This window comes from Mycolicibacter virginiensis (assembly GCF_022374935.2).
Classification (GTDB): Bacteria; Actinomycetota; Actinomycetes; order Mycobacteriales; family Mycobacteriaceae; genus Mycobacterium; species Mycobacterium virginiense.
Window position 1 is genome coordinate 2,453,355 of the sequence record NZ_CP092430.2, and the last position, 56,369, is coordinate 2,509,723.

The 56,369-nt window shown below is 68.0% G+C and carries 58 protein-coding genes and 1 tRNA gene (2 of these 59 cut by a window edge); 14 read left to right on the top strand and 45 right to left on the bottom strand.

The annotated features are described in order from the left end of the window. Positions 1-495, bottom strand: the beginning of a protein-coding gene (locus MJO54_RS11830; protein WP_065153313.1) for a carboxylesterase/lipase family protein. Its footprint begins 1,011 nt before the window's first position; only the first 495 of its 1,506 coding nucleotides appear in the window; its start codon is at positions 493-495; its stop codon lies off the left edge, out of view. 154 nt (positions 496-649) lie between these two features. On the opposite strand from MJO54_RS11830, the gene MJO54_RS11835 reads away from it, so the two are divergent. Then, the gene (locus tag MJO54_RS11835) at positions 650-1,357 is read left to right on the top strand and encodes a hypothetical protein (protein WP_105295716.1); all 708 of its coding nucleotides are present in this window, start codon (positions 650-652) and stop codon (positions 1,355-1,357) included. Positions 1,358-1,360: 3 nt separating this feature from the next. Here the strand turns inward: MJO54_RS11835 and MJO54_RS11840 are convergent, their stop codons facing one another. Continuing rightward, positions 1,361-1,699, bottom strand: coding sequence for a hypothetical protein (locus MJO54_RS11840; protein WP_046284058.1), 339 nt, complete (start codon positions 1,697-1,699; stop codon positions 1,361-1,363). Positions 1,700-1,838: 139 nt separating this feature from the next. On the opposite strand from MJO54_RS11840, the gene MJO54_RS11845 reads away from it, so the two are divergent. Continuing rightward, positions 1,839-2,174 (top strand): RNA polymerase-binding protein RbpA, encoded by a 336-nt coding sequence (locus MJO54_RS11845; protein ID WP_046284032.1) that lies wholly within the window; start codon positions 1,839-1,841, stop codon positions 2,172-2,174. Positions 2,175-2,226: 52 nt separating this feature from the next. Here MJO54_RS11845 and MJO54_RS11850 read toward each other — a convergent pair whose 3' ends face one another. The 4 genes from MJO54_RS11850 to MJO54_RS11865 form a co-directional block, all read right to left on the bottom strand. Continuing rightward, positions 2,227-2,979 (bottom strand): polyprenol monophosphomannose synthase, encoded by a 753-nt coding sequence (locus MJO54_RS11850; RefSeq protein WP_174549788.1) that lies wholly within the window; start codon positions 2,977-2,979, stop codon positions 2,227-2,229. Next, positions 2,972-4,765: an apolipoprotein N-acyltransferase gene (gene lnt, locus MJO54_RS11855; RefSeq protein WP_105295717.1), complete on the bottom strand. Its 1,794-nt coding sequence runs from the start codon at positions 4,763-4,765 to the stop codon at positions 2,972-2,974. The genes MJO54_RS11850 and lnt overlap by 8 nt, the downstream gene beginning before the upstream one ends. Beyond that, the gene (locus MJO54_RS11860; protein WP_240175973.1) at positions 4,758-6,290 is read right to left on the bottom strand and encodes an amidohydrolase; all 1,533 of its coding nucleotides are present in this window, start codon (positions 6,288-6,290) and stop codon (positions 4,758-4,760) included. Before MJO54_RS11860 ends, lnt begins: the two co-directional genes overlap by 8 nt. A gap of 115 nt (positions 6,291-6,405) precedes the next feature. Continuing rightward, a complete protein-coding gene (locus MJO54_RS11865) occupies positions 6,406-6,894 on the bottom strand; it encodes an FxsA family protein (protein ID WP_233428754.1) in 489 nt (162 codons plus the stop codon). Between the two features lie 78 nt (positions 6,895-6,972). Here MJO54_RS11865 and MJO54_RS11870 point away from each other — a divergent pair, with 78 nt between their 5' ends. Continuing rightward, positions 6,973-7,674, top strand: coding sequence for a dienelactone hydrolase family protein (locus tag MJO54_RS11870; RefSeq protein ID WP_105295532.1), 702 nt, complete (start codon positions 6,973-6,975; stop codon positions 7,672-7,674). A gap of 18 nt (positions 7,675-7,692) precedes the next feature. Here MJO54_RS11870 and ric read toward each other — a convergent pair whose 3' ends face one another. The 4 genes from ric to dprE2 form a co-directional block, all read right to left on the bottom strand. Then, positions 7,693-8,388 (bottom strand): iron-sulfur cluster repair di-iron protein, encoded by a 696-nt coding sequence (gene ric / locus MJO54_RS11875; protein ID WP_046284035.1) that lies wholly within the window; start codon positions 8,386-8,388, stop codon positions 7,693-7,695. 79 nt (positions 8,389-8,467) lie between these two features. Next, positions 8,468-8,857 carry a PPOX class F420-dependent oxidoreductase gene (locus tag MJO54_RS11880; protein WP_046284036.1) on the bottom strand — a complete coding sequence of 130 codons (390 nt, stop codon included), beginning with the start codon at positions 8,855-8,857 and terminating at the stop codon, positions 8,468-8,470. Between the two features lie 84 nt (positions 8,858-8,941). After that, positions 8,942-9,259 (bottom strand): hypothetical protein, encoded by a 318-nt coding sequence (locus MJO54_RS11885; RefSeq protein ID WP_046284037.1) that lies wholly within the window; start codon positions 9,257-9,259, stop codon positions 8,942-8,944. A 145-nt stretch (positions 9,260-9,404) separates the two neighbouring features. Further along, positions 9,405-10,154 (bottom strand): decaprenylphospho-beta-D-erythro-pentofuranosid-2-ulose 2-reductase, encoded by a 750-nt coding sequence (dprE2, locus tag MJO54_RS11890; RefSeq protein WP_105295531.1) that lies wholly within the window; start codon positions 10,152-10,154, stop codon positions 9,405-9,407. Between the two features lie 35 nt (positions 10,155-10,189). On the opposite strand from dprE2, the gene MJO54_RS11895 reads away from it, so the two are divergent. Then, on the top strand, positions 10,190-10,603 hold the full coding sequence (locus MJO54_RS11895; RefSeq protein WP_046284039.1) for a F420-dependent biliverdin reductase: 414 nt from the start codon (positions 10,190-10,192) through the stop codon (positions 10,601-10,603). On the opposite strand, the gene MJO54_RS11900 is transcribed toward MJO54_RS11895, so the two are convergent. Continuing rightward, the gene (locus MJO54_RS11900) at positions 10,600-11,745 is read right to left on the bottom strand and encodes a M24 family metallopeptidase (protein WP_064888465.1); all 1,146 of its coding nucleotides are present in this window, start codon (positions 11,743-11,745) and stop codon (positions 10,600-10,602) included. The genes MJO54_RS11895 and MJO54_RS11900 overlap by 4 nt on opposite strands. Before the next feature lie 86 nt (positions 11,746-11,831). Between MJO54_RS11900 and MJO54_RS11905 the strand changes: the two genes are divergently transcribed. Then, positions 11,832-12,785 carry a 5'-3' exonuclease gene (locus MJO54_RS11905; RefSeq protein WP_105295530.1) on the top strand — a complete coding sequence of 318 codons (954 nt, stop codon included), beginning with the start codon at positions 11,832-11,834 and terminating at the stop codon, positions 12,783-12,785. 9 nt (positions 12,786-12,794) lie between these two features. On the opposite strand, the gene MJO54_RS11910 is transcribed toward MJO54_RS11905, so the two are convergent. From MJO54_RS11910 to MJO54_RS11955, 10 genes are all read right to left on the bottom strand, one after another. After that, entirely contained in the window at positions 12,795-13,511 is a 717-nt protein-coding gene (locus tag MJO54_RS11910; protein WP_105295529.1) for a DUF4333 domain-containing protein, read from the bottom strand. Positions 13,512-13,584: 73 nt separating this feature from the next. After that, complete coding sequence (locus tag MJO54_RS11915) at positions 13,585-16,425, bottom strand: DEAD/DEAH box helicase (protein WP_065153319.1); 2,841 nt, start codon at positions 16,423-16,425, stop codon at positions 13,585-13,587. Further along, the gene (gene tatC, locus MJO54_RS11920; protein WP_065153320.1) at positions 16,418-17,326 is read right to left on the bottom strand and encodes a twin-arginine translocase subunit TatC; all 909 of its coding nucleotides are present in this window, start codon (positions 17,324-17,326) and stop codon (positions 16,418-16,420) included. The genes MJO54_RS11915 and tatC overlap by 8 nt, the downstream gene beginning before the upstream one ends. Positions 17,327-17,365: 39 nt before the next feature. Beyond that, entirely contained in the window at positions 17,366-17,596 is a 231-nt protein-coding gene (tatA, locus tag MJO54_RS11925; protein ID WP_046284045.1) for a Sec-independent protein translocase subunit TatA, read from the bottom strand. A gap of 99 nt (positions 17,597-17,695) precedes the next feature. After that, entirely contained in the window at positions 17,696-17,926 is a 231-nt protein-coding gene (locus MJO54_RS11930) for a DUF2510 domain-containing protein (protein ID WP_046284046.1), read from the bottom strand. Beyond that, positions 17,923-18,888: a helix-turn-helix transcriptional regulator gene (locus MJO54_RS11935; protein ID WP_105295528.1), complete on the bottom strand. Its 966-nt coding sequence runs from the start codon at positions 18,886-18,888 to the stop codon at positions 17,923-17,925. Before MJO54_RS11935 ends, MJO54_RS11930 begins: the two co-directional genes overlap by 4 nt. Further along, entirely contained in the window at positions 18,885-19,880 is a 996-nt protein-coding gene (locus MJO54_RS11940; RefSeq protein ID WP_046284048.1) for a helix-turn-helix transcriptional regulator, read from the bottom strand. The genes MJO54_RS11935 and MJO54_RS11940 overlap by 4 nt, the downstream gene beginning before the upstream one ends. 37 nt (positions 19,881-19,917) lie before the next feature. Continuing rightward, positions 19,918-20,409, bottom strand: coding sequence for a hypothetical protein (locus MJO54_RS11945; protein WP_240175931.1), 492 nt, complete (start codon positions 20,407-20,409; stop codon positions 19,918-19,920). A gap of 5 nt (positions 20,410-20,414) precedes the next feature. After that, the gene (pafA, locus tag MJO54_RS11950) at positions 20,415-21,773 is read right to left on the bottom strand and encodes a Pup--protein ligase (RefSeq protein WP_105295526.1); all 1,359 of its coding nucleotides are present in this window, start codon (positions 21,771-21,773) and stop codon (positions 20,415-20,417) included. Positions 21,774-21,834: 61 nt separating this feature from the next. Then, positions 21,835-22,458 carry a two-component system response regulator PdtaR gene (locus tag MJO54_RS11955; protein ID WP_046284051.1) on the bottom strand — a complete coding sequence of 208 codons (624 nt, stop codon included), beginning with the start codon at positions 22,456-22,458 and terminating at the stop codon, positions 21,835-21,837. A gap of 80 nt (positions 22,459-22,538) precedes the next feature. On the opposite strand from MJO54_RS11955, the gene MJO54_RS11960 reads away from it, so the two are divergent. Further along, a tRNA-Leu gene (locus MJO54_RS11960) sits at positions 22,539-22,615 on the top strand. A 565-nt stretch (positions 22,616-23,180) separates the two neighbouring features. Here the strand turns inward: MJO54_RS11960 and MJO54_RS11965 are convergent. Next, positions 23,181-27,326 carry a hypothetical protein gene (locus MJO54_RS11965; RefSeq protein WP_240175932.1) on the bottom strand — a complete coding sequence of 1,382 codons (4,146 nt, stop codon included), beginning with the start codon at positions 27,324-27,326 and terminating at the stop codon, positions 23,181-23,183. Positions 27,327-28,070: 744 nt separating this feature from the next. Between MJO54_RS11965 and MJO54_RS11970 the strand changes: the two genes are divergently transcribed. After that, positions 28,071-28,622, top strand: a complete 552-nt coding sequence (locus MJO54_RS11970) for a hypothetical protein (protein ID WP_240175933.1) — start codon at positions 28,071-28,073, stop codon at positions 28,620-28,622. A gap of 6 nt (positions 28,623-28,628) precedes the next feature. On the opposite strand, the gene MJO54_RS11975 is transcribed toward MJO54_RS11970, so the two are convergent. Next, complete coding sequence (locus MJO54_RS11975) at positions 28,629-28,955, bottom strand: YnfA family protein (protein WP_046284053.1); 327 nt, start codon at positions 28,953-28,955, stop codon at positions 28,629-28,631. Positions 28,956-29,032: 77 nt separating this feature from the next. On the opposite strand from MJO54_RS11975, the gene MJO54_RS11980 reads away from it, so the two are divergent. The 4 genes from MJO54_RS11980 (at position 29,033) to MJO54_RS11995 (ending at position 32,974) form a co-directional block, all read left to right on the top strand. Further along, complete coding sequence (locus MJO54_RS11980) at positions 29,033-30,343, top strand: adenylate/guanylate cyclase domain-containing protein (protein ID WP_064888247.1); 1,311 nt, start codon at positions 29,033-29,035, stop codon at positions 30,341-30,343. A 75-nt stretch (positions 30,344-30,418) separates the two neighbouring features. Then, on the top strand, positions 30,419-31,672 hold the full coding sequence (locus MJO54_RS11985; protein WP_240175934.1) for an alpha/beta hydrolase: 1,254 nt from the start codon (positions 30,419-30,421) through the stop codon (positions 31,670-31,672). 30 nt (positions 31,673-31,702) lie between these two features. Then, complete coding sequence (locus MJO54_RS11990) at positions 31,703-32,311, top strand: HdeD family acid-resistance protein (protein WP_064888243.1); 609 nt, start codon at positions 31,703-31,705, stop codon at positions 32,309-32,311. Positions 32,312-32,410: 99 nt separating this feature from the next. After that, the gene (locus MJO54_RS11995; RefSeq protein ID WP_046286460.1) at positions 32,411-32,974 is read left to right on the top strand and encodes a DUF4190 domain-containing protein; all 564 of its coding nucleotides are present in this window, start codon (positions 32,411-32,413) and stop codon (positions 32,972-32,974) included. A gap of 51 nt (positions 32,975-33,025) precedes the next feature. Here the strand turns inward: MJO54_RS11995 and MJO54_RS12000 are convergent, their stop codons facing one another. The 9 genes from MJO54_RS12000 to MJO54_RS12040 form a co-directional block, all read right to left on the bottom strand. Next, complete coding sequence (locus MJO54_RS12000; RefSeq protein WP_240175935.1) at positions 33,026-33,904, bottom strand: acyl-CoA thioesterase II; 879 nt, start codon at positions 33,902-33,904, stop codon at positions 33,026-33,028. Continuing rightward, the gene (gene pyk, locus MJO54_RS12005) at positions 33,904-35,322 is read right to left on the bottom strand and encodes a pyruvate kinase (RefSeq protein WP_046286462.1); all 1,419 of its coding nucleotides are present in this window, start codon (positions 35,320-35,322) and stop codon (positions 33,904-33,906) included. The genes MJO54_RS12000 and pyk overlap by 1 nt, the downstream gene beginning before the upstream one ends. A gap of 91 nt (positions 35,323-35,413) precedes the next feature. After that, positions 35,414-35,809 carry an NINE protein gene (locus tag MJO54_RS12010; protein ID WP_046286463.1) on the bottom strand — a complete coding sequence of 132 codons (396 nt, stop codon included), beginning with the start codon at positions 35,807-35,809 and terminating at the stop codon, positions 35,414-35,416. A 45-nt stretch (positions 35,810-35,854) separates the two neighbouring features. Beyond that, the gene (lgt, locus tag MJO54_RS12015; RefSeq protein WP_240175936.1) at positions 35,855-37,399 is read right to left on the bottom strand and encodes a prolipoprotein diacylglyceryl transferase; all 1,545 of its coding nucleotides are present in this window, start codon (positions 37,397-37,399) and stop codon (positions 35,855-35,857) included. Further along, positions 37,396-38,202: a tryptophan synthase subunit alpha gene (trpA, locus tag MJO54_RS12020; protein WP_105295517.1), complete on the bottom strand. Its 807-nt coding sequence runs from the start codon at positions 38,200-38,202 to the stop codon at positions 37,396-37,398. Before trpA ends, lgt begins: the two co-directional genes overlap by 4 nt. Next, complete coding sequence (gene trpB, locus MJO54_RS12025) at positions 38,199-39,467, bottom strand: tryptophan synthase subunit beta (RefSeq protein WP_046286466.1); 1,269 nt, start codon at positions 39,465-39,467, stop codon at positions 38,199-38,201. The genes trpA and trpB overlap by 4 nt, the downstream gene beginning before the upstream one ends. Continuing rightward, positions 39,468-40,286 (bottom strand): indole-3-glycerol phosphate synthase TrpC, encoded by an 819-nt coding sequence (gene trpC / locus MJO54_RS12030; RefSeq protein ID WP_046286467.1) that lies wholly within the window; start codon positions 40,284-40,286, stop codon positions 39,468-39,470. Between the two features lie 103 nt (positions 40,287-40,389). Further along, entirely contained in the window at positions 40,390-41,049 is a 660-nt protein-coding gene (locus tag MJO54_RS12035; RefSeq protein ID WP_240174972.1) for a TIGR02234 family membrane protein, read from the bottom strand. Continuing rightward, a complete protein-coding gene (locus MJO54_RS12040; RefSeq protein WP_064890675.1) occupies positions 41,042-42,583 on the bottom strand; it encodes an anthranilate synthase component I in 1,542 nt (513 codons plus the stop codon). Before MJO54_RS12040 ends, MJO54_RS12035 begins: the two co-directional genes overlap by 8 nt. Positions 42,584-42,873: 290 nt before the next feature. Between MJO54_RS12040 and MJO54_RS12045 the strand changes: the two genes are divergently transcribed. Then, positions 42,874-43,338 (top strand): peroxiredoxin, encoded by a 465-nt coding sequence (locus tag MJO54_RS12045; RefSeq protein ID WP_046286265.1) that lies wholly within the window; start codon positions 42,874-42,876, stop codon positions 43,336-43,338. Between the two features lie 93 nt (positions 43,339-43,431). Here MJO54_RS12045 and MJO54_RS12050 read toward each other — a convergent pair whose 3' ends face one another. The 10 genes from MJO54_RS12050 to hisD all read right to left on the bottom strand — a co-directional run bounded on the left by MJO54_RS12050 (position 43,432) and on the right by hisD (position 52,089). Beyond that, positions 43,432-44,343: a coiled-coil domain-containing protein gene (locus tag MJO54_RS12050; RefSeq protein ID WP_131810435.1), complete on the bottom strand. Its 912-nt coding sequence runs from the start codon at positions 44,341-44,343 to the stop codon at positions 43,432-43,434. 8 nt (positions 44,344-44,351) lie between these two features. Then, positions 44,352-45,182: a coiled-coil domain-containing protein gene (locus MJO54_RS12055; protein ID WP_131810436.1), complete on the bottom strand. Its 831-nt coding sequence runs from the start codon at positions 45,180-45,182 to the stop codon at positions 44,352-44,354. 356 nt (positions 45,183-45,538) lie between these two features. Further along, a complete protein-coding gene (gene hisI, locus MJO54_RS12060; protein WP_065153367.1) occupies positions 45,539-45,892 on the bottom strand; it encodes a phosphoribosyl-AMP cyclohydrolase in 354 nt (117 codons plus the stop codon). Positions 45,893-45,897: 5 nt separating this feature from the next. Continuing rightward, the gene (hisF, locus tag MJO54_RS12065; RefSeq protein ID WP_105295512.1) at positions 45,898-46,683 is read right to left on the bottom strand and encodes an imidazole glycerol phosphate synthase subunit HisF; all 786 of its coding nucleotides are present in this window, start codon (positions 46,681-46,683) and stop codon (positions 45,898-45,900) included. Between the two features lie 115 nt (positions 46,684-46,798). Beyond that, the gene (locus MJO54_RS12070) at positions 46,799-47,614 is read right to left on the bottom strand and encodes an inositol monophosphatase family protein (RefSeq protein WP_046286255.1); all 816 of its coding nucleotides are present in this window, start codon (positions 47,612-47,614) and stop codon (positions 46,799-46,801) included. Positions 47,615-47,620: 6 nt separating this feature from the next. Beyond that, positions 47,621-48,361, bottom strand: coding sequence for a bifunctional 1-(5-phosphoribosyl)-5-((5-phosphoribosylamino)methylideneamino)imidazole-4-carboxamide isomerase/phosphoribosylanthranilate isomerase PriA (gene priA / locus MJO54_RS12075; protein WP_082957392.1), 741 nt, complete (start codon positions 48,359-48,361; stop codon positions 47,621-47,623). Positions 48,362-48,381: 20 nt separating this feature from the next. Further along, the gene (hisH, locus tag MJO54_RS12080) at positions 48,382-49,005 is read right to left on the bottom strand and encodes an imidazole glycerol phosphate synthase subunit HisH (protein WP_240174973.1); all 624 of its coding nucleotides are present in this window, start codon (positions 49,003-49,005) and stop codon (positions 48,382-48,384) included. Continuing rightward, entirely contained in the window at positions 49,002-49,610 is a 609-nt protein-coding gene (hisB, locus tag MJO54_RS12085; protein WP_046286258.1) for an imidazoleglycerol-phosphate dehydratase HisB, read from the bottom strand. Before hisB ends, hisH begins: the two co-directional genes overlap by 4 nt. Beyond that, positions 49,607-50,755 carry a histidinol-phosphate transaminase gene (locus tag MJO54_RS12090; protein ID WP_240174974.1) on the bottom strand — a complete coding sequence of 383 codons (1,149 nt, stop codon included), beginning with the start codon at positions 50,753-50,755 and terminating at the stop codon, positions 49,607-49,609. The genes hisB and MJO54_RS12090 overlap by 4 nt, the downstream gene beginning before the upstream one ends. Further along, positions 50,752-52,089, bottom strand: coding sequence for a histidinol dehydrogenase (gene hisD, locus MJO54_RS12095; protein ID WP_065153336.1), 1,338 nt, complete (start codon positions 52,087-52,089; stop codon positions 50,752-50,754). Before hisD ends, MJO54_RS12090 begins: the two co-directional genes overlap by 4 nt. Positions 52,090-52,198: 109 nt before the next feature. On the opposite strand from hisD, the gene MJO54_RS12100 reads away from it, so the two are divergent. Beyond that, positions 52,199-52,609, top strand: coding sequence for a nitroreductase family deazaflavin-dependent oxidoreductase (locus tag MJO54_RS12100; protein WP_046286261.1), 411 nt, complete (start codon positions 52,199-52,201; stop codon positions 52,607-52,609). Positions 52,610-52,678: 69 nt separating this feature from the next. On the opposite strand, the gene nadC is transcribed toward MJO54_RS12100, so the two are convergent. Genes nadC through nadA form a run of 3 tightly spaced genes read right to left on the bottom strand, consistent with a single transcriptional unit; the run spans position 52,679 to position 56,171 of the window. Continuing rightward, the gene (gene nadC, locus MJO54_RS12105) at positions 52,679-53,533 is read right to left on the bottom strand and encodes a carboxylating nicotinate-nucleotide diphosphorylase (RefSeq protein ID WP_046286262.1); all 855 of its coding nucleotides are present in this window, start codon (positions 53,531-53,533) and stop codon (positions 52,679-52,681) included. Then, positions 53,533-55,122, bottom strand: coding sequence for an L-aspartate oxidase (locus tag MJO54_RS12110; RefSeq protein ID WP_240174975.1), 1,590 nt, complete (start codon positions 55,120-55,122; stop codon positions 53,533-53,535). The genes nadC and MJO54_RS12110 overlap by 1 nt, the downstream gene beginning before the upstream one ends. Next, a complete protein-coding gene (nadA, locus tag MJO54_RS12115; RefSeq protein WP_064889565.1) occupies positions 55,119-56,171 on the bottom strand; it encodes a quinolinate synthase NadA in 1,053 nt (350 codons plus the stop codon). Before nadA ends, MJO54_RS12110 begins: the two co-directional genes overlap by 4 nt. Before the next feature lie 45 nt (positions 56,172-56,216). Between nadA and MJO54_RS12120 the strand changes: the two genes are divergently transcribed. Further along, a protein-coding gene (locus MJO54_RS12120; protein WP_082957391.1) for an NUDIX hydrolase crosses the window boundary here: on the top strand, positions 56,217-56,369 show its beginning. The gene runs 540 nt beyond the window's last position; 153 of the gene's 693 nt are visible here — the first part of the coding sequence; its start codon is at positions 56,217-56,219; its stop codon lies beyond the right edge, outside the window.

The window sequence follows — 56,369 nt, forward strand, 5'->3', positions numbered from 1 at the left end:
GCGCAGATACAGGTTGCTGTCCAGGGTGACCTCGGGGGTCGACAGCGAGGACAGATCGAGACACCCCAGCGCACCGAGCCGGTAGTTGACCGACACGTACACACAACCGCGACGGGCCAGCGCCGCACCGTCATAGATGGGGGTGGCCGAACTGCCCATGATGTAGCCGCCACCGTGGATGAACACCATGACCGGCAGCGGGCCCGTGTCGGTGTCCTCCGGGGCCACCACGTTGAGCGTCAGGCAGTCCTCACTGGTCGGCTGGAACCGGCCGGGACCCAGGACGGTGTAGAACCGTTCCTGCGGCGCGCAATTGGTGAAACCGTGGCAATGGCGTACCCCCGACCACGGCTCCGCCGGCTGGGGCGCCCTGAACCGCAGCGGACCGACCGGCGGGCGGGCATACGGAATGGACCGCCATCTGCGCACCCCGTCGCGGACGAAACCCTCCACAACGCCGGTGGCGATGCGGGCCTGCACAGGGTGGTTATGCATGAGCCGAACGGTAGCGAATCACCCGGTGGTTAGCGAACCTCGACGAAGGAGAGGTGCGGCTGGACCGCCGCTTGGACACGGCCGGTTAGCGAACCTCGACGAAGGAGAGGTGAGGCTGGACCGCCGCTTGAGCAGGGCCGGTTAGCCTAACGGCATGCGTCTCACCGGGCTGGTCGCCGTACTGCTGTTGGTCGCGGGATGTTCTGGCGCCAAGGTCGAAGAGCCGACGCCGACTTCGACTGGTTCGTCTTCCTCCAGCACGGCACCGCCGTCGACATCGGCGACGTCAACCTCGGCGAAGCCCACGGGGCCGCTGGCTCCCCCGGCTGCGGGCGCGGCGATCGCCGACGTCATCGCCTGGATAGAAGCCGGCCAGCCCGTCGACACCGCCGACTACCACAAGGCCACCCGCGACGGCGAGGTCACCGATCTCATCAATGATGTCGCCTTCACGGTGGGAGCTGCGCCGCGCCGCGCCACCACCTGCATCAGCGATTCCGGTTCCCCCGACAGCGCCTTGGCCTGTGTGGTGGATCTGGCGAACCCGCCGGCACAGCCCGCCGACATCTACGGCGAGTGGAAAGGCGGCTGGGTCGACTTCGGCGGCAACACGCTGCGGGTGGGCTCCGCGCACGGCGATCCGGGCCGGTTTGTGCACGGCGACGGCGCGCAGCTGCCGGACGGATCGACCCTGTCGTTCGGCGACTACCGTTGTCGGGCGGATCGAGTCGGGCTGATCTGCGTGAACTACGCCCACCGGTCGGCGGTGCTGCTGCGCCCGGCGGGCATCGGAACCTTCGGCTGCCTGCACCCGGTACCGCCCCCAGCCGACGCCGGCGAGCAGTTCAGCTGCGCCAGCTGAGCTTCAGCGCCAACGGTCGGCCGAATCGACGGCCTGCAGCAGAATGTCGCACAGTTGCCGCAGCTCGTCGTGGGGAGCGTCTTCGGACAGCGCGGTCGCGATGTCCTCGGCCGCACATCGCACCTGATAGACCCGATCGGACAGGGCGGTCGCCTCGTCGGCGGAAAGCACCACGGAGTCGGGCGTCAGGGCCGTCGTCTTCCCGCTGCTGATCAGGGCACGCTGCTCGTAGGCGCGCTGCCGGCAGGACTGCCGGCAGTACTGGCGGCGCCGGCCGATCCCGGCATCACCCACATCGCGGCCACACCATCGACACGGCTGGGGGCGGGGACTGCGAGGCACGTCGAACACCTTAATCCGAGGACGGCGACGTTCCCGGTATCATGAGAGGTCGCGCCATATGCGCCGGGAACTTCAGAGGGTTCGCTCGCGTTGACACTCGCGAGGCATTTTTCACCAATAGGCATAAGGAGAGTGGGTCATGGCTGATCGTGTTCTGCGGGGCAGTCGGCTGGGAGCCGTGAGCTACGAGACCGACCGCAACCACGACCTGGCACCGCGCCGCATGGCGCGCTACCGCACCGACAACGGTGAAGAGTTCGAGGTGCCGTTCGCCGACGACGCGGAGATCCCCGGCACCTGGATGTGCCGTAACGGCCTGGAAGGCACCCTGCTCGAGGGCGACCTGCCCGAGCCGAAGAAGGTCAAGCCGCCGCGCACCCACTGGGACATGCTGCTGGAGCGCCGCTCGGTCGAAGAGCTCGAAGAGCTGCTCAAGGAGCGCTTGGAGTTGATCAAGACGAAGCGGCGCGGCTAAAAACCGCGGGCTTGTTCGCACCGCGGCGTCTCGCCCGAGACGCCGCGGTGTTTTAGCTTCGGGCGCTCCGCAGCCGGTTCACCCGGCCGCCGATCCCCCACCGCGCGACCTTGACCATCGCTTCGCGGATGTTCGAGCCACTCATCTTCGACACGCCCAGCTCACGTTCGGTGAACGTGATCGGCACCTCGGTGATGGTGAACCCGTTGTTGACGGCGCGCCAGGTGAGGTCGACCTGGAAGCAGTAGCCCTTCGAGTCGACCGCGTCCAGACCGATCTTCTCCAGCACGCCGCGCCGGTAAGCCCGGTAACCGGCCGTGATGTCGTGGATCCCAACGCCGAGCAGCAGCCGCGCATAGGTGTTGGCGGTCTTGGACAGCACCAGGCGGCGCACCGGCCAGTTTCGCACCGTCCCACCGTCTACGTAACGCGAGCCGATAGCCAGGTCGGCGCCCGCGTCAATGGCGTCCAGCAACCGGTAGAGCTGCTCGGGCGCGTGGCTGCCGTCGGCATCCATCTCCACGATCACCTCGTAGTTGCGGTCCAGCCCCCAGGCGAAACCGGCCAGGTACGCTGCGCCGAGTCCGGCCTTGGAGGTCCGGTGCATGACGTGAATGCGCTCGGGGTCGGCGGCCGCCCGCTCGTCGGCCAGCTTCCCGGTACCGTCCGGGCTGCCGTCGTCGACGACGAGGACGTGCACGTCGGGTCGGGCCTGCTGGAGTCGGTCCAGGATGATCGGCAGGTTCTCCAACTCGTTGTAGGTGGGGATGACCACCAGAGTGTGCAGGCTGGGACGCTCACTCATCGGCGCCGTTCCTCCCGTTCTCCGCATCGGCGCCGGTGCGGCCCCGCTTGAAATGACGTCGCGTAATCCGACCGCGCATGAAGTTTCCATTTTGCCGTATGGCGGCCAACAGGGACGCAACGGCCGCTCCAAGCAACACCCATTGCAGCACCGGCGCCCACCGCGTCGCCGGGGTCAGCGTGGTCTTGAGCCGTATGTGGCTGTCGAGGTAGGCGGGCTCGAAGAAGGCGGTCCGGGCCAGTTCACGGCCGTCGGGGGCGATCACCGCACTGATCCCGGTGGTTCCGGCGACCACGACGTAGCGGTCATGCTCGACGGCGCGCACCTTGGCAAACGCCAACTGCTGGTCGCTCATCGTCTCGTCGAAGGTGGCGTTGTTGGTCGGCACTGCCAGCAGCTGGGCGCCGGCGAGCACCGACTGGCGCGGCGCGCGATCGAAGATCACTTCCCAGCAGGTGGCGACCCCGACCGGGACACCGGCGACATGCACCACCCCATTGCCGTGACCGGGAACGAAATAGCCGGCCCGATCGGCATAGCCGGACAGGTGGCGGAAGAACCCGCGCCACGGCAGGTACTCACCGAACGGCTGCACGATCCGCTTGTCGTGGCTCTCCCCCGGCCCGGTGCGCGGATCCCACACCAGCACCGAATTCGACGCCACCGGATTGTCCCGGCTCCAGCCGGGCGCGGCACGCACCGTGCCCACCAGGATCGGGGCGTCGACCGCCTGAGCGGCGACGGTGATCTGCTGCGCCGCGTCGATGTTGGTCACCGGGTCGATGTCCGAGGCGTTCTCCGGCCAGATCACGAACAGCGGTTGTGGGGCGCGCCCGGTCGCGACATCCTCTGCCAACCGCAGGGTTTCGCGGACGTGGTAGTCGAGCACCTCCCGGCGCTGGGCGTTGAAGTCGAGCCCCAGCCGCGGCACGTTGCCCTGCACGGCGGCCACCGTGATCGACGGTTCGTCGCCGGCGCCCACGCCGGAACGGCGCACCCCCGGCCACACCACGACGGCGGTCAGCATCACCAGACAGATACACAGTCCGGGCACCAGCACCGCCGGCGGGCGGTCGGCGGGCCCCAGGACTGCCGGGGAAGGCGGAGCGTTCCGCAGCCACCGCACGATCTCCATGGCCAGAGCGGTGCCGGCGCAACCGATCAGCACCACCCCGGTCGACAACAGCGGAACACCGCCGAGTGCGACCAGCGGCAGCAACGGTCCCGCAGTCTGGCCGTACCCCACCGCCCCCCAAGGGAACCCGCCGAACGGGACCACCGACTTCGCCCATTCCTGGGCGGCCCACAGCAGCGCGAACCAGATCGGCCAGCCGGCCAGGGATCGCACTGCCACCGCCGCCGATCCGAAAAGGGCGGGAAACAGTGCGCACATCAGCGCCAGGATCAGCCAGGGCACCGCGCCGACCAGCCCGCCCACCCACGGCAGCAGCGGCAGGTAGAACGCCAGGCCGCACAGCAGGCCGTAGCCGAAACCCCCGGCAATGGTGGTTTCGCGGCGAACGAGCACCCAACTCAGCAGCGCGAAGGCCAAAATCGCGGCCCACCACCAGTTCAGCGGGGCGAAGCTGGAACGTAACAGCATGCCCGCAGCCACCGATGCGGCCAGCTGCGCCCAGCGATCCGCCGCGGCGATGCCCAGCCGCTCCAGCCGGTTCGGCCCGGTCGGCTCGGCGTGGGTGAGTACGCCGCCGTCAGATTCGGTGGGAACGTCAGCGGCCGGTTCGGTGGGGGTTTCCGTCGCCGGTTCCTCGGTCGGCTCAACCATGCAGGACCACACCACGGTGCACCGTGCGACGGCATCGGGGGCTGGCGCCGGGCTCGAGCACCGGCAACGCGGGCACCCGGGCGCGTGGATCGGTCGACCATCGCTGAACGGAGTCGCTGGGCGCCTCGACGGCCAGGGCACTGGTCTCCCACACCGCGTACGAGGCGGGTGCGCCGGGCACCAGGGTTCCGGTGAGGCCGTCGTTGATACCGGCGGCCCGCCAGCCACCGCGCGTCGACGCGGCGAAAGCCGCCCGCATCGAAACCGCACTGCCCGGCGTGCGGTGGTTCGCGGCGGCACGCACCGCGGCCCACGGATCCAATGCGGTCACCGGGCTGTCAGAACCAAACGCGAGGGGCACGCCTTGGGATGCTAACAGCGCAAATGGGTTCAGCCCGGCGGCTCGCTCGGCGCCCAGACGCTGGGCGTACATGCCCTCCCGGCCGCCCCACAGTGCGTCGAAAGCCGGCTGCATGCTGGCGATCACACCCCAGGAACCCAGCTTGGCGGCCTGCTCGGCGCTGACCATCTCCAGGTGCTCCAGCCGGTGCCCGCAACGGGCCACCGCGGGCACCCCGAACTTCTCCACCACGCGTTCCAGCGCCGCAACCACCGTGGCGACCGCCGCGTCGCCGATCACGTGGAATCCGGCGGTCACCTGCGCCTCGGTGCAGGCCCACAGGTGGGCAGTGACCGCGTCGAGGTCCAGGTGGCAGAACCCGGTACAGCCGGGGGCATCGGCGTAGTCCTGGTGGAGCCAGGCGGTGTGCGAGCCCAACGCCCCATCCACGAACAGGTCGCCGCCGAGCCCGCGCGCGCCGGTCTCGGCGATGAGTTCGCGTGCCCGGGCAGCGCTGGTGACAGCTTCGCCCCAGTAGCCGACGATCTCGACGCCGTGGCTGGCTTCGCCCAGGGCCCGCAGCTCGCGCCAGTCGTCGCGACCGCCGATGTCCGGGCCGGCACATTCATGTACCGCGACGACCCCGGCCGCGGCGGCGGCATCGAGCGCAGCCACCCGGGCCTCGGCGCGCTGCGCGGCGGTGAGCAGGGTGCCGGCCATGGCACGGACCCGGTGGTGGGCATCGCCGGACAGCGGGGCGGCGGCGTCGATTCCGGCCGGCAAGTCCGGCACCAGGTTGCGCAGCACGGTGGAGGCCAACGCGGAGTGGACGTCGGCGCGAGACAGGTATGCGGGTCGATCCCCCACCACGGCGTCGATGGCCGCGGTGTCTGGGGCACGGTCCTCGGGCCAGCCGGATTCGTCCCAGCCGTGTCCGCGGATCGGCTCACCGGGGTGGGCTGCGGCGTAGTCGGCGATCAGTTGCAGGCAGTGCTGCACCGAGGTCGCCGGCCGAAGGTCCAGGCCGATGCGGCACAGGCCCGTCTCGGTGACGTGGACATGGCTGTCCACGAATGCCGGTGTCACCAGCGCGCCGTCGAGTTCGATCACCTCGGCCTGCGAGAACTGGTCGCGGCCGACGTCGTCGCTGCCCAGCCAGGCCACCACGCCGTCCCGGACCGCCATCGCGGTGGCGTCGGGATGACTCGGGCTGTGGATTCGCCCGCCGAGCAGCAAAGAGGCAGGCCTGCCGGTCACAACGGTCACGACGTAGAAAGTACGGGTTGGCGCGGGCTGCCGGTCAGGCGACCGGAAGGGCGCGCTGCCCGGTGTCGGTGACGTCGACGAATTCGGCGTCGATGTAGTCGGCTCGGCGCCCGGACGGGCGCCGGGTGGTGTACCAGTGCCGACCGACGGTGGCCGCCGCCACCAGCGGGGTGTGCCTGCCCAGCGCGGTGGCCGCTACCGCGCCCAGCAGCGGGCGGGCCGCGGCCCGGGTCGGGGGCGCCAACAACAGCAGACCCACCAGCGAGGTCACCGGCCCCGGAACGAGAACGAGCACGCTGCCGGCCGTGACCAGCCCGCTGTCGGCGAGAACACCCGGGTCAGTCGGCTTACGCAGCCGGCGCAGCTGGCGCCTGAGCTGCCCGCTTGCCAGCACCAGTCCGGCCAGGAAGATGCCCAGCAGCAGCAACGTCGTCCAGCCGAAGCCGATCGCCCAGATCAACCCGGCAACCGCCGCCAGCTCCACCAGGGCGTAGAGACCGAAGATCCGCAGCACACCGCTCACCATGCCATCCCAACGTTCGGGCCGGTGATGTGGTTCCAGACCGGCGCGGCGACCTGCCGGGAGGGCAATACTGATGCGATGACGACGATCCGAATCGAGGCGCCCGCCGGCCCCATCGATGCGCTGCTCGACACTCCGGCTGGGCCCGGGCCATGGCCCGGTGTGGTGGTGATCCACGACGCGATCGGCTACGGCAGGGACATGCAGGCCATCTCCGAACGGATCGCGGGCGCGGGCTACCTCGCGCTGTCGCCGAACCTGTACTCCCGGGGTGGCCGGGCGCGCTGCATCACCCGGGTGATGCGGGAGCTGCTCACCCAGCGCGGCCGTGCCCTCGATGACATCCTGGCCGCCCGCGATCATCTGCTGGGCATGCCCGAGTGCTCGGGCGCGGTCGGTATCGCCGGCTTCTGCATGGGCGGCCAGTTCGCATTGATCCTGGCACCCAAGGGATTCGGGGCCTCCGCCCCGTTTTACGGGGTGCCGCTGCCTCGTCACCTCGAGCAGACCCTCGACGGCGCGTGCCCGATCGTGGCCAGCTTCGGAGGCCGCGACCCGCTGGGCCGCGGCGCCGCCGATCGGCTACGCCGGCTGGTCGAGGACAAGGCCATTGCGCACGACATCAAGGTGTACCCCGGAGTCGGCCACAGCTTCGCCAACGAGCTGCCGGGCCAGCCGCTGATCCGCATCGCCGGCTTCGGCTACAACGCGGCCGCGACCGCCGATGCCTGGGAGCGCGTGTTCGGCTTCTTCGGCGAGCACCTGCGCCCCGAGGCGTGACCGCTCAGCTTTGACCGCTTAGGCCGGACCGGCGGCCGCCAGCACCCGCGGAAACAGCACGTTGTTCTCCTTGTGTACGTGCAGGTGGATGTCGGACTCCAGGTCCGCCAGCCCGGCCAGCATCGCGGTGTAGCTGGCGCAGGCATCCGCCGGGACGGTGTAGCCGTTGGTGAGTTCACGCAGTTCGGCCAGCAGATGACCGGCATTGTCATGCTCTTGCTGGTTCTCGGCCAATTCGGTGCGCACCTCGTCAGGCAGCGGCCGGCCCGATCCCCCGGCATGCAGGCTGATCTGGGGGAACAACATCGTCTCTTCGGTGCGCAGGTGTGGTTCCATGCCGCCGCGGAGCCGATGGAACACCTCGCGAACCCGCAGCAGCTCGTCGTGGTTGGGGCCGTGCACTCGCGCCACCTTGTCCACCAACTCCGCCAACCGCGGGAACTCATCCCACAGGAACCGGTGGTGGGTGCTGACGATGTGGGCGATCAGCGAGGTGTCGTCGTAGTCGGCCCAGTCAGCTGGCCGACCCGGTGACGTGGCGTTGAGCGCGGCCAGCAGTTCGTCGGCGTCGACTCCGTCCGCGGCGCACGCCGCACCCAGGGTGCGCTGACCGTGGCAGCAGAAATCGATCCCGAACCGGCTCAGGATGCGGGTGGACGACGGGTCGGCGGTGACGATGTCACCGAGAATCTGATCGGAAGTGACGGTGGCCATGGTGGCTCCTAGAGGTCGGGGTTCCGATCCAACAATGCTCATTTCAATGAGCAAAGTCCATTATATGTGATGCAGTCGATCACTCCGGGCCGGCCGGGGTCAACGCGAGCCCGACGTTGGTGCGCATGCCGCCCCGCAGCTTGCTGAAGAAGTTGAACACCGGCCCGATCAGCTTGTAGCGCTTGCCGATTGCCGCATACACGGCGCCGTTGTCCGATTTGTCCAACACCGTCGCGACGGCCTCGATGGCCTCGCCCTTGGGCCGTCCCCGCACATCGCAGACCGCCAACGTCACCCGCGGGGTGTTGCGGATTCGCTTGACCTTCCAGGACGACTCCTGGGTGATCACCAGCAGGCGGTCGCCATCGGCTGCGGCCCACACCGGGGTCGGCTTGGGCCGGCCATCCTTGGTGAACGTGGTCAGCAGCAAATAGTCGGACTTGGCGATCTCGGCGAAAGTTAGGGCCATGACCGCGAACCTACCCGCCCGGAGCCCCGGAGCCTGCGTGCCTACTCAAAATGCGAGCGGGGCGCCCGGCGCACAGTCCAACCGTTACAGCGGTGGGCGGTTTGCGATGGGATGCAAGTCGGCGAGCTTGGGTAGCTCGGACTTCGGCTGCTCGGCATCCACAAACGCCGTCACGGCATCCAGGGTGATCAGTCCGTAGCGGACCAACAGATCAACCGCGTTCAAGCCGAAGTGAGTGGCGACTCGGATCAGGTTGTCGGCGGTGATCAAGCGCCCTTCGTGTGCAGCCTTGTAATAGGCAGACTTCCGGTAGCCGAAGGCCTCGTATACCTCAGTTGCCGGAAGCGGCCTACCGACCAGGTAAGGCAGCACGACCGACGGGTCCTTTTTTCGATCGTCCATGGTTTTACACTCTAGTCCTGTTAGGCGGGAAGAGGTCAGAAAACTTTACCGAAATTCTTCGCCTATTCCCACAACCTGGGAATGTCGCGTTCCGTCACATCCTACTAACCGGCCGGTCGCGGCCCTGCGCCGGGTTCCCGGTTTGTTAACGCGGCATCTGGCGCCACACAGATTGCGGGAGAATTCTCAGGGTGGCGAACAGCGGGCGCAGTGCCCACGGCACCCACACGGTGCGGCGGCGCTTGCGCAGTGCCCGCGCCGCCGCGAGCGCAACCTGACGCGGGGTGCTCGCCAGTGGAGCGGGATCCATGCCGGTGGTCATCCGTCCGACGACGAATCCTGGTCGTACGAGCAGCAGGCGCACACCCGTGCCGTGCAGTGCGTCGGCGAGCCCGCTGGCGAAGCCGTCGAGGCCGGCCTTGGCCGAGCCGTAGACGTAGTTGGCCCGTCGGACCCGCACCCCCGCCACTGAGGAGAACACCACCATGCGCCCCCGCCTAGCGGTCCGCATTGCCGCGGCGAGGTGGGTGAGCAAACTGATCTGGGCGACATAGTCGGTGTGTACGACGGCCACCGCGTGCGCCGCATCCGACTCCGCCCGGGCCTGATCGCCCAGCACGCCGAATGCCAACACGGCGGTACCGATCGGGCCGTGCTCGGCGATCAGCTCCGCCACCAAGGGGCCGTGGGCGCTCACGTCGTCGGCATCGAACTCCTTGGTGTGCACCGCGGCCGCGCCCGCGTTGCGCACCGCCGCGACTTCGGCGTCAAGCCGATGGGCCGAGCGCGCCGCCAGCACCACCGTCGCCCCCGGCGCGAGCTGCTGCGCCAACTCGAGGCCGATCTCACTGCGTCCGCCGAAAATCACCAGCGGCCCGTCAACCGTGTCGTTCACGGCTGAGATTATCGCCTGCGCTAGCGTGGGCGGTGATGGCGAACGCGACGACTCGACTGACCAGTGACGCGTTGGCGTTTCTCACCGAACGCCACCTGGCGATGCTGACCACCTTGCGTGCCGACAATTCGCCGCACGTGGTCGCGGTGGGCTTCACCTTCGATCCCAAGACCCATATCGCCCGGGTGATCACCACCGGCGGTTCGCAGAAGGCGGTCAACGCGGAACGGGCCGGGGTTGCCGTGCTGAGTCAGGTCGACGGGGCTCGCTGGCTCTCGCTGGAGGGCAGCGCCACCGTCAACGACGCACCCGCAGCGGTTCGTGACGCCGAGCTGCGGTACGCCCAGCGCTACCGCACCCCTCGGGTGAATCCGCAGCGAGTGGTGATCGAAGTGCAGGTGGAGCGGGTGTTGGGTTCCGCCGATCTGCTCGACCGCGGCAACCGCTAGTCAGCCGACTCCGTCACCGGCACCACCACCAGGTCATGCGGCCGGCTGTTCAGTGATTCCACGCCGTCGGCGGTGACGATCACGATGTCCTCGATGCGGGCGCCCCAGTGGCCGGGAAAGTAGATGCCGGGCTCGACCGAGAACGCCATCCCGGCCCGGAGCGTCTCGTCATTGCCAGCCACGATGTAGGGCTCTTCGTGCACCGACAGGCCGATGCCGTGCCCGGTGCGGTGCACAAAGTATTCGGCCAGGCCGGCCTTCGCCAGCACGTCACGGGCTGCCGCGTCGACCTGTTGCGCGGTCACTCCCGGGCGAACGCTGGCGACCGCGGCGCGCTGCGCCTCCTGCAGCACCGAATAGTGTTGCGCTACCTCGGGGTTCGGCTCCCCCAGGCTGTAGGTTCTGGTGGAGTCGGAATTGTATCCGGGTTCGACCGGTCCGCCGATGTCGACGACCACGATGTCACCAGCCTGCAGCACCCGCTCGGAGCATTCATGGTGCGGGTCAGCGCCGTGCGGGCCCGAACCCACGATGATGAAGGCCACCTCCGAATGGCCTTCGGCCACGATCGCTTCGGCGATGTCGGCGGCGACGTCGGCTTCGGTGCGGCCCGGCACCAGGAACTCCGGCACCCGGGCGTGCACCCGGTCGATCGCCGCACCGGCCTTGCGCAGGGCATCGATCTCGCTGGGGTCCTTGATCATTCGCAGATCACGAAGCACACCGGTCGCCAAGACGGGCGTGGTGCCGAGCACGTCGACCAGGGGCAGCAGATGCAGTGCCGGCATCGAGTCGGTGACAGCAACCGCCGACGACGCTGCACCGCCGAGCGCCTCGCCCACCATGCGATAGGGATCCTCGCCATCAACCCAGTCCCGCACCGCCACACCGAGATCGGCCACCGCGGATTCACGCAGTGCCGCCAGCTCCAGTCGCGGCACCACCATGGTGGGCGAACCCGAGGCCGGCAGCACCAGCGCAGTGAGCCGCTCGAAAGTCTGGGCCCGCGACCCGATCAGGTAGCGCAGGTCGTAGCCGGGCGTGATCACCAGGCCGGCCAGGCCGGCGTTCGCGGCGGCAGCGGCCGCGGCGGCCAAGCGGTGGGCGTAGACGCTGCTCTCGAACCGGGAAGTCACGCACATCAGGCTATCGGGCGGGCCCAAACGGCGGTCCAGCTGCGCCTCTCCTCCGTCGAGCCAGCTAACCGACGGCCAATAGGCTGGCACCCATGACTGCTCCCGTGTTGCTGCTCGACGGTGCCAGTATGTGGTTCCGCTCCTACTTCGGGGTGCCGTCCTCGATCACCGCGCCCGACGGCCGGCCGGTGAATGCGGTGCGCGGTTTTTTCGACTCGGTGGCCACCCTGATCACCCGCCAGAGTCCGGGACGGCTGGTGGTCTGCCTGGATCTGGACTGGCGGCCGCAGTGGCGGGTGGACCGCATCCCGTCCTACAAGGCCCACCGGGTGGCCGAAGAGGTGCCCGATGATTCAGACATCGAAGAGGTCCCCGACGAGCTGAGCCCGCAGGTGGAGATGATCGCCGAGCTGCTCGACGCGTTCGGCATCACCACGGGTGGCGCGCCGGACTTCGAGGCCGACGACGTGCTGGGCACCCTGGCGGCCGCCGAACAGCGCGACCCGGTGATCGTGGTCAGCGGTGACCGCGACCTGCTGCAGGTGGTCGCCGACCAGCCGGTCCCGGTGTCGGTGCTCTACCTGGGCCAAGGGCTGGCCAAAGCGACGCTGTTCGGCCCGGGCGAGGTGGCGCAGCGCTACAACCTGCCGCCGGAGCGGGCCGGGGCTGCCTACGCCGAGATGGCGCTGCTGCGTGGTGACCCCTCCGATGGGTTGCCCGGCGTGGCCGGCATCGGCGAGAAGACGGCGGCCGGCCTACTGACCCAATACGGGTCGCTGGCGGCGGTGCTGGCCGCCGCCGCTGATCCGGGATCGCCTATGGCCAAAGGGGTTCGGGCCAAACTGCAGGCCGGGCAGGACTACATCGCCGCCGCCGGTCCGGTGGTACGTGTGGTCACCAACGCGCCAGTCACACTGTCGACACCGTCGGACACCCTGCCGCGGGTGGCCGCCGATCCGGCGCGGGTCGCCGAACTGGCGGAACGCCTGGGTGTCGCGTCCTCGATTGCCCGGCTCCAGCGAGCGCTCGACGCGCTGCCGGATTAGTGCGGCGGCCTACTTGGGCCGGCCGACCTCGTAGGTTCCCGAGTTGTCCTGGAAGGTGACGGTCACCTGGCGCTTGGTCCCGTCGATGCTGACCTCGCAGTTGAAGGTGTCGCCCTGCTTGACCACCGGGCTCTGCCCGTTGTTGCAGCGGACGTCCTTGACGTTCTTGGCGCCGTAGCCGTTGGTCTGGTCGGCCAGGATCTGCTGCACGCCTTCCTGGGCCTTGTCGATGTCGAGCTTGGTGGTCACGAAGAAACCGGGCTTCCAGAAGCCCAGCACCAGCAACACCAGCACGGCGATGCCCACGCAACCGGCGAGCACTGAGCTGACCATCCCGGACGGGCGCTTGGTCGCGGTGCCCGGCGCCGGGTACTGGCCCGGCTGCTGCGGGTACTGGCCGTACTGGCCCGGCTGGCCGTATTGCCCCGGCTGGCCGTACTGGCCGGGCTGACCATACGGCGACGGCTGGCCGTACTGGCCCGGCTGGCCGTACGGCGCGGGCTGACCGTACTGCTCGGGCTGCGGGTAGCCGGGGTACTGCTGCGGCGCCGACGGGTACGCGCCCTGCTGCGGGTATTGGGGGTACTGCTGCGGCGTGTAGGCCGGCGGCTGCCATTGCTGCTCAGCGCCGGTCGCGGGACCCTGTCCGGTGCCCTGGTCGTCGGGCTGGCCGGGCTGCTGAGGCTGCCACGGCTGCGTCGGGTCGTATCCCTGCGGTCCGCTCATCGTTGTTCCTCAAGTCCTCTCACGTAGCGGGTGCTGATCACCGCCGGCTCTCCACCGTAGCGCCCGGACCAGCCTACCCGGCGTCAACGGCAACGACCCCGCGCAAAACCGTGTCGATCGCCTGTTTTGCTGTGGCCCGCAACTCCGCGCTGGGTGCCGCATTCCGCAGCTGATCCAGCAGGTCGAGCACTTGGCGACACCACCGCACGAAATCGCCCGCCGATAGGGGTGTGCCCCCGCCGGCCGCATCTGACGCGGCCAGTGCCGAGGCCAGATCGCCGCTGCGCGCCCACCGGTAGACCGCGGCGACAAACCCGTCGTCGGGTTCCCGGGTCGGGTTGATGCCGTGCCGGCGCTCGTCGGCCCGCAACGCCGCCGACAGCTTGCGGGTCTGGTGCAGCGCGCGGCGCACCGCTTCGGTGGGCGCCTGCAGGGTCGGCGGTCCGCCGGGCCCGTCAGCGCCGCGGGTTTCGTAGAGCACCGCGGAGACCACCGCCGCCAGTTCCGGGGGCTTGAGGCCCTGCCATGCCCCGGTACGCAGGCACTCGGCCACCAAAAGGTCGCTCTCGCTGTAGATCCGGGCCAACATCCGGCCGTCGTCGGTGACGCGGGGATTGCCGTCCCGGGCGTCGGCCGCGTCACCGAGCGGCTCCGCACCATCGCTGCGCTCTGCTTCGCCGGCGCGAATGAAGCCGCGTTCGCTCAGCAGCCCGACGATCCGGTCGAAGGTGCGCGCCAGCGAATTGGTGGCGGCCTCGACCTTCCTGCGCAATTGTGCGTTGTCGGCCTCCACACGCAGGTAGCGCTCGGCGACACGTACCTGGGCTTCGCGATCCGGCGCGTCGTGAACGGGATGATCGCGCATGCTCTGGCGCAGGGCCGCCAGCTCCGGATCCACCGGTGCGTCATCGGCGTCGCCGCGGCGTTTGCGCCCGCTGGGAACCACCAGGCCCGCGGCCGCGGATCGCAGTGCCGAGGCCAGGTCGCGGCGCACTCGCGGCTGGCGGTGTTCCACTCGCTTGGGCAGGCTCATGGTGCCGATCGGCGGGACGGCACCCGAATAGTCCGCCGAGGAGATCCGGCCGGCCCAGCGATGCTCGGTGAGCACCAGCGGCCGTGGTTCGTCGGAATCCCGGTCGGCCTGCAGCACCACCGCCAGCCCCCCGCGACGGCCGTGGCTGAGGTTGATGATGTCGCCGCGGCGCAGCGCTGCCAGGGCGTCACTGGCTGCCCGACGGCGCTGCAACCGCGAGGCCCGCGCGTGGGCGCGTTCGCGTTCGGAGATCTTCGCTCGCAGCCGGGCATAGTCGAGCACTGCTGAATCGCGCCCGCCGAACTCGGCGGCGATCTCGTCCAGCGTGCGCTCACCGCGTTCGGCGCTGCGTACCAGGCCGACGACGGACCGGTCGGCCTGGAACTGGGCGAACGACTGCTCCAGCAATTGGTGGGCCTGCTCGGGACCCATGTGCTGCACCAGGTTGATCGTCATGTTGTACGACGGCGCGAACGAGCTGCGCAGCGGGAAGGTACGGGTGGACGCCAGGCCGGCCACCTGGTCCGGGTCGGCGGTGCTCTCCCCGGGATGCCACAGCACCACCGCATGGCCTTCGACGTCGATGCCGCGCCGACCGGCCCGGCCGGTCAGCTGGGTGTACTCCCCCGGCGTCAGCGCGGCGTGCTGCTCACCGTTGAACTTCACCAGCCGTTCGAGCACCACCGTGCGGGCCGGCATGTTGATGCCCAGCGCCAGGGTTTCGGTGGCGAACACCGCTTTGACCAAACCCGCGGCGAACAGCTCTTCGACGGTGTGGCGAAAAACCGGCAGCAGACCGGCGTGGTGGCCGGCCAGGCCACGCAGCAGCCCCTCGCGCCACTCGTAGTAACCCAGCACGTCCAGGTCGTCGTCGGCCAGATCACCGCAGCGGTGGTCGATCACCTCGGCGATACGGGCACGTTCGGATTCGGTGGTCAGCCGCAGCGGCGAGCGCAGGCACTGCTTGACCGCGGCGTCGCAGCCGGCCCGGGAGAACACGAAGGTGATCACCGGCAGTAGGCCCGCCGAGTTCAGGACCGCGATCACGTCCGGGCGCATCGGCGGCCGGTAGGTCGGCCGATCTGGGCGACCGGAACCTCCGTGCCTTGATCGGCGGGTGCTGCCCCAATCGGTGAGTCGGTCGGCTTCGCGACGATGGGCGATGTGGCGCAGCAACTGGGGGTCCACGCGCGGCCGGCCCGCCGCGGCGCGGCCGTCGGGATCTGGCCGGGACTCGAACAGGTCGAAGAGTCGTTTGCCGACCATCATGTGCTGCCACAACGGCACGGGTCGATGTTCGTCGACCACGACGGAGGTGTCGCCACGCACCGTCTGAATCCAGCCGCCGAACTCCTCGGCGTTGCTGACCGTCGCCGAGAGGCTGACCAGCCGCACCTCCTCGGGCAGGTGCAGGATGACCTCTTCCCACACCGCGCCGCGCATCCGGTCCGCCAGGAAGTGCACCTCGTCCATCACAACGTGGGAAAGTCCTTGCAATGCAGATGAATTCGCGTACAGCATGTTGCGCAGCACTTCGGTGGTCATCACCACCACCGGCGCATTCGCGTTGATCGACAGGTCACCGGTCAAAAGTCCCACCCGGTCTTTGCCGTAGCGGGCCACCAGATCGGTGTGCTTCTGGTTGCTCAGCGCCTTGATCGGCGTGGTGTAGAAGCACTTTCCGCCGCCGGCCAGGGCCAGGTGGACCGCGAACTCGCCGACGACGGTCTTACCGGCGCCGGTGGGAGCACACACCAGCACTCCCCGACCGTCCTGCAGAGCCTCGCAGGCCCGACGCTGAAAGCCGTCGAGTCCGAAGGGCAGTTCCGCGATGAACCGACTCAGCTCGGTCTGTCCGGGTATCTCCGGCGGACTATTCATGCGGCGTAGTGACCGGTGTGGGCGCCTCGATCGGCGAGGCTTGGTCGTCGGCCAGCGCGGTGGCCGCCTCCCGCTTGGCCTTGCGCTTGTCGTGCAGCCGGGCGATCTGGATGGCGAACTCCTGCAACAGGGTCAGCGTGCAACCCAGCACGATCATCGAGAACGGGTCCGATCCCGGGGTGAAGAACGCGGCGAACACGAACATCGCGAAGATCAGCCCGCGCCGCCATTCCTTGAGCCGGGCGTAGCTGATCACGCCGACCATGTTGAGCATCACGAGCAGCAGCGGGAACTCGAAGCTGATCCCGAACACCACCAGCAGGTTCAGCAAGAACCCGAAATAGCGGTCACCGGACAGGGCCGTCACCTGCACGTCGCTGCCGACGGTGAGCAGAAATCCGAGCGCCTTGGACAGCACCAGGTAAGCCAGGATGGCGCCGGTGACGAACAGCACGGCCGCCGAGACGACGAACACCACCGCGAAGCTCCGCTCTTTGCGGTAGAGCCCCGGGGTGATGAACGCCCACAGTTGGTAGAACCAGACCGGGCAGGCCAGCACGATTCCGGCGGCCAAGCCCACCTTGAGCCGCAGCATGAATTGGTCGAACGGCGCGGTGGCCAGCAGCCGGCACTGCCCGTCGGGAGCGATCGAGGCGCGGGCTGAGGCCGGTAGCTCGCAGTACGGGTGACGCAGCCATTCGCCGAGGCTTTCCAGCCCGAAGAGCGGCTGGGTGTACCAGATGAAGCCGATGATCGTGGTGAGCACGATCGCGGCCATCGAGATCAGCAGCCGGGTACGTAGCTCCCGCAGGTGGTCGACGAGCGACATCGTCCCGTCGGGATTGGTGCGGCTACGCCGCTGACGGGGGTCGAGCCGCCGCAGAATTCCGAGCGTGCGCACAGTCGAATGGGGCGCGGTCGCCGCGACGGCGGGACCGGGCTACGCCGACTGGCCACCGGCCGCCGGCGGGTCGACCCGCTCGGACTGGACGGTGGTTGAAGTGGCAGTCGAATCCGGCTTGCTCTCGTTTTGCAGCTCGCGGACCTCGGACTTGAAGATGCGCAGCGACTTACCGAGCGAGCGTGCCGCATCGGGCAGTCGCTTGGCGCCGAAGAGAATGATCACGGCGACGGCGAGGATCGCCAGGTGCGACGGTCCTAAAGCGTTCACTTTGGTTACCTCCAGACGTCGCCACGATGCTACCGCAGCTCATTAGCCCGGCGGTTCAGCGAGGCTCGACGAAGGAGAGGTGAAGCTGGGACCGCCGCATTAGCCCGGCGGTTCATCCCGTCGCCGGGTATCCCCCGTCCAGCTCTGGCCATCGAAGTAGCGCAGCAGCTCAGGGTCAGCCGGATCGGGATACCAGTTCGGCGCCACGGGCGGTTGACCAGCGGACTTCGCCTTTGCCTTGAGCAGGAAAACGATGCCCACCACCACTCCTGCCATCAGGGCCAGGAAGGCGATGTCGGCTATGAGGGCTCCGACGCTGTACAGCGTCAAGGGCGTACCTGCTCATATATCGCCAACGCGGCTATCGAGGCGTCACGCACCCCGGCAACCACCGATTCCGGCGCCTTGACCTGCACCTCGTCGCCCATGCCGAGCAGCAGCCGGATCAGCCACGCCTCGGAGGCGTAGGTCAACTGGGCTTCCCGCCAGCCGTCGGCCAGCTCGCCGAGCGCCTGCATCGGGTAGTACTCGAACATCCACGCCGCCGACGGCGCCACCCGCACGATGGCGACCGGCAGTGACGGGTCGGCGTCGAACAGTGAGGTGTCGGTTTCGGCTCGCCGCGCCGGCTCCGGCGGAGCTGATGGCTCGTCGAGCAGCCGGGCGCCGTCGATGCGGTCGAAGCGGAACAGCCGCACCCCCTCGGACTCGCGGCACCAGGCCTCCAGGTAACTGTGTGCGCCGATCAGCACCACCCGGATCGGGTCCACGATCCGCTGCGACACGCTGTCTCGGGATGCCGCGTAGTAGTCGATCGCCAGCGCGCGGTGTTGCTGGACGCCGTCGCGGACGACGTCTTGTCGGACAGAGTCGGCAGCCGACTCGTCGTGCGTGGCGGAGGTGGGCGCTGCTGGTGCCGCGGCCCCGGCGGCCTCCTCGATCTTGGCGATCGCGCTGCGGGCAGCCCGCGGGTCGACGATGCCGGGCATGTCGACCAGGGTGCGTAAGGCCATCAGCATGGCCGTGGCCTCGCGCGAGGTCAGGCGCAGCGGCCGATCGACGCCGGCGGATTCGAACACGTCGAGGCGGTCTTCGTAGAACGTCACGTCGATCAGTTCGCCGGGCCCGTAGCCGGGCAGGCCGCACATTACCAGCTGCTCCAGGTCGGTCTGCAGCTGGCTGAGGCTCACGCCGAGTTCGGCGGCGGCCTGTTCCTTGCTGATTCCGGGGCGAGCTTTCAGATACGGCACCATGTTCAGCAGCCGGACCAGGCGTTTCGACAGCTGGGTCATACCGGCACCTCCCCCACGCGAGCGCTCAGGCGCGCTACCACGTCGTCGCGCAGCGACGGCGGGTCCAACACGATGGCGTCGGCGCCGTAGCCGGCGATCTCCCGGGCCAACCGGTCATGGGTGCCCATGTCGACGCCGATGACGTCGCCGTCGCGGCCGGCCAGCGCCTGACGGCTCAAGACCGTGCCGGCCCGGCGCAGCGCCACCGCGCGGCCATCGGCGACCCAGATACGTGCCTGCAGCCCGCTGGGCGCATCACCGACCGCGTCGGCGACGATCGCGCGCAGATCGGCGGTGTCGGGTCGGGTGACGGCGTCGGCCGGCCCGATCGGCCGCACCTCCGGCGCGATCCTCGACATCCGGAAGGTGCGTACCGCGTTGCGGTCGCGGTCGTGACCCACCAGATACCAGCGTCCGGCGTGGGTGACCACTCCCCACGGCTCGACGGTGCGGGTGACATACGGCTCGACCGGTGAGGGGCGGTGCCCGAACTGCACGGCCTGGCCCGCCTGGACGGCGTCCATCAACGCGCCTAGCACCGGTTCGGCCCGGTGACTTCCTGGCAGCGCCGTTGGCGGTGCCACCAGCACGTCGGCCTGGTTCGGGTCCACCTCGACACCGGCCGCATGCAGTTTGGCGACGGCGCCCTCGGCGTTGGCCCGCAACTCCGGGGACTGCCACAGCTGAACCGCGACCGCGACCGCGGCGGCCTCCTCGCGGGTCAGGTCGATGGCCGCCAAGGCGTAGGTATCGGGGTTGATCCGGTAGCCCTCGACCGTGTCGAACCCCGACACTTTGCCGGTCTCCAGTGGAATGCCCAGGTCACGCAGCTCGTTCTTGTCGCGCTCGAACATCCGCGAGAACGCGTCGTCGCTGGGGCTGTCGCCGTAGCCGACCACGGTGGTCCGGATCTTCTCGGCGGTGAGGTAGCTGCGGGTGGCCAGCAACGCGATGACGAGATTGAGGAGTCGCTCGACTTTCGCGGTCGCCATGACAAGACAGGATAAGGCTCGTGCGTTACGTGCTTGTTCAGATGTGGTTCGCCGGCGTGCATGTCATCCCCGGGAACTCCCAGGTGCTGCACTGGTAGTCCGAGAATTCAGGGTCTTCGGCACGTGGCTCGCCAGGACGATCGGTGCGAGCCGTCATCTTGGCGCCGTAGACGCCCGGGTACAGCGGGATCAGTCGCTCGTCGTTGGGGAACCCCACCGAGAAGCTGTCGCCGTTGTGCACCGCGCGGGTCTCGGAGTAGGACAGGGTGTGCGACGGGCCGGCCAGTTCCAGCGGGGCGCCGGAGGCGGTCAGGTGCATCTGCAGGGTCAGTGACGTGCCGGGCAGATCGGTCCGGCAATCGCTGACGTCGACGCGGCTGCCCATGTAGTCGGCCCCGTTGACCGAGTAGACGAACGGCTTGGCGACGCTGAACTGGCAGATGACGACGCTGTCGGCGTTCGCGGCCGGCGACGCGGCCAGCGCGACGCCCAGTCCGATGAGCGCGGCCAGGCCGCGGAGCCGAGTCATCGCCGCTACATGCTGGCGATCAGGCGCTTGACCCGCTCGTCGACCGACCGGAAGGGGTCCTTGCACAGCACGGTGCGCTGGGCCTGGTCGTTGAGCTTGAGGTGCACCCAGTCGACGGTGAAGTCGCGCCCTGCTGCCTGTGCGGCACTGATGAATTCGCCGCGGAGCTTGGCGCGGGTGGTCTGCGGCGGGGTGTCGACGGCCTCGTCGACGTCCTCGTCGGTGGTGACGCGGGTGGCCAATCCCTTGCGCTGCAGCAGATCGAACACCCCGCGCCCGCGCTTGATGTCGTGATAGGCCAGGTCCAGCTGGGCGATCTTGGGATCCGAGAGCTCCATGTTGTAGCGATCCTGGTAGCGCTGGAACAGCTTTCGCTTGATCACCCAATCGATCTCGGTGTCCACCTTGGCGAAGTCCTGGGTTTCCACGGCGTCGAGCTGGCGGCCCCACAAATCGATGACCTGCTCAAGCTGGGGGTTGCTGGCCCGGGTCTGCACGTACTCCACGGCCCGCCCGTAGTACTCGCGCTGAATGTCGAGGGCACCGGCTTGGCGTCCGCCGGCTAGGCGCACCGGGCGCCGGCCGGTGACGTCGTGGCTGACTTCGCGGATCGCCCGGATCGGGTTGTCCAGCGAGAAGTCCCGGAAGGACACCCCGGCCTCGATCATCTCCAGCACCAGCGCCGCGCTGCCCACCTTGAGCAGGGTCGTGGTCTCGGACATGTTGGAGTCGCCGACGATGACGTGCAAGCGCCGGTACTTCTCGGCGTCGGCGTGCGGTTCGTCGCGGGTGTTGATGATCGGCCGCGACCGGGTGGTGGCGCTCGAGACGCCTTCCCAGATGTGCTCGGCACGCTGGGACAGGCAGAACGTGGCGGCTTTGGGGGTCTGCAGCACCTTCCCGGCGCCGCAGATCAGCTGGCGGGTTACCAGGAACGGCAACAGCACGTCGGAGATCCGGGAGAACTCCCCGGCCCGCACGATCAGGTAGTTCTCGTGGCAGCCGTAGGAGTTGCCGGCCGAATCGGTGTTGTTCTTGAACAGGTAGATGTCGCCGCCGATGCCCTCGTCGGCCAGCCGCTGCTCGGCGTCGATCAGCAGGTCTTCGAGGACGCGTTCACCCGCCCGGTCGTGGGTGACCAGCTGAATCAGGTTGTCGCACTCGGCGGTGGCGTACTCGGGGTGACTGCCCACATCCAGATACAACCGAGCGCCGTTGCGCAGGAACACATTCGAGCTACGCCCCCACGACACCACCCGGCGGAACAGATAGCGCGCCACCTCGTCGGGCGACAACCTCCGATGACCGTGGAAGGTGCAGGTGACACCGAACTCAGTCTCAATGCCCATGATTCTGCGCTGCACGTCATCGAGCGTACTGGTTGAACCAGCGCAACGGGGCTCAGCGCCGCTGGTGGCGTGGCGGTCAGGCCGGTGGGTTGACCGGGGCCTCGACGTTTTCCAGCACCACTTCGGCGACCTGGCGCATGGTGGTCCGCTTATCCATGGCCGCGCGCTGAATCCACTTGAAGGCCTCGGGTTCGGTGAAGCCGTGCACGGTCTGCAGCACGCCCTTGGCCCGCTCCACGAGCTTGCGGGTTTCCAGCTGGTCGGTCAGGTTGCTGACCTCGCGCTCCAAGGCGGTGATCTCGTCGGCCCGGCTGAGCGCCAATTCGATGGCCGGGACCAGGTCACCGGCGGTGAACGGCTTGACCAGGTAGGCCATCGCCCCCGCGTCCCGGGCGCGTTCGACCAGGTCGCGCTGGCTGAACGCGGTCAGGATGACGATCGGTGCGATCCGCTTGGCGGCGATCTCCGAGGCTGCGTCGATGCCGTCGCGGCGCGGCATCTTCACGTCGAGGATCACCAGGTCCGGGCGCAGCAGTTCGGCCAGCTCGACGGCTTCTTGGCCGTCGCCGGCCTCGCCCACCACTTCATAGCCTTCTTCGCGCAGCATCTCGGCGAGATCCAGCCGGATCAGCGCTTCATCCTCGGCGATCAGCACCCGCCGGGCTGGGCGTGGGCTGCTGTCGGACGTGGGCTCGGTCATCCCCCTATTCTGTCGTGGCTGCCGGCTGGGGCAACCCCGAGGGGCATCGTCTAAGGTAGGAAGCCGCGCGTCAGCGCAGGGCCCTCGTATCCCAACTGGCAGAGGAAACGGATTCAAAACCCGTGCAGTGTGAGTTCGAATCTCACCGAGGGCACCACGAATAGGCAGTTCAGAGCGATCAAAAGCCCAACGCGACAGATCGCACTCAGTCAGCGGGGCCCTAGAATGTTGTCTTGCAAAAGCGCAGCTCAAGGGATCGCGCTCGCGTAGAGAATCGGTGGCACCAGCCCCGTCGTAGGAGCGACGAGCCCTGTACCGGCGTTGAGGGCGAGACCAAAGCTCAGCAGCGCCGCCCGGTGCCTATCTTGACGGCGGAACGTCTCGAGGAACTGTGACGAGCGACGGCCCGGACGAGCCTGTGTTTCTCGGCCCCGACGGCGGCGCTATGACGGTCAGGTGCTTCCGGATCACGTTCGACAAGGCTGTCGAAAAGCTCGGGTTGACCGGCCCTGACTCCCCACGCCTTCCACACCTTGCGGCATACGGCCGGGTCGTTGGCACTGGCGTCTGGCGCTTCGATCGCGACCGGGTATGAGACGTCCAACTTGATGCGCTTTCAGCTCGTCACGGTTCCGGGCCGCTGTATGTGTCCGACTCGCGGACGCCACGACTGAGGCGTCGGAGGGTCCATAGTTCGTCACTCGCGTACGCGACTCGCATGATCATTGCCAGCCGCGATCGTGAAGTATGAGCGCGCGTTCAGCTGCCCAGATCTCCTGACGCAAAGAATCATCGATGAGGTCAAGGGCACGCGACCGTACAGCGCCGGTGGCGTCGGTGTGGATCCGCATCAGAATCTGGACGAGCAGGTCGTCGCGGCGGTAGTGCGGTGATCCCGAATCGGAAGCGAAGGAGGCAAGCGCACGCTCGCAGATCACCAGCGCGAGATCCGTTGCGGCGCTCGTGGCCTCGGCTTGCGCCTCGAGGAGCTCATTCCAACGCTTTGCCGCGGCCCGGCTCTCGACTAGGCATACAACGACGTCGGCGAAATCGTTCAGCTGGGTTCCGGAGAAGGTGCCCACGACCTCGGCCGCGGCGTCGCGAACCGCTTGGGAAGTGTCGTCGAACAGCCTTGTCAGTGCTGCTGCACACTGGTCACGAAACGGCGAGGTCGCGAGGTTCGCGGCATACACCCGCGCCGCGCCAAGCCTCTGTGGCTCCGCACCTTCGAGGCAAGTCGCGGCGAGTGCGGTTGCGTCGTCGTCGACCAGCGCGGCCGAGGTCGCCAGCGCAGCCCCGTGCTGTTGCACCTCTTCGAGCTCGGAATACATCATCCGCTCCACAAGGGACCGCAGGCGCGCGAAGTCCACCTCGATCCGGGACTGGACCAGTTGTTGGACGTAGCGGGTGGCTAGCAAGTGGTCGGGGCCATCTTCGGTGAGGCGATCTAAGGCATCGAGCGCCGCGTTGGGGTCCCACCGCGACCAAACGAGCAGGATCTGCGCCGCCAAGGCACGCACCCCGGGGTTACCGTCACCGACGAGCCTCGCTACGGCCGGTGCGAGCGGGGCGACGTTGCGCGGGTCGCGGGCGATCAAATGGGTGATGACTTCGGTGATGGCGCCGCGCACCGAGTTGAGGCCTTGATACAGCAGCGACTCGTCGATCGTGTCGGCCTGCGGGAGCGCTGAGTCGTTGGCCGGATCCGGGTGGTTGGCGTACCACGCAATCAGCTCGGCCATCACTTTAGAGACTGGCCCCTCCGCATGCAGCAGGGGACGTGCGATGTCCATCCCGCACGGACGATTTGGGAGCCGGTGGCACCGCTGTATCAGTGCCTCGATCAGCTCGGTCGACAGCCAGTCGGCACTGTTGGCCACTCCGCGAAGGATCGAGGTGAAGTACCGGGTGTCGGTGGCGTCGGGCAATTCGATGGCCAGACGGGCGAACCGCTGCGGGTCGGCCTGGGCATTGGTCTCGAGTTGACTGGCGAGTTGCCTTATTCCGCCGATGGGAGGACCGTCTCCGCGAAACTGGATGTCTTCGTCCGCCGCATAGCGCTCGATGGCGCCGCGCCACTGCGCGTCCGACATCCTTTCAGCAGCTTCGGCAACGATGGGCGATCGAACGAAGCCCCCGTTAATGCCGCTCGGTACCGGCGCGTCGTCGCAGCCGAACTTGCGCTGCCACTCGGCAAGCCGCTGCTCCATCGCGGGCGTGCGGCGTTCAACGGCGACGCCGCCCAGCAGGGTGAACTGCGTGAACCCATGCCCGTAACGGCCTCGCGCGGTGCGCTCGTAAGGCGGATAGCACGCGAGCAGTGCCGACTCAAGTTCTGCCAGCGCGTGGTCCCCGGCGTGGGGGGTAACCGCTTCAAGCAGCCTCCTTGTGCCCCACGCCTGACCGTTGGACCAGCCAACGTCCAACCAATCAGTGTGGGCGGTCAATGCGTGGACGGCGTCGTCGGCGAAGTGCTGCGGGTTGGCAGCGAAACCCTCGAAGAGGACTGCCACGATCGTCTCCGATTTCGTCGCCCAGACTTGGTCGACCACGGCGGCGAACCGGCCCGGGTCATCACGAGCGCAGGTGGCAAAGGCGACTTCGGCGCCCCCGAGGAGCTCATCGACGAAGCTGTCCGATCCGCCCTGTAGGTGCCGAAACGCCCAGATCCGATCCGGCCTCAACCGGCCCTCCCGTTGATCGAGCAGGGACGCCTCGACCAGGCGCAGGAAAGTTGGCCATACATGGTCGAGGAACGACGCGGACGCGGTCGCAGCAGTGCGGACGTAGTCGCCAAGTGCCAGCCGGTTCGGGATGAGGTTGGCACCAGGCTCGAGCGGACTGGGCAGGCCGGCGGCGGTCGCCGCCACCATGCGCTGCGCGAGGTAGTGGCCCAGTAGTTCGTTGGCCCGGTGCGGATTGTCGGTGGCCAGACTAAGCGTTGGGTAACGCAGTTCACCCGTGTAGACCTCGGCGGCCAGCGCTCCCGAATCGACGAGCCGAAGCAACAACTCGAAGGCGGCGCGATGCGTGGCGAGGTCCGCGTGCGCCAGTACCCAAATTACATGCGGTGTCCAGGAATCGGATTCGTCCAGACGTGGCGTCAACAGCTGCAAGGCTCGGTCGAGGAACCGTCCGTTGCCGCCGACCAGCGCTGTGAGCGCCCGGCGGATTAGCACGGGGTCATCGCTATTCAAAGAGGTTTCGAAGTAGCCGAGTCCGTCAAGATCGGCGAACCAGGCGGGCGCCGCAGCCGTGCGCCAAGCACGGCTGTGCAGCGGCGACGACGGATCGTCCAGGTGCGGGCGAAGTAGTTCTACTTCGGCTGCGTTCGGGGCCACTTGCGACAGCCAGGCGAGCACGACGTCGCGCAAGTGGAATCGGACGCCAGCATCAGTGAGCAGGTATTTCAGATCCGAGAGGTACTCGTCGGTCCGATCGCGGTTGTACGCGAGCACTTGTCGGACCTGTGCGCGCCGGAACAGATCCTGGTCGTCGGCGAGGAGGTCCCCGATCGTGTAGCCGCGAGCACAGAATCGTCGCGCGAACACGTAGTCGAAGAAGCTCTCGTGGAAGAACGCGACGTGGTCGCCGTCGCGGTTGAGCACGCGGCTCGAGATCAGCTCGGTCAGGTCGGGCCGCCATTCGTCGGCGATATCTACCGGAGCGCGCAACAGCTGGTGGCCGCTCATGTAGTCGACTAAGACGTCGAGCACCTGGGTCCACGCCGGAGGACGGCCGAGCCGTTGGTGTATCTCATCTCGCTTTGCGTCCCAGAACGCGCGGAACAGGTCGTTGGCGTTCGCGATGCTCAGTTCGGATGACTGCGCCAGCAAGGTCGGTGCAATCTCAGCAAGCAGGGCCAGGTGGAGTGGGAGAGCCAGGATCTCCTTATGCGCTCGGCTCAACCGGTCGCCGTCGAATCCGAGGGCCGCGGTCGTGGCCAGCACCTGGGATTCGGTGAACGTGCCGACGGTCAGCACCGTGGCTTCGCCGGCCGCCACCACCCGGCGTAGCCGGGCGTCATTAGTCCTGTCGAAGGTACGACACGACAGCACAATTCGTAGATTCGGCGTCGCGGCGGCTTCGGTGATCATCTGCTGGACACAGTCAAGGAACTGGGGGCTGCGTCCCGATGTGGCGCTGACGATATCGAGCTGGTCGACAACGAGCACGCTCAATGCGCTCTTCGCGTGGGCGGCGAGCGTCACCACCGGCGATGCAGGAAGGTCTAGTTCGTCGCCGACGTCGCCGGGGCGGCGCGTGGGGCTCACCCGGTCGAGACGAAGTGCCAGGTGGGGAATGCGGTCATCCTCCAAATCCCGCATGAATTGCAGGAGTACGTCGCTCTTCCCGGTACCTGCGGCGCCGTCGACGAGCACGATACGGTGCGATTCGACGAGTTCGCGAAGCTGCTGAGCTTCGGTACGCACGATCAGTTGACCGCCGATCAAGGTCTGCTCTCGCGAGGCGCGGAAGCGGGAGTTGGCGGCGTCGACTTTGACCGCCAGGCCGTGTCCCCTGCGCCACAAATTCGGTTCGTAGCGCTTGCCGCGTAACTCACGCCACAGGTCTGCGGCGGTCAGGTACTCGCCGGCGTGATCGCGCACAAGCTCGGTCATCACCGCGACCACGTGGTCGAGGTCGCCGGTCAACGCCACTTCGGCTTGCAACCGAACCATCGCCTTCAGTTGGTCGTCGCCGATCGTGGCGACTTCAATGCGGCGCAGCGCGCTGAACGCGACTTCAGCACCAGGGTCGCCCCAGAGCTTGCACAGCTTGTCGAACTTGGCCCTCCATTCAGGCGCCTTCAGGTAGACGTCGACGAACTGCTCCGCCGACGCCGCGAGGCGGGCCCGGTCGGCCAACTCACCGAGCGCGTCGGTGGCGTGGGTGGACGCGAAAACGCACTGGGCCCGAGGGTCGCGCAACTTTGTGAAGAACGTGCTGAGCACCCCGGCAGACTCGAGTGCCGTCAGATTCCACACACCTTCGCGGGTGCGTTGCCGCTTGCACTGGTGGTAGACATCGCGGTCGGAGTACCGCAACACGAACTCGACTCCGTCGTCGCCGGGTCCCGACGGCTCGAGGTCGATCGCCTCGGCCACGTCGTCGAGCACGTCGAACACGTACCGGGCGGTCCAGCGGTCCTCAAAACGATTGCCCAGCTTGTCGGAGAGCCCGCCCGGCATCGGCATGTGCTCAGTGTACGGAGGAGCGGTTGTGCGTCTGCGACACCAACGGGCCCGACGTGGGTTTGCTCGCTGCGGGTTCCGTCGTCGCGCAGACCCGACGGGTCAGCTCAGCCGTTCGTTGTCCTTTGGGTCGCGTAGCCGGCGCGCGATCTAGTCCAGCAGGAGCTGAGCGGACGCTCGACCAGTGCTCCGGGATGAGTTCGAATCTCACCGAGGCCACCACAAACGTCACGTCGACGCCGCCTGTCTGAACAGCGCAACCGCGCATCTCGATTTGCTATAGCGCGCGCTTTGCTCACGGACGGCTCCTGGCCACGAGCCCCGAACGATTCGCCATTGTCGCCCCTACCGACACCGCCGAACCTAAACTCGGGCACGCCGCGACTGGGCAGCCGAGGAGGGCCATTGAGGAAATCCGTGCTGGGTGTGCTGGTGCTGCTGCTGGGCGTGTCGGCCGGCTTTCTGGTGTGGACCTCGACCAAAACGCACGACACCACACACGTGCCGGCCAAGGCGCGCGGGCAATACGACGATGCGTCAACCGGCCATGACGGCGGAGTCGGCGGCAACCTCATGCAACGCGACCCGCTGCAGGAGCTTGCGCGCGAGCCCAGCTATGACGATTGCGAATCGTGCCATCTGCCGTTTGTGCCGTTTTTCGGGACGCGGGCCGGGTTCAACTGCGAGATCAACTACCGGCGTGGCGAACTGCCCGATTCGGCTTACTGCATGTCGGTAAATCCGCCGCAGCATGTATCGATGGACACCGATGGAGAGTTGTCGATTTGCCGTGACGGCGTTAACTGCTTGTCCAATCCCCCGTTCGATCAACCGATCCTCCCGTTCGGCCAGAGCGCCGGCGCCGGACCGTTCACCTGCCAATCGGACGCCACTGGCGTGACATGCACCGTGGACTCGTCGGGACGCGGGTTCGTCATCTCAAAGGCGGGGATCGAACCCGTCGGCTGAGGCGCGTCAGCGCGGCGAATACATGATCACGCCGACGCCGATCAGACAGATCAGCGCACCCAGGACGTCTGCACGGTCGGGCCGGAAACCGTCGAACGCCATGCCCCACGCCAGCGAGCCGGCGACGAACACCCCGCCGTAGGCGGCCAGGATCCGGCCGAACTGGGCGTCGGGCTGCAAGGTGGCCACGAAGCCATAGAGCCCCAGGGCGATCACCCCGGCGCCGGCCCACAGTAGGCCACGGTGCTCCCGCACGCCCTGCCACACCAGCCAGGCCCCGCCGATCTCGGCGATGGCAGCCAACACGAAGAGTGCGACGGAACGGATCACCATGAGCGCAGACCTTAGACGTAGGCCCCCGACCTGGTGAAACCACCAACGGCCCAGCTCAGCGGATTAGGCTGTCGCTTGTGTCCGTCAAGCGGTTCCTCGCGGTGCCGGCCGAGGCTTCCAGCCCCTACCGGCGCACACACTGCATACCGGCCCGCACCCGCCATTACGCGGCCCGGCTGTCGCAACGGCTGCGGATCCTCAAGCTGTCCGCCGGGCTCGCGGCGCTGATCAGTGCGGGCTGGGGACTGCTGGAGATCTGGGTTGACCCCGCCTACTGGTGGATCGGAGCGATCAATCTCGTCGCCGCGGTCGCGCTGGCCCTGACCCCGCTGCTGTATCACTATGGCGAGCTCATCGCACCGCTGACCTTCGTCGCCATCGCCTACTCGACGACCGCGATCGTCTGCTGGGTGGTGGGCACCGGATCAGGGATCCAGTTCTATTTCCTGGCCTCGGCGTCGATCAGCGTGCTGATTTTGGGCGTGGACCGGATCAAGCTGGCCGCCATCGTGGCCGGCATCGGTGCGGCGCTGACGATCGCCCTGCAGTTCCTGGTTCCGGCAGACAACCTGCACCAACCGGAATGGCTGCACAACCTGTCCTACGTGCTGGTGGTCGTGTCGGCCTGCTTCATGGTGGTTGCCACGGTCTGGTTCGCGCTGCGCGAGATCTCCCACGCCGAAGCGGCGATGGAGGCCGAGTACGAGCGGTCTGAGGCCCTGCTGGCCAACATCTTGCCGACGGCAGTCGCCGACAGACTGAAGAACCCGGCGGTGGACGTGATCGCCGACAGCTACACCGATGCCTCGGTGCTGTTCGCCGACATCGCCGACTTCACCCGTCGGGCCAGCCAGACCGACCCGGGCCAGCTGGTCGGATTCCTCAACGAGCTCTACAGCGACCTGGACCGGCTCGTGGATCAACACGGCCTGGAGAAGATCAAGACCAGCGGTGACTCCTACATGGTGGTCAGCGGTGTGCCCGATCCGAGACCCGATCACCTGCATGCGCTGGCGCGTCTGGCGCTCGACATCGCCGCAACCGTCGCCGACCTACGCGACCCGCTGGGCCGGCCGGTGTCGCTGCGGATCGGCCTGGCGACCGGCCCGGTGGTGGCCGGAGTCGTCGGCAACCGCCGGTTCTTCTACGACGTGTGGGGCGACGCGGTGAACCTCGCCTCCCGGATGGAGTCGACCGGCGCCCAGGATCGCATCCAGGTGCCGCAAGCAGTCCACGAACGCCTCAACGATGACTTCGTGTTCGAGGAGCGCGGCGACGTCGACGTCAAAGGCAAGGGCATCATGCGCACCTGGTTCCTGGTCAATGCCCGCTCCCCGGCCGCGCACGGTCCGGCGCCCCGCTCCCTGTCGGCGACCCCAGCGGGCTGACCCGCATAGACCGGGTGGTTCGGCCGGTTTCGGTAGGGTGCCGAACCAGGTCGTCCCACAACGCTGAGGAGCGCAATGCGAAGGCTTTTGGCCGTGCTCGGTTCGCTGGCCGGTCTGGCCACCACCGTCAACGGGTATCGCCCGCTGACCAAGCGCGGCTATCCGTCGCTGTACGCATTCGCGTTCGGCCTGTTCGCCTCGGAGCTGCCGTTGCAGCTCATCGCCGGACAATCCGCGGCGTTGGCGGCGGTGAGCCGGCGGCTGTCACCGCGGGCTCGGCGGACCAGCTGGCTACTCTCGGCGCTCTCGTGGCTGGGCCTGTTGGGGCTGAACTATGCCGGGCGGATGGCCAATAAGCCGTTGACTGCGGCGCTGGACGCCGAACTCGGTGCGGGACGACGCACCGAAAGCCGGGACCTGTGGAAGCGGCCGGGGCCGGACGCGGAGATTGCCAAGGCGCCCGGCGTGGTTCGCATGATGCGGGTCTACCAGGACTACGCCACCGACTCCGACATCCCCTACGGCGAATACGGCGGCCGCAACACCCTCGATGTGTGGCGGCATCGCGACCTGCCCCGTGACGGTCGCGCGCCGGTCCTGCTGCAGATCCCCGGCGGCGCCTGGATGGTGGGAAGCAAACGCGGCCAAGCACATCCGCTGATGGCCCACCTGGTCGAGCGCGGTTGGGTGTGTGTGTCGATCAACTACCGGCTGAGCCCACGCTCCACCTGGCCCGACCACATCATCGACGTCAAACGGGCCTTGGCCTGGGCCAAAGCCCACATCGCCGACTACGGCGGCGACCCGGATTGGGTCGCGGTGACCGGTGGCTCGGCAGGTGGCCATCTGTGCGCCCTGACAGCGCTGACCGCAAACGATCCGCGTTTCCAGCCGGGTTTCGCCGACGCCGATACCAGCGTGCGAGCGGCGGTGCCGTTCTACGGGATCTACGACTTCACCGGCGAGACCGGATTGCACCCGTTGCTGACCCCGGCATTGGGGGCCTATGTGTTCAAGCAGAGCCGGCGGCGCTTCCCCGACACCTACCGCGACGCCTCCCCGATGACATATCTGTCTGCCGATGCCCCACCCTTTTTCGTGCTGCACGGAACCAATGATTCGTTGGTGCCCGTGGAGCAGGGCCGCGCATTTGCCGGCCGGCTACGCGAAGTCAGCACGAGTCCGGTGGTCTATGCCGAGTTGCCTTTGGCGCAGCACGCTTTCGACATCTTCGGCTCGCCCCGGGCTGCGCATACCGCGGTAGCCGTCGAGCAGTTCCTCGCCGAGGTCTACGCGCGGCAGACCACGCAGATCATCTCGGGCCGCTGAGGCGGCCAATACCCGGCCGAAACGCCGCATCTGTGCCAGACTTCGGCCATGGAAACATCGGTTTCGAGCCTGCTGCCGAATCTGTGGAAGTCGACACTGGTGTCTGGTGTCTTGGCCCTCGTCTTGGGCGTGCTGGTCTTGGTGTGGCCGGGCCGGTCGGTCATCGCCGCGGCCGTGCTGTTCGGTGTGTATCTGGTCGTCACCGGAATCGCGCAGTTGATCTTCGCGTTCAGCCTGCCCGTCATGTCCGCCGGCGGACGGGTATTGCTGTTCCTCAGCGGCACCGCGTCGGTGATTCTGGCGGTCCTGTGTTTCCGGCACTTCAACTCCGACGAAGAAGCCCTGGCGGTGTTGCTGCTGGCCATCTGGGTCGCGGTCGGCTTCATCTTCCGCGGGGTGGCGACCGCCGTGGCGGCCATCAGCGACCCGGCGCTGCCGGGCCGCGGCTGGCAGATCTTCATGGGCGTGGTCAGTCTGCTGGCCGGTCTGGTGACGCTGGCGTCGCCGTTCGCCTCGCTGTGGGTGCTGGCGGTGGTCGTCGGCAGCTGGCTGATCGTGATCGGAATCGTCGAGATCGTCACCGCGCTCAAGATTCGGAGCGCATCCCACAAAGTCGCTGCCGCGTTGTCGGCCGGGTAGCGGCGACCGACGGCCCGCGGCCTGTTTGCCCAGTCGCGGGTACCCTTGGGTTCTGACCTGTTTTGACACTGACTGAAGCTCTGATCTGGAGTCTGCTCAATGCCCGAGTCCGGCATGCCCTCGCTGTCGCCTGAGTCTCAGCAATCCTGGCCGTCGCCCGGTCCCAGCTATCCCCCGCCGCCGCCGGGTTACCCGTATCCGGTGCCCGGGCAGTACCCCGGCTATCCGCCACCTGCGGCGCCCCCAGTGCTACGGAACGGTGCGGGCATCGCGGCCCTGATCGTTGCGATCGCCGGCATCGTGACCGCGTTGTCGGTGATCGGTGGCGTCGGACTGGGCCTGGCGGCCATCGTCCTCGGACTCATCGGCCGCGGCCGGGCCAAGCGCGGCGAAGCCGACAACGGCGGTGTCGCACTCGCCGGGATCGTCTTGGGTGCGCTGGCGGTGATCGCCGGTATCGGCTGCATCTTCGTCTACGTCGGCATTTGGCGGACCGCCGGCGCCGGCGACTACGTGGCGTGCATGAGTAAGGCCGGTTCCGACACCGACGCCCAGCAGCAGTGCACCGAACGATTCCGCGAGCACTTCGAGAACACCTTCGGCAGCGGTGCCGACGCGCCGATGGTGCAGGAGGAATCGGACTCCGCGCTGATGCCGGCCTAGCGGGAACTGCCAGCGCGGCGAAGCCGGGCGAAGCAGGTTCTCGCCATCGGCCTAGCGCTTCGAGCTCGGGAAGTACTTCAGCACGCCTTCTTGTGTGACGGTGGCCAGCAGGTGTCCGGATCGGTCGAAGAAGTGACCGGTGCCCAGCCCGCGGGAGTCCGCCGCCACCGGTGACGACGTCGCATACAGCACCCAGTCGTCGAACCGGATCGGCCGGTGAAACCACAATGTGTGGTTGGCGCTCGCCGCGAAGATCCGGTCGAAGCCCCATGACAGCCCATGTGTGGTGATGATCGAGTCGAGCACCGTGGTGTCCGACGAATAGACCATCATCGCGGTGTGCAGCACCGGGTCCTCGGGGATCGCCCCGTCGGCCTTGACCCAGACCCGGTTGTGGCCCAGTTTGCCGCCCTTGTCGCGCATCACCCAGGCCGGGTCGTTGGTGTAGCGCCACTCGATCGGGTGCGGCGCCTTGACGAAACCCGGGACGACTTCCTCGTAACCGGTGAGCAGTTCGCGCAGCCGTGGCAACGACTCGGGCTCGACGACCGTGGGCGCCTCGACGCTGTGCTCCAGGCCGCTCCCCCCGGAGAGGTAGGAGACCATCGACGTGGCGATCAAGGTGTCACCCTGCAGCGCGTCGACGCGGCGATTGGCGAACCGGCGTTCGTCGCGCAGTCGGTGCACCCGGAATTCGATGTCGCGGGCGGGATCACCACCGTTGATGAAGTGGACCGACAGCGCACCGGGTGGCAGGTGGTCGGCGACGGTACGGCTGGCGGCGACGAACGACTGGGCCATCAATTGACCGCCGAAGGTGCGCAACGGGGTCTTGCTCGGGTGCGATCCGACGAAGACGTCGTCGTCGACACTCTTGAGATCCAGTACCGCCAGCAGCTCCTCGAGATCCGTGTTCGGCTCGGCCGGCACTAGATGTCGTCCTCCCCGAGACGGTGCACGTGGATCATGTTGGTCGAGCCCTCGGTTCCCGGCGGGGCGCCCGCGACGATCACCATCAGATCACCGCGCTCGTAACGCCCCAGATCGAGCAGCGCCTTGTCCACCTGGCGGATCATCCCGTCGGTGGTGTGTGCCTGCGGGACGATGAAAGTCTCGGTCCCCCAGGTCATCGCCAACTGGCTGCGAATCTCGGGCAGCGCGGTGAACGCCAACAACGGCAGCGGGGTGTGCAACCGGGCCAGCCGTCGCACGGTGTCACCCGATTGGGTGAACGCCACCAATGCCTTGGCATCCAGCCGTTCACCGATTTCGCGTGCCGCGAATGAGATCACGCCCCGCTTGGTGCGCGGCACGTGCGTCAACGGCGGTGCCGCCGTGGAGTTCTGCTCCACCGCGCAGATGATCCGGCTCATGGTGCGCACGGCGTCCAGGGCGTGCTTGCCCACCGCGGTCTCCCCCGACAGCATCACCGCGTCGGCGCCGTCGAGCACCGCGTTGGCCACGTCGGAGGCCTCCGCCCGAGTGGGCCGGAAGTTCTCGATCATCGACTCCAGCATCTGGGTCGCCACGATCACCGGCCGGGCGTTCTCGCGTGCCACCTGGATGACGCGCTTCTGCACCAGCGGCACCTCTTCGAGGGCCAGTTCCACGCCCAGGTCACCGCGGGCCACCATGACCGCGTCGAAGGCCAGGACCACGGCCTCGAGATTCTCGATGGCCTCCGGCTTCTCCATCTTGGCGACCACGGGGACGCGACGGCCGACCCGGTCCATCACCTCGTGCACCAGTTCCACGTCCGACGGCGAGCGGACGAACGAGAGCGCCACGATGTCGACGCCGAGCTCCAGGGCGAACTCCAGGTCCTCGATGTCCTTCTCCGACAGTGCCGGCGCGGAGACGTTCATCCCGGGCAGCGAAATGCCCTTGTGGTTGCTGACCGGACCGCCCTCGGTGACCGTGCAGACCACGTCGTCACCGTCGATGTGCTCCACCACCAGACCGACCTTGCCGTCGTCGACCAGCACCCGGTCACCCGGAGCTGCATCAGCGGCCAGCTGCTTGTAGGTGGTCGACACCCGGTCGTGGTCGCCGGGGCAGTCTTCGACGGTGATCCGCACCGTCTCACCGTTGGCCCAGTAGACGGGGCCGTCGGCGAAACGCCCCAACCGGATCTTGGGGCCCTGCAGGTCGGCCAGCACGCCGACTGCCCGCCCGGTCGCATCCGAGGCGGCACGCACCCACTCGTAGGACGCCTGGTGGTCCTTGTGATCACCGTGGCTGAAGTTCAGGCGGGCCACGTCCATGCCCGCGTCGACTAGTGCCCGGACCATCTCCGCGGAGTGAGTCACGGGACCAAGAGTGCAGACGATCTTTCCGCGTCTATTCACGGCGCCAGCATAGTCGGACCGGCTGAGCCGGCTCCCTCAGGAATGGTTGCCGCCAACGAAAAACCGTGTGACGCACGGGTGCGGCGGTTGATCAGGTGCTGTCGCGCAGCGGTCGACCCTGCTTGTCGTGCACCCGTCCGCTGAGCATCAGAATCGCGTCGATGACACCCCAGACGAACGGTACGACGATGCCCAGCCCGTAGGTCGTGATGGTGGCCAACACACCGATCAACAGCTGGACCAGGCCCAGCCCGGTTTGGCCCAGATATATGCGACCGAATCCGAGGAAGCCGAAGAACCCCAACAGCTGCAACAGTGCGGCGGTGACTTTCGACTTCGGCGAATAGGGCTGGCCGGTCCTCGGATGCCGGCCGTAGGGCGCCCACACGTCCGGGTAGCCCGGGTAAGGCCCCGGATGGCCCGGCGGTGGCGGGTAGGGCTGTCCCCCGCCCTGCGGCCCCGGTGGGGGCCACGACGGTACGGTCATGTCTGCAGCATGCCAGAAATACCGGGTACGGCGTCTGGCTCGCTGTCAGTGCGGGTCAGCCTCGTCCGAGGCGTCCGGTTCTTCGGATTCGTCCGACTCGTCTGGGTCGGTCGGTTCGTCGGAGTCGTCCGAATCGGCTTCGACGGCTTCGGGTTCGTCGGCCACCTCGTCAAAGGGATCGTCGGGGTGTTCGGTGTCGTCTGAGTCGTCGGATTCCGCTGTGACGTCGCTGTCCGGCTCGGTATCAACTGCCTCGTCTTCGTCGGCATCCGTCGTCGCTTCGGGCTCGGCCGACTCCTCCGCTGCGGCGTCCACCTGGGCGGCCTCCGGCTCCGCGGAGTCCTCGGCCTCGTCAGTCGGCTCGGCCTCGGCTGGCCCCTCGTCGCCGCCGGCCTCGGTGTCCACGTCGGCCGCGACGGCCTCTTCGGGGGTTTCCTCATCAGCCTCGTCGGCGTCCTCGGCTTCCGACTCGGCGACCACCGCGTCCGGCTCTTCCTCATCGGACGTCTCGGGTTGTTCGTCGGCGCCGTCATCGGAGTCGGCCTCGGCCGAGTCAGCGTCGCCGGTAAGCCTTTTCGGCACCCGAACCACTGATCCGACGCCGTTGGCGACGCCGGCCGCCACCAGCTCTTTGTCGTCGGACCCTTCGTGCTCTTCGTCCGGCTCGGCTTCGGAATCCGCCTCTGCTGCAGCGTCCTGGTCGGTGGTCTCCTCGGGTTGCCACGCTCGACGGATGGCTTCGGGATCTTCTCGCCCCTTGGTTGCGAGCAGGATGTACACCACCGCCCCGATGAAGACGAACGTCGAGGTGAACGAGTTGACCCGGATACCGGCAATATGGGTCGCCGCATCGTCACGGAGCAGCTCAATACCGAACCGGCCGATGCAGTAGCCGGCGACGTAGAGCGCGAACAGTCGTCCGTGCCCCATCCGGAACCGTCGGTCGGCGTAGATCAGCACGAGGAACACCACTAGGTTCCACAACAATTCGTACAAGAACGTGGGCTGCACGATCTTGTAGAGCTCGCCCGTCGATATCCCGTCGAGCAGGTGCGGGTCGCGGACCCCGGCGGCGTCTTCGCGCCAGAAGATCTCCAGGCCCCACGGCAGCGTTGTCTCCCGGCCGTAGAGCTCCTGATTGAAGTAGTTGCCGATGCGTCCGATGGCCTGTGCCAACACGATCCCGGGGGCGACGGCATCGCCGAACGCCGGCAGGGAGATCCCGTGGCGTCGACAACCTATCCACGCGCCGACCCCACCGAGCGCCACCGCGCCCCAGATCCCCAGACCGCCGTCCCAGATCCGCGGCGTCGCTTCCCATCCGACGCCACCCTCGCCGAAGTAGGTACGCCAATCGGTCATCAGGTGATAGAGCCGACCGCCGATCAGCCCAAACGGCACCGCCCACAGCGCGATGTCATAGATGACGCCCGGTTCGCCGCCGCGGGCCCGCCACCGGCGATCACCAAGCAGCAGGGCGATGATGATGCCGATGATGATGCACAGGGCGTAGGCCCGGATCGGCACCGGTCCGAGGTGCCAGACACCGCGAGCAGGACTGGGAAAGTAGGTCAGCCAATCCAACGTCATTGGGTGGAAACCTTTTGACGCACACCAGAAGCCAGCTCTTGCGTCAACGCTCGCAACTCGGCCAGACCATCGGCGAGTGCGGTGACGAGCGCCGAACCGACGATGACACCGTCGGTGTAGGCACCGATCTCAGCGGCCTGTGCGCCCGAGCGCACGCCCAGTCCCACGCCGACGGGGATATCAGAGACCTCGCGAACCCTGGCCACCAGCTCCGGCGCCGCGTTGGACACCGTGTTGCGGGCGCCGGTGACACCCATAGTGGAGGCGGCGTAGACGAATCCGCTGGTCGCTTTGACGGTTTCGGACAGTCGCTGCGGCGTCGAGGAAGGCGCCACCAGGAAGATCCGATCCAGCGCATGCTGTTCGGAGGCGGCCAGCCAGTCATCTGCCTCGTCGACGATCAGGTCCGGGGTGATCAGACCCAACCCACCGGCTGACGCCAGGTCCCGAGCGAACGCGTCGACGCCGTAACGCAGCACCGGGTTCCAGTACGTCATCACCACGGCCCGTCCGCCGGCTTTGGTGATGGCCTCCACTGCGGTCAGTGTGTCGCGCACCCGCACCCCGCCCTGCAGGGCGGTCTCGGTGGCGCGTGCGATGGTCGGGCCGTCCATTCCGGGATCGGAATAGGGCACGCCGACTTCGATGAGGTCACAACCGGATTCGACGAGGGCGGTCAACGCGGCGATGGAGCCCGGCACGTCCGGGTAGCCGGTCGGCAGATAGCCGATCAGCGCGGCGCGGCCCTCGGCTCGGCACGCAGCGAACAGCGGGGCCAGCCGGTCACCGGCGTGGTCGCTCACGACCCATCTCCTGCCTCGTCGAACAGACCGAACCACTTGGCGGCGGTCTCCACGTCTTTGTCGCCGCGCCCGGACACGTTGACCACGATGACCTTGCCGGGACCCAACTCCGTCGCCAGCTTGAGCGCTCCGGCCACCGCGTGTGCTGATTCGATTGCCGGAATGATTCCCTCAGTGCGGCAGAGGATTCCGAACGCATCCATCGCCTCGGTGTCGGTGATCGGCCGGTATTCGGCGCGGCCGGTCTCACGCAGCCAGGCGTGCTCGGGGCCCACACCCGGGTAATCCAGCCCGGCCGAGATCGAGTGCGACTCGATGGTCTGACCGTCCTCGTCCTGCAGCAGGTAGGAGAACGATCCCTGGAAAGCGCCCGGTGTCCCACCGGCGAATGTCGCGGCGTGCCGGCCGGTGTCGACGCCGTCGCCGCCGGCTTCGAACCCGACCAGTCGGACCGCGGGATCGTCGAGGAAGGCGTGGAAGATGCCGATGGCGTTCGACCCGCCGCCCACACACGCCACCACGGCGTCGGGCAGACGACCGGCCATCTGTTGGATCTGAACGCGCGTCTCCAGTCCGACGATCCGCTGGAAGTCGCGCACCATGGTCGGGAACGGGTGCGGCCCGGCCGCGGTGCCGAAGCAGTAATAGGTGCGGTCGGCGTTGGTGACCCAGTCCCGGAAGGCTTCGTTGATGGCGTCCTTGAGGGTCTGCGAACCGGATTCGACCGAGACCACCTCGGCGCCCAGCAGTCGCATCCGTGCCACGTTGAGCGCTTGACGGCGAGTGTCGACGGCACCCATGTAGATCACGCATTCCAGGCCGAGCAACGCGCACGCGGTGGCGGTGGCCACCCCGTGCTGACCGGCGCCGGTCTCGGCGATCACCCGGGTCTTGCCCATGTGTCGCGCCAGCAGGGCTTGACCGAGCACGTTGTTGATCTTGTGAGAACCGGTGTGGTTCAGGTCTTCTCGCTTGAGGAAGATGCGGGCCCCGCCGGCGTGCGCGGTCAGACGCTCGGCTTCATACAGCGGCGAGGGCCGGCCGGTGTAGTGCGTCTGCAGGTCATCGAGGGTGTCCAAGAACGCCGGGTCGTTGCGCACCTTGTCGTAGGCGGCGGTGACCTCTTCGATGACCGCCATCAGCGCTTCGGCGACGTAGCGGCCTCCGTAGACACCGAAGTGCCCGCGGGCATCGGGGTCGTGTGCGGTCGGCTCAGCCACTCCGGCGCTGGCACGCGGAAGGCTCGGATGCGAGGTGTCTGACATTTAGCGAGCCGACTTCGGGCAGGACGGATGCTTACCCGCACTGACCAAATCGGCAACGGCCGCCCGCGGGTCGCCACTGGTGACCAGTCCCTCGCCGACCAGGACAGCGTCTGCCCCGGCACCGGCGTAGGCCAGCAGGTCCGCGGTGCCGCGCACCCCGGACTCGGCGATCTTGACCACCTCGGTGGGCAGCCCGGGTGCGATCCGCGCGAAGCAGTCGCGGTCGACCTCCAGCGTGGTCAGGTCACGCGCGTTGACGCCGATCACCTTGGCGCCGGCGGTCAATGCCCGGTCGGCCTCTTCTTCGGTGTGCACCTCGACCAGTGCGGTCATGCCGAGCGACTCGGTGCGGTCCAGCATCGACTCCAGTGCCTGCTGCTCAAGCGCCGCCACGATCAGCAGCAGCATGTCCGCGCCGTGGGCGCGGGCCTCGTGAATCTGGTACGGCCGCACGATGAAGTCCTTGCGCAGCACCGGAACCGACACCGCGGCACGCACTGCGTCCAGGTCGGCCAACGAGCCGTTGAACCGGCGCTGCTCGGTGAGCACGCTGATCGCACGGGCCCCGCCGTCGGCGTAAGAGCTGGCCAGCTCCGCCGGGTCGGCGATGGGCGCCAGCTGGCCCTTGGAGGGGCTCGCGCGCTTCACCTCGGCGATGACGGCGATGCCCGGCTCCCGCAGTGCGGCCATCACGTCGCGTGGCGGAGGCATGGCCTCGGCCGCTGCCTTGACTTCCGCGAGCGGGACGAGGGCCTCTCGGGCGGCAAGGTCGGCGCAGACTCCCTCGATGATGGAGTCGAGCACGGATGCCGAAGTCATGACTGCCGCTTCCTCTCCCGCGTCCAATGGACCTTCGTCGAAGACCTTTATCGAAGGGTAACGACCGTCGCTGCCCGCGGTGTCACCGGCCCGTCAAGTACGCCTAGCCGTCTGGGTTGGTTTCCCGGTTATCCGGATCCCCGGTGGGGTCCCGGCCCTCGTCGAGCGCGTCCCACATCATGCGTTCAGACAACTGCCCATCCGGGTCGGCCCGCTTGTCTGCCTCTACGTCACGCGCAGCCGCCCGGCGCTCCGCAGGCGCCGAATACTTGGTGACCCGGCCGGCGCTGTGTGCGGCGACGCGCATCAACAGCACCGCCGCAACCAGCACACCCAGGGCCGCGACCAGGCTCAACACGGCGCCGGTGAGACGGCGCTCGGTGCCCAGCAGCGACGTCAGCGGAATCTCGGCGATGTCTAGGGCCCGCAGGGTGATGTCGCGGGCCGCCCACATGCTGGTGGCCAGATAACCGCACGCCAGGCTTACCGTGGCCAACACCACCGCCAGCACCCGCAGCTGCCACCCGCGCACCGCCATCGCGGCGACGGCGGCCGCCAGGCACAGCAACGCCAGGGGCACCAGCGCCGTCGACCAGGACGCGCCGGTCAGGCTGATCTCCTTGGGCTGCCCGAGCCCGTCGAACGAGTGGATCAGGACCCACGGCAGCCGCGCAGCGCCCCACAGACCTCCGGCGGCCGCTACCAGCAGCAGTTGCGCCCCGCGGAGCGCGCGGGTGTCGTGGCGTTCGCGACCGTCAGCCATCGGTTCCGGGCGCCGACAGGGTCTCGGCGGCGGCGATCGCGGCCAGCACGGCCCGGGCCTTGTTGGATGCCTCGGTGTATTCGTAAGGGCCGTTGGAGTCGGCGACCACTCCGCCACCGGCCTGGACGTAGGCGGTGCCGGCGCGCATCAACGCCGTGCGGATCGCGATCGCGAAGTCGGCGTTGCCGGCGAAGTCCAGGTAGCCGACGACGCCGCCGTAGAGGCCGCGCCGGGTCTTCTCGACCTCCTCTATCAGCTCCATCGCGCGCACTTTGGGCGCCCCGGACAAGGTGCCCGCCGGGAAGCACGCCGTCACGGCGTCCAGCGCGGTCCGGTCCTCGGCGAGCTCTCCGGTGACGGTGGACACCAGGTGCATGACGTGGCTGTAGCGCTCGATGTGGCTGTAGTCGGAGACCCGCACGGTCCCCGGAACACACACCCGGCCCAGGTCGTTGCGGCCCAGGTCGACCAGCATCAGGTGCTCGGCGAGTTCCTTCTCGTCGTTCAACAGGTCCTTGGCCAGCAGCTGGTCTTCGTCCTCGGTTGCCCCGCGCCACCGGGTGCCGGCGATCGGGTGGGTGGTGGCGCGGCCGTCCTGCACGGTCACCAGCGCCTCGGGACTGGAGCCGACGATCGAAAAGGCCAGTCCCCCGTCGTCGTCGGGCACCTGCAGCAGATACATGTACGGGCTCGGATTGGACACCCGCAGCATCCGGTAGACGTCGAGGGGGTCTGCCGGCGTGGTCATCTCGAAACGCTGGGACGGAACCACCTGAAACGCTTCACCGGCCTCGATCTCGCCGACCAGCTGCTCGACGATCGCCCCATACTCCTCGGGGGTGCGCTGACCGCGGTAGACCGGGTCCGGCCGATCGAAGGTGGCGACGCTGGACTCCAGCGGCTGACTCAGCGCTGCGGCCATCACATCGAGGCGGGCGATCGCGTCGTCGTAGGCCTCATCGACGCGCTCATCGGTGCCGTTCCAGTTGACCGCGTTGGCGATCAGCGTGATGGTGCCCTCGTGGTGGTCGACGGCGGCCATGTCGGTGGCCAGCAGCAGCAGCATGTCGGGCAGCTGCAAGTCATCGACGGCCAGCTCGGGCAAGCGCTCCAGGCGGCGCACCAGGTCGTAGGTGAAGAAACCCACCAGGCCGCTCGACAGTGGCGGCAGGCCGGGGATGGCGGCCGTCTCCAGCAGCGTCAGCGTGTCGCGCAGGGCCTGCAACGGGTCCCCGCCGGTGGGTGCATCCTGCGGTGCTGCACCCAGCCACACGGCATTGCCGTCTCGCACCGTCAGCGCCGAGGTCGTGCCGGCGCCGATGAACGACCACCGCGACCACGACCGGCCGTTCTCGGCCGACTCCAGCAGGAAGGTGCCGGGCCGGTTGGCGGCCAGCTTGCGGTATGCCGACAGCGGTGTCTCGGCGTCGGCCAGCACCTTGCGGGTCACCGGGACCACGCGGTGCTCAGCCGCCAGCGCCCGGAAGTCCGCCCGGGATGTGACGCCGGCCCTTGAAGTGCTCGTGGTTTGCACGCGCCCATCTTCCCAGATATTGGCGGGTCGTCAGAATCAGCACTGGCGATCGCAAGCGCGGCGGAGCCGGGCGCAGCGGGTCGCCAGATTCAGCACTGGCGATCGCAAGCGCGGCGGAGCCGGGCGCAGCGGGTCGCCAGATTCAGCACTGGCGATCGCAAGCGCGGCGGAGCCGGGCGCAGCGGGTCGCCAGATTCAGCACTGGCGATCGCAAGCGCGCCGGAGCCGGGCGCAGACCCGCCCACCACTATCGCCGCCGCCGCAGGCGCAGCCGGAGTAGCCTGGCCGCCATGAAAACCGGTGACACCGTGGCCGACTTCGAGCTCCCCGACCAAACCGGGGCGCCGCGCAAACTCAGCGATCTGCTGGCCGACGGGCCGGTGGTGCTGTTCTTCTACCCGGCCGCTATGACGCCGGGGTGCACCAAGGAAGCCTGCCACTTCCGCGACCTGGCCGGCGAGTTCGCCGCCGTTGGGGCCACTCGGGTCGGCATCAGCGCCGACGCGGTGGCCAAACAGGCCAAGTTCGCCGACCAGCAGGGCTTCGACTACCCCCTGCTGTCCGACACCGACGGCACGGTCGCCGCCCAGTTCGGCGTTAAGCGCGGCATGCTGGGCAAGCTCATCCCGGTGAAGCGGACCACATTCGTCATCGACACCGATCGCACCGTGCTGGACGTGATCGCCAGCGAATTCTCGATGGACACCCACGCCGACAAGGCGCTGGAGGTGCTGCGGGCGCGCTCGTCGGCTTAGCGGGAACTGCTCGCGCGGCGAAGTCGGGCGAAGCAGGTTCCCGCCATCGCGCTAGCGGCGGTCGGTCGGCGCCCGCCTCCGAAAACCAGCCGGCTAGGCCTGCTCGGAATCCCCGGTTCGCTTCACCACGCTCATCCGGTCGCGACGGATGGCTGACTCGATTCGGCTCTGGATCTCGCTGAGCGCGCCGACGACGTCACCGCGGACGTGAATCAACTGCATGACTTCGGCATCGGTGCGCTCCAGGATGAGCTTGGCTTCACGCTCCGCGCTGGCGATCAGGGCTGCGGCGTTGAGGCGGCTGTCCTTTTCCATGTTGGCGATCTGGATCTGCGCCTGTTCCCACGCCGCACTGACCTGCTTGGCCTGCTCGCGTTCGCTTTCGCGCCGGCGCCGCTCGTCTTCCTCGGCGAGTCGCTGCGCGGCCTCGCGGCGGGCACGCTCGGTCTCCTCGGTTTCGCTGATCAGCCGGGCGCATTCGGCCTGCGCGGCGCGCAGCAGCTCCTCGGCCTCGGCCTTGGCGTCGGTAAGGATCTGCTCGCGACGTTGCGACGTCGATTCCTGAAGCTCAGCCAAAGCGGCACTGGCCGCGGCGCGATCCTGGCGAGCTGCCTCAAGCTCGTCGCGCAGGTCGCGAGTGAGCGCCTCGGCTTCCTCCTGAGCCATTGCCTTGGTGCGCCGGGCCTCATCGGAGGCCACCCGCATCATCCGTGCGATTCGATCGGACATCCCCTCGACGGAATCGATCGGACCGGACAACCGGGCGATGTCACCGCGCAGCGCATCAATCTCACTGCGCAGCCGGGTCCGATCATCGTCGGTGTTGGTGAGATCGCGCCGGGCATCGGCAAGCTGGTCTTCGAGTGCCGGGACGCGCTGCTTGAGAGATTCGAGCTCCTGGTGCAGGTTCTGGATGTACTCCAGCACCTGGCCACGGTCGAGGCCGCGCAGCTGCGTCGTGAAGTTGGGCAATTGCGGCTCGAATAGAGAAATTGCTGTGCTCACCGGGGCTCCTAGTTGAGGTGTGTTTCGTCGGAGGATTGGGGGTCGAGGGCCGGCCGTTCGAGCCGCTTCGTCGAAGGACGCTGCTGGAATAGGACATCCCAGTCCTCGCCTTCATCGGGGCTGTTAACCCGGCGCGAGGTCACGGTTACGGTGCGGGCCTTGTCGATTGGCTCCGCGGACTGCTCCAGCTCATTGACCTTGGCGTAGAAGTCGCGCAGTTGTTCGGTGATCATCGCGCGCACCGCCACGAGTTCCTGCAACTTGGCCTGTGCCGCTGCCTGCTGCGCTTCGATGTCAAGCCGGACTTGGGCCAGCAGTTCCTCGGCTGCACTCTCGGCGTCGCGCACGATGTCGGCGGCATCCTGACGCGCCTGCTGACGCAGCAGTGCCAGGCCGGCGTGCAGTTGGCTGGTCTGTTCTTCGAGGTTGGCGCGCAACGCGACCGCCGCGTCGTGTTCCTTCTGCGCTTCGGCGATGATCTCGGCGGCGTGGTCATGCGCGTTGGTGCGGATTCGATCGGCTTCGGCCGTGGCCGAAGACAAGATCGACGTCAACTGATCACTGAGGTCGGCGATATCGCCGGGGATTGCCCGGGCCAGTTCGGTGTACTGCGCCGAGGTGGTGGCGAGCTCGTACCGGGACTTGTCGACCTGATCGCCGAGCGCGGCGATCCGCGTCTCGCTGCGGCGGATCAAGGTGTGCAGCTCGGAGAGCTCCTTGTCATGGGCCTCGCTATGGCGGTAATTCATCCGCTCCATATCTGCGGAAATACGGGCGTAGATGGCAGCGGCTTGGACGTCGACGCGTTGGCTGATGATCCTCGCTTGCTCTCCCGTCACGCGGGTCACTATATCGACTTTAATTGACGCTTAGGCAAGTCCCATTTTGTTAATCGATATTTTCGCTGGATGGCGCAGGAGGCACGCAAGAAGGCCTCAATCCCCAGCTCAACGCCTCTTTGTTAACCGCTATTTCGGAAGGGCGGCGCATGCCGATCGATGGGGCGGCTTCGCCATTCTTCGGGCCTCGGCTCCATTTGTTAATTACCATTACCGACTGTTAACGACTATTCGCGGTCGCGGCTACAGATAAATAGGTAGTAAAACTGTATTTGTGCGTACCCGGCGGGAGTGGCGAACGTGCTCTGGGTCCCGGACCGGGCCGATTTGGCGCGTAGTCCGTCACCGCCGCACGATCAATCCGTAGCTTCCAACAGCACGTCGTCGTCGAAACAGGTACGGGCACCGGTATGGCAAGCTGCGCCGACCTGATCGACTTCCAGCAGCACGGTGTCTCCGTCGCAGTCCAGCCGCACCGAATGCACATACTGGGTGTGGCCGGAGGTCGCGCCCTTGATCCACTGTTCGTTTCGCGATCGTGAAAAATACGTCGCTTCGCGGGTCGCCAGGGTGCGGGCCAGCGCGTCGTCATTCATCCAGGCGATCATCAGTACCTCTCCGGTACCCCGCGCCTGCGCAACCGCCGCGATCAGTCCTTCGGCGTTTCGCTTGAGCCGCGCCGCGATCGCCGGATCCAGCCGGTGGGTCATCGGACTCATCGCACGGTGATCCCCTCTGCCGCCATCGCGGTTTTGACCTGGCCGATGGTCAGTTCCCGGAAGTGAAACACGCTGGCGGCCAGAACCGCATCGGCACCCGCGGCGACCGCCGGTGCGAAATGTTCTGCCGCACCGGCTCCCCCACTGGCGATCACCGGCACGCTCACCGCAGCCCGAACTGCACGCAGCATCGTCAGATCGAATCCGGCCTTGGTGCCGTCGGCGTCCATCGAATTCAGCAGGATCTCCCCCACGCCGAGCTCCACACCGCGGATGGCCCATTCGACCGCGTCGATACCGGTGCCCTGCCGGCCGCCATGTGTGGTGACCTCCCATCCCGAGGCGGTGGGCGGAGAACCGGCCGGGACGGTACGGGCGTCGACCGACAGCACGATGCATTGGGAGCCGAATTGGCGGGACAACTCCGCCAACAGTTCCGGGCGGGCGATAGCGGCGGTGTTGACCGAAACCTTGTCCGCGCCGGCCCGCAGCAACACGTCGACATCGGCGACGGTGCGCACGCCGCCGCCGACGGTGAGCGGGATGAACACCTGATCGGCGGTGCGCGCGACGACCTCGAGCATGGTGGCCCGGCCCGACGACGACGCGGTCACGTCGAGGAAGGTCAGCTCGTCGGCGCCCTCGGCGTCATAGGCCGCGGCCAGCTCGACCGGGTCGCCGGCATCGCGCAGGTTTGCGAAGTTGACGCCCTTGACGACGCGGCCGCCGTCGACGTCCAGACACGGAATGACCCGTACCGCCACATCACTGCGCTGATGCATCGGTCCCAACTTCGCCTCTCCTGCGTCGAGCCTCGCTGAACCGCTGCGCTTATGCATCGGTCCCAGCTTCGCCTCTCCTGCGTCGAGCCTCGCTGAACCGCTGTGCTGTTCCATGTCAGTAGTCCCCCGGTGCGCCGACTCGCTTGAGGATGTCGAGAATCTGATCGTGTGCCCCCGGCGCGGCGACCAGCGCCGAGTCCGAGTGGGCCGTCCACGGTGCGCCGGCCAGGTCGGTGACGATGCCGCCGGCTGCGCGCACCATGGCCACACCGGCCGCGTGGTCCCAGATGTGGTCGCCGAAACTGATTGCACCGCCAAGGGTTCCGTCGGCGACGTAGGCCAGGTCGATTCCGGTGGCGCCGTGCATCCGTGTCCGCGAGGTCACCCGGGTCAGGCCTTCGAGCACCGCAAGCCGGTAGCGGCCGGGGAACCGGCCGCGCCATTCGACGTTGAAGGTGCCGATACCGACCAACGAGTCGGCGAGGTCGACGGGTTTCAGGGGCGGCTGCGCCACCCCGTTGCGAATCAGCGGGCCGCCGGCGACCGCGGTGTAGCGCTGGTCGGCGAAGGGCAACCAGGTCAACCCCGCGACCGGCTCACCGTCGCGCAGCAGTCCCAGCAGAATCGCGGACATCGGTGATCCGGCGGCGTAGTTGAAGGTCCCGTCGATGGGATCCAGCACCCACACCAGCGGCGAATCGATCGGTGGGCCGCCGAATTCCTCACCGTGCACCCCGATTCCGGTTGCCGCCACCAGCGCCTCGGTGATCTGCCGTTCCAAGGCCAGGTCGACCTCGGTGGCGAAGTCGTTGGCGCCCTTGCGGACCGCGGAGTCGGCCCGGTGACCGGCCAGGAAAGGCTCGGTGGCGACATCGAGGATCTGCGACGCCGCTGCGACCAGCGCGTCCAGCTCCGCGGTGTCCAGCGCCATGTCGGCCTACTCCTGCACCGTTGACAGTGCCTCGGGCAGAGTGAAGCGACCCGCGTAGAGCGCCTTGCCGACGATGGCGCCTTCTACGCCGCGGCCGACCAGTGTGGCGATCGCCCGCAGGTCGTCCAGACTCGACACGCCCCCGGAGGCGATCACCGGCGCGTCGGTGCGGTCGGCGACTGCGCCGAGCAGCTCCAGGTTGGGGCCGCCCAGCGTGCCGTCCTTGGTCACGTCGGTGACTACGTAGCGCGAACAGCCTTCCCGGTCAAGACGTTCCAGTACCGGCCACAGGTCACCGCCGTCGGTCTCCCAGCCGCGGCCGCGCAGACGGTGGATGCCGTCGGGGTGATTGGGGTCGATCTGCACGTCCAGCCCGACCGCGACCTTCTCGCCGTGCTCAGCGATCGCCCGCGCGCACCACTGCGGGTTCTCCAAGGCCGCTGTGCCCAGGTTCACCCGTGCGCAGCCGGTGGCCAGCGCCGCCGCCAGCGTCTCGTCGTCGCGGATGCCGCCGGACAGTTCGACCTTCACGTCAAGGCGCCCAACGACATCGGCAAGCAGCGCGCGGTTCGATCCGCGTCCGAATGCGGCATCCAGATCGACCAGGTGGATCCATTCGGCGCCGTCGCGCTGCCAGCCCAGTGCGGCGTCCAGCGCCGAACCGTACTCGGTCTCGCTGCCGGCCTTGCCCTGCACCAGACGAACCGCGCGGCCATCGACCACGTCGACGGCCGGCAACAGAACCAGTGCCTTGTTCACAGCAGTACTCACAGTGCCTCCACCCAGTTGCTCAACAGTGTCGCCCCGGCATCCCCACTCTTTTCGGGGTGAAACTGGGTGGCGGCCAACGGCCCATCCTCGACAGCCGCCACGAACGGTACCTGATGGGTCGCCCAGGTCACCAAAGCCTGCGGACGCCCCTCCCACCGCTGTGCGGCGTAGGAGTGCACGAAGTAGAACCGGGTATCGGCGTCCAGCCCGGCCAACAGGGTGCTGCCGGGCGCGGCGTCGACGACGTTCCAGCCCATGTGCGGGATCACCGGGGCGTCCAGCCGCGTGACCGCACCCGGCCACTGGCCGCAGCCGGCGGTGTCCACCCCGAATTCGACTCCGTGGGCGAACAGGATCTGCATCCCGACACACACTCCGAGTACCGGGCGGCCGGCCTGTACTCGTTCGGCGATGATCTTGTCGCCGTTGACCTTGCGCAGCCCGGCCATGCATGCCGCGTATGCCCCGACGCCCGGCACCAGCAGACCGTCGGCATCGGCGGCGGCGTCGGCGTCGGCGGTCACCTCGACCTGGGCGCCGACCCGTTGCAGCGCGCGCTGGGCGGAGCGCAAGTTGCCGGAACCGTAGTCCAGGATCACCACCCTGGGAGAGCTGCTCACAGGGCTCCCTTGGTGGAAGGCACGCCGGTCACGCGCGGGTCGGGCTCCACAGCCTGGCGCAGCGCACGCGCGACGGCCTTGTACTCGGCCTCGGTGATGTGGTGTGGATCGCGTCCGTAGAGGACCCGCACGTGCAGTGCGATACGTGCGTTCGACGCCAGCGTCTCGAACACGTGCCGGTTGATCACTGTGTGATACGGCGCCTGCGTTCCAGCAATCGTGGTGTGCATCATGTGATCTGGCTCCCCAGTGTGCACGCAGTACGGTCGGCCGGACACGTCGACGGCAGCGTGGGCCAGCGTCTCGTCCATCGGGATGAACGCATCGCCGAATCGGCGAATGCCCTTCTTGTCGCCGAGCGCCTCGCCCAGCGCCTGCCCGAGCACGATCGCGGTGTCTTCGACGGTGTGGTGGGCCTCGATCTCGACGTCGCCGCGGGCGCGCACCGTCAGATCGAAACTGGCGTGACTGCCCAAGGCCGTCAGCATGTGATCGAAGAACGGCACGCCGGTCTCGATGTCAACGATGCCGGTGCCGTCCAGGTCGAGTTCGACCGTGATGTCGGATTCGCGGGTGGCGCGTTGCACCCGAGCGCGGCGGGTCATGAGTCTCCTAATAGCGGTTGGGCGAGCTCGGTGGCCGCAAGCTGCTTGCTGGCGGCGAGCAGTGCGTCGTTCTCCTCCGGAAGCCCGGTGGTGGCCCGCAGGTAGCCGGGGATGCCGACATCGCGGATGAGGATGCCGACATCCAGGTAGCGCTGCCAGGTTGCGGGGGCGTCGGCGAACTGGCCGAACAGCACGAAATTCGCGTCGCTGGGAATGACCCGAAATCCCATGGCGGACAGCTCGGCCGCGACGCGGTCCCGTTCGGCGATCAACTGCGCGACGCTGCCCAGAGTGTCGTCGGCGTGGCGGAGCGCGGCTCGCGCAGCTGCCTGGGTGACCACCGACAGGTGGTATGGCAGGCGAACCAGCAACATCGCATCGATCACCGCCGGGGCGGCGATCAGGTAGCCGAGCCGGCCGCCGGCGAACGCGAACGCCTTGCTCATGGTGCGGCTGACGATCAGCTTCGCCGGGTAGTCATCGATCAGCGCGATCGCGCTGGGCTGCGACGAGAATTCGCCGTAGGCCTCGTCGACGATCACGATCCCCGGCGACACTTCGAGCAGATTCCGCAGATCCGTGAGTGGAATGCTCTGTCCGGACGGGTTGTTCGGGGACGCGACGAACACCACGTCGGGGTGGTGCTCGGCGATGGCGGCGCGGGCCACCTCGACGTCCAGCCCGAAGTCAGAGGTCCGGTTGGCGGCCAGCCAGCGCGTCTGGGTGCCGTCGGAGATGATCGGGTGCATCGAGTAGGACGGAACGAATCCGATGGCGCTACGACCTGGACCGCCGAATGCCTGCAGCAACTGTTGCAGGATCTCGTTGGAGCCGTTGGCCGCCCACACATTGTCCGGCCCCACCCCGACGCCGGTCTGGGCGGTCAGATAAGCGGCCAGATCGGTGCGCAGCGCCACCGCATCGCGATCGGGATAGCGGTGCAGCTCGGCCGCGGCCTCACGCACCGAACGTGCCACGTCGTCGACGAGCGCCTGGCTCGGCGGATGCGGATTCTCGTTGGTGTTGAGCCGCACCGGAACTTCCAGTTGCGGTGCACCATAAGGCGACTTGCCGCGCAGGTCATCGCGCAGCGGTAGATCCGCCAGGCTGATCTGCGCGCCCGGGCGGGCTGGTGTGCCGCTCACTGCTCAAACCTCCGTCGTACCGCTTCGCCGTGTGAGGGAAGGTCTTCGGCCGTGGCCAGTGCGATCACGTGTCCGCTGACGTCTTTGAGTGCGGCCTCGGTGTAGTCGACGACGTGGATGCCGCGCAGGAACGTCTGCACAGACAGGCCACTGGAGTGCCGCGCACTGCCAGCGGTGGGCAGCACGTGGTTGGAGCCGGCGCAGTAGTCGCCGAGGCTGACCGGTGCGTACGGCCCGACGAAAATCGCACCGGCTGAACGGATTCGGGTCGCCACAGCCGCAGCATCGGCGGTCTGGATCTCGAGGTGCTCGGCGGCGTAGGCGTTGACCACGCGGATACCGGCGTCCAGGTCGTCGACCAGGACGATCGCCGACTGCGGTCCAGACAGCGCCGTGGTCACCCGCTCGCGGTGCACGGTGGTCTGCAGCTGGGCAGTCACCTCGCGGTCGGTGGCATCGGCCAGCTCGGGGCTGGTGGTGACCAGCACGCTGGCGGCCATCTCATCGTGCTCGGCCTGACTGATCAGGTCCGCGGCCAGATGCGCCGGGTGCGCGGTGTTGTCCGCGAGGATGGCGATCTCGGTGGGCCCGGCTTCGGCGTCGATCCCCACCTGCGAGCGGCACAACCGCTTGGCGGCGGTGACGTAGATGTTGCCGGGGCCGGTGACCATGTCGACCGGCGCCAGTTCACCACCATCGGCGTCGGTGCCGCCGTAGGCCAGCAACGCCACGGCCTGGGCACCGCCGACCGCCCAGACCTCGTCAACACCGAGCAACCGGGCTGCGGCCAGGATCGTCGGGTGCGGCAGACCGTCAAAGGCGGCCTGCGGCGGGCTGGCGATCACCAGGGACTCGACACCGGCGATCTGGGCCGGGACGACGTTCATCACCACGCTGGACGGGTAGACCGCGTTACCGCCCGGCACGTACAGGCCCACCCGCTCGACCGGAAGCCAGCGTTCGGTGACGGTGGCGCCTGGGGCCAGCGTGGTGGTGGTGTCGGTGCGCCGCTGATCGGAGTGGACCGCCCGGGCGCGGCTGATCGCCACCTCCAGAGCAGCACGTACGGCGGGGTCCAATTCGGCCAGTGCGCGCTCCAGCGCCGCATCCGGCACCCGGATCGTGGCCGGGCGGATCCGGTCGAAAGATTCGCCGAACTCCAATGCTGCCGCGGCCCCACGTTCGGCGACCGCCTCGACGATCGGGCGCACCCTCGGCAGCACCGCCTCCACGTCCACACCACCGCGTGGCAGGGCGGAGCGCAGCTGAGCTGCCGACTGTTCGGTGCCGCGCAGGTCGATGCGTGCCATCAGGCCGGTGTTCACACGGTCCATTGTCCCAGAGCGGCTCAAGCCAATATCGCAGCGCCAGCATGACCCGCCGTGCACCGGCTCGCGACTAGGGTGGTGCGCAGTGTGACGTCCCACGAGGAACGGAGTTGCCATGGCTTCCGACAAGGGTGCCGCTGACCCGTCCACGCTGCCGGCTGTGTTCCCGGCGTGGGTGGATCGCCTGCAGATCAAGTATGTGAACCCGGTGGTCAAGCCGCTGTCCAAGTTCATTCCGGGCACATCGGTGATCACCCATCGGGGACGCAAGTCCGGCAAGCCCTACGAGACTGTGGTGACCACCTACCGCAAGGGCAACATGCTGGCGATCGCGCTCGGACACGGCAAGACCGACTGGGTCAAGAACGTCGTGGCCGCCGGCGAGGCCGATGTTCAGCTGTCCCGCAGACAACTGCATGTGGTCAACCCGCGGATCCTGCCGGCCGGTTCGGGTGACACCTCGCTGCCGTTCCTGCTGCGGGTACAAAACCGCAAGGTGGCGGTGCTCGTCACCGATATCAGCTGAGTCGGCGCGTGATTTCGGCGCGGTTCTGCCCGCTGAGCGGGCAAGAGCGCGCCGAAATCGTTACATGTCTTACATGTCCAGGCCGATGTCGAGCACCTGCACCGAATGGGTGAGGCCCCCCACGGCCAGGTAGTCGACTCCGGTGGCGGCGTAGGCGCCGGCGCAGTCCAGGGTGAGTCCACCCGATGACTCCAGCAGTACGCCGGGCGCGCGGGAGTCGCGCCGCTGCACCGCCATCTGGGTCTGCCAGACCTCGAAGTTGTCCAGCAGCACCAACTCGGGCCCCTCGGCGAGCACCTCGTCGAACTGCTCGAGCGAGTCCACCTCGACCTCGCAGGGCACGTCGGGCGCCGCCGCCCGCACCGCCCGCAGCGCCGCTGCGACCGAACCCGCCGCGGCCACATGGTTGTCCTTGATCAGGGCGGCATCGCCCAGGCCCATCCGGTGATTCACCCCGCCGCCGACGCGCACCGCGTACTTCTGCAGCACCCGCAGCCCGGGCAGCGTCTTGCGGGTGTCGCGGATGCGGGCCGACGTGCCGTCCACCGCATCGACCCAGGCCGCGGTGGCCGTAGCGATCCCGGACAGGTGGCACACCAGGTTGAGCATGGTGCGCTCGGCGGTCAGCAGGCCGCGAGTGTCGGCCTTGAGGCTCAGTACCGGTGCGCCGGCCGGCAGCCGGGCGCCGTCGGCCACCTGGTCCAACACCTGGTAGCCGTCGGATCCGAGGACTTCGTCGAGCACCAGCAGCGCCAGTTCGACCCCGGCGATCACCCCGGGCACCCGAGTGACCATGGCCGCTTCGGCCGTCACACCGGCGGGAACCGTTGCGGCGGTGGTGACATCGGGCCCGTAACGCAGATCCTCATCGAGCGCGCGGGCGATGACCTGGCGTGCCTCGTCGAGTTCGGTCTCGGACAGCATCACGATGCGACTCCCGCGGGTGTCTCGAGCGCGACAATCCCGTCGCGCAGCCGGATGGTGGAACTACGGGCCTGACCGGGGTCGATGGCCGGGCAGTCGGCCCGATGGTGGCAGCCTCGGCTTTCGGCGCGCGCCGACGCCGCCACCGCGACGACCCGGGCGGCCAAGGTCAGTGCGGCGTCCTCGACGCCGGCCCGGTCGGTGACCTGGCGTGTACCGGCGCCGGCCAGCAGCTCCTGCAGCTGGGTGAGCCCGCGCGCGTCGCGGACCACCGAGGCGTCGCGCGACATCGCTTCCTGCAGCGTCGGCCGGTCCAGTGCCGCGTGCCGGGCTGGCTCGGCTACCGCGGCGTCGGACTGACCCACCGCGGCGGCGTGCGCCGCAGCCGCAGCGCCCGCGCGGTCACCGACCACCAGGCCTTCCAGCAAGCTGTTGGAAGCCAATCGGTTGGCGCCGTGCATCCCGGTTCGTGCCACCTCGCCCGCGGCGAACAGGCCGGGCAACTCGGTGCGGCCGGTCACGTCGGTGATCACGCCACCACAGCTGTAGTGCGCACCCGGAACCACCGGAATCGGTTGGCGCACAGGGTCGATACCGGCGCCGTGGCAGGCTGCGGTGACGGTCGGGAAGCGTTCTGCGAAACCGTCGATCCCGCGCGCGTCGAGATACGCGCACTGGTCGCCGGTCTCGCGCAGGCGCGCGTCGATCGCCCCCGCGACCACGTCGCGCGGAGCCAGGTCCCCCATCGGGTGCACGCCTTCGGTGATCGATGCGCCGCGGGCATCGATCAGCTTGGCGCCTTCTCCGCGCACCGCCTCGGTGATCAGCGGCCTGCGCCCGCCACTGGAGCTGCCGTTGACGGCTCCGGAGAACAGCATGGTCGGATGGAACTGGATGAATTCCAGGTCGCTGACCGTGACGCCGGCCCACAGTGCTAGGGCCACCCCGTCGCCTGTCGCCCCACCGGGATTGGTGGTCGCCCGGTACAAGTGGCCCAGACCGCCGGTCGCCAGCACCACCGACGGGGCGTGGATCACGCCGATTCCGTCGGCATTGGCCACCAGCACACCGGTGACGCGCTCGGCGTCACGCAGGATTTGCAGCACCACCTGGCCGCAGCGAACATCGAGTTCGGCGGCGGCCTGGTCCAGGGCACGTTGCACCTCGGCCCCGGTGGCGTCGCCGCCGGCATGAATGATGCGGCGCCGGGAATGTCCGCCTTCGCGGGTGAGCGCCCAGTTCCCGTCCGAGCCCTGGTCGAACACCGCACCCGCGCCGGCAAGGTCAGAGACCGCGCGATAGCCGTCGGCCACGATCGAGGTCACCGCGTCGCGGTCGCACAATCCGCCGCCGGCGGCGAGGGTGTCGGCGACGTGTGCCGCCACCGAGTCGTCATTGCCCGGCAGGACCACCGCGATCCCGCCCTGGGCGTAGTGCGTCGCCGTTGCCGCGGAACCCGCAGCGGACTTGCTGAGTACCACGACCTCGCGCCCGGCGCGGCGCGCGGACCGCGCCGCCGCCAGCCCACCGACACCCGTGCCGATGACGACGACATCGGCCCGCTGCTGCCAGCTGGGACCAGCGGTCACTTGCTGACCGGGACGGAGTGTCCGATCGCGATCATCCGCTGCACGCTGCGGGCTGCCAGGCGCGCCGTCTCGGGGTCGACGTGGATCTCGTCGGCACCCTCCGTCAGGCTGCGCAGCAGGGCCGCCGGGGTGATCATCTTCATGTACTTGCAGGCCGCCTTGCGGTTGACCGCCTCGAAGTCGACTTGCGGGGCAGCCTTGCGCAGCTGGTGGATCATGCCGATCTCGGTGGCGACCAGCACCTTGCGAGCCCCGGTACGCGCGGCCTCCTCAAGCATGCCGCCGGTGGAGAGGATCTTGACCTGCTCCTCGGGGAAATGGCCCTCGCCGACCAGGTACAGCGACGACGTCGCGCAGCCGCATTCGGGGTGCACGAACAGTTCGGCGTCGGGGTTGGCCCGCGCCTTCTCCGCGAGTTCGTCGCCGTTGATGGCGGCGTGCACGTGGCACTCGCCGGCCCAGATGTGGATGTTGTCGCGGCCGGTGACCCGTTTGACGTGCTGGCCCAGGAACTGGTCAGGCAAGAACAGCACCTCGCGGTCCGGATCGATCGCGTTGACCACATCGACGGCATTCGACGAGGTGCAGCAGTAGTCGGTCAGGGCCTTGACCGCCGCGGTGGTGTTCACGTAGGACACCACGACGGCGTCGGGGTATTCGTCGCGCCAGGCCTGCAGCTCCTCGGCGGTGATCGAGTCGGCCAGCGAACAGCCCGCCCGGGTGTCGGGCAGCAGCACCGTCTTGTCCGGAGACAGGATCTTGGCCGTCTCGGCCATGAAGTGCACACCGCAGAACACGATGGTGTCTTCGTCGGCGGTGGCTGCGATCCGGGCCAGCGCCAGGGAGTCCCCGACGTGGTCGGCGATGTCTTGGATCGCCGGCAGCTGGTAGTTGTGGGCGAGGATCGTCGCGTTGCGTTCCTTCTTGAGCCGCAGAACCTCGGCCACCCACTCCTCGTCGGGTTCGATACCGCTGTAGCCGGCCGGCGAGTTCACGATGCGGTCGGCCAGGCTGTTTGCCTGCACACCGCTGTCGGTGAGGGTGGTCATGAGCGACTCCTTCTCAAAACAGGTTTTCGACTTATAATCGAAAACGTGGTCCATACTAGCACCGCGCACGAAGTGCTCACCGTGGTCTTCCAGGTTGGCGGCCTTGACCAGCGCCGTCCCCGACTCAATGTGCTGCTGTGGGAACGCGCGCGCGAACCGCAGTCGGGGCGCTGGTCACTGCCCGGTGGCCTGCTGCGC

Coding starts and splice junctions, on each gene's coding strand:
- MJO54_RS11835 (WP_105295716.1), top strand. CDS start 650: ATGCGTCTCACCGGGCTGGTCGCCGTACTGCTGTTGGTCGCGGGATGT.
- MJO54_RS11845 (WP_046284032.1), top strand. CDS start 1,839: ATGGCTGATCGTGTTCTGCGGGGCAGTCGGCTGGGAGCCGTGAGCTAC.
- MJO54_RS11850 (WP_174549788.1), bottom strand. CDS start 2,979: ATGAGTGAGCGTCCCAGCCTGCACACTCTGGTGGTCATCCCCACCTAC.
- lnt (WP_105295717.1), bottom strand. CDS start 4,765: ATGGTTGAGCCGACCGAGGAACCGGCGACGGAAACCCCCACCGAACCG.
- MJO54_RS11860 (WP_240175973.1), bottom strand. CDS start 6,290: ATGGCGGTCCGGGACGGCGTGGTGGCCTGGCTGGGCAGCGACGACGTC.
- MJO54_RS11870 (WP_105295532.1), top strand. CDS start 6,973: ATGACGACGATCCGAATCGAGGCGCCCGCCGGCCCCATCGATGCGCTG.
- ric (WP_046284035.1), bottom strand. CDS start 8,388: ATGGCCACCGTCACTTCCGATCAGATTCTCGGTGACATCGTCACCGCC.
- MJO54_RS11880 (WP_046284036.1), bottom strand. CDS start 8,857: ATGGCCCTAACTTTCGCCGAGATCGCCAAGTCCGACTATTTGCTGCTG.
- MJO54_RS11885 (WP_046284037.1), bottom strand. CDS start 9,259: ATGGACGATCGAAAAAAGGACCCGTCGGTCGTGCTGCCTTACCTGGTC.
- MJO54_RS11895 (WP_046284039.1), top strand. CDS start 10,190: ATGGCGAACGCGACGACTCGACTGACCAGTGACGCGTTGGCGTTTCTC.
- MJO54_RS11900 (WP_064888465.1), bottom strand. CDS start 11,745: ATGTGCGTGACTTCCCGGTTCGAGAGCAGCGTCTACGCCCACCGCTTG.
- MJO54_RS11905 (WP_105295530.1), top strand. CDS start 11,832: ATGACTGCTCCCGTGTTGCTGCTCGACGGTGCCAGTATGTGGTTCCGC.
- MJO54_RS11910 (WP_105295529.1), bottom strand. CDS start 13,511: ATGAGCGGACCGCAGGGATACGACCCGACGCAGCCGTGGCAGCCTCAG.
- MJO54_RS11915 (WP_065153319.1), bottom strand. CDS start 16,425: ATGAATAGTCCGCCGGAGATACCCGGACAGACCGAGCTGAGTCGGTTC.
- MJO54_RS11935 (WP_105295528.1), bottom strand. CDS start 18,888: ATGACCCAGCTGTCGAAACGCCTGGTCCGGCTGCTGAACATGGTGCCG.
- MJO54_RS11940 (WP_046284048.1), bottom strand. CDS start 19,880: ATGGCGACCGCGAAAGTCGAGCGACTCCTCAATCTCGTCATCGCGTTG.
- MJO54_RS11945 (WP_240175931.1), bottom strand. CDS start 20,409: ATGACTCGGCTCCGCGGCCTGGCCGCGCTCATCGGACTGGGCGTCGCG.
- MJO54_RS11955 (WP_046284051.1), bottom strand. CDS start 22,458: ATGACCGAGCCCACGTCCGACAGCAGCCCACGCCCAGCCCGGCGGGTG.
- MJO54_RS11975 (WP_046284053.1), bottom strand. CDS start 28,955: ATGGTGATCCGTTCCGTCGCACTCTTCGTGTTGGCTGCCATCGCCGAG.
- MJO54_RS11985 (WP_240175934.1), top strand. CDS start 30,419: ATGCGAAGGCTTTTGGCCGTGCTCGGTTCGCTGGCCGGTCTGGCCACC.
- MJO54_RS11995 (WP_046286460.1), top strand. CDS start 32,411: ATGCCCGAGTCCGGCATGCCCTCGCTGTCGCCTGAGTCTCAGCAATCC.
- MJO54_RS12010 (WP_046286463.1), bottom strand. CDS start 35,809: ATGACCGTACCGTCGTGGCCCCCACCGGGGCCGCAGGGCGGGGGACAG.
- lgt (WP_240175936.1), bottom strand. CDS start 37,399: ATGACGTTGGATTGGCTGACCTACTTTCCCAGTCCTGCTCGCGGTGTC.
- trpB (WP_046286466.1), bottom strand. CDS start 39,467: ATGTCAGACACCTCGCATCCGAGCCTTCCGCGTGCCAGCGCCGGAGTG.
- trpC (WP_046286467.1), bottom strand. CDS start 40,286: ATGACTTCGGCATCCGTGCTCGACTCCATCATCGAGGGAGTCTGCGCC.
- MJO54_RS12035 (WP_240174972.1), bottom strand. CDS start 41,049: ATGGCTGACGGTCGCGAACGCCACGACACCCGCGCGCTCCGCGGGGCG.
- MJO54_RS12045 (WP_046286265.1), top strand. CDS start 42,874: ATGAAAACCGGTGACACCGTGGCCGACTTCGAGCTCCCCGACCAAACC.
- hisI (WP_065153367.1), bottom strand. CDS start 45,892: ATGACCCACCGGCTGGATCCGGCGATCGCGGCGCGGCTCAAGCGAAAC.
- hisF (WP_105295512.1), bottom strand. CDS start 46,683: ATGCATCAGCGCAGTGATGTGGCGGTACGGGTCATTCCGTGTCTGGAC.
- MJO54_RS12070 (WP_046286255.1), bottom strand. CDS start 47,614: ATGGCGCTGGACACCGCGGAGCTGGACGCGCTGGTCGCAGCGGCGTCG.
- hisB (WP_046286258.1), bottom strand. CDS start 49,610: ATGACCCGCCGCGCTCGGGTGCAACGCGCCACCCGCGAATCCGACATC.
- hisD (WP_065153336.1), bottom strand. CDS start 52,089: ATGGACCGTGTGAACACCGGCCTGATGGCACGCATCGACCTGCGCGGC.
- MJO54_RS12100 (WP_046286261.1), top strand. CDS start 52,199: ATGGCTTCCGACAAGGGTGCCGCTGACCCGTCCACGCTGCCGGCTGTG.
- nadC (WP_046286262.1), bottom strand. CDS start 53,533: ATGCTGTCCGAGACCGAACTCGACGAGGCACGCCAGGTCATCGCCCGC.
- nadA (WP_064889565.1), bottom strand. CDS start 56,171: ATGACCACCCTCACCGACAGCGGTGTGCAGGCAAACAGCCTGGCCGAC.